Origin of the sequence: Pseudoalteromonas sp. BSi20480 (assembly GCF_000241365.1) — a bacterium.
In the GTDB taxonomy this organism is placed as follows: Bacteria; Pseudomonadota; Gammaproteobacteria; order Enterobacterales; family Alteromonadaceae; genus Pseudoalteromonas; species Pseudoalteromonas marina.
Genome location: NZ_BADX01000048.1, coordinates 1 through 57,671 on the forward strand (window position 1 = coordinate 1; position 57,671 = coordinate 57,671).

Here is a 57,671-nt window from a genome sequence, read left to right on the forward strand (position 1 = left end):
GTCGCGTTCGTTCTTGTTATCGGTCTCTCAACAGAGGAGCCTTTGCTCAATCGAACTACGACAAGGAAAGCTTAAGTTGCTGCTTAAGCCTGGGTCTCACATTACCCGAAAGGGGTTTAAATAGTAATTAAGATGGATGTATTATCCATACAAGAGCTTTAAACGAAACTATGCTCCTCACCCGATTTAGTGGACACCTCATCATTACTTTAAGGAGGCTAATATGCCTAGATATACCCAATCTAGAAAGACATATTTTTACCCCGCTAATTTCAAAATCAAAGCAGTCAAACTTAGCTTACGAGACGATACCGAATTAAAGGACGTTGCCGAGGCGTTAGGTGTTCATCTGTTAATACTGAGTACTTTGCAAAAATATCTAGAAGGTATTTTACTGTGCCGAATGGCACTAATTTATCGGATCTACACTGGCAATTAGCCTAAAGTGTTAATTTTACTGCCATCTACACTCACGCATATTTACTTTGTCGTTTATAAAAAGTACACCTTCTGATAATAATTTTTGACGCTGTTCTTGGTACTTGTTACTGCCTACAGGGAACGCTATTTTACCTTGGCTGTTTACAACACGATGCCATGGAATAACCGAATCACTTGGCATTATTTTTAATAAACGGCCAACTAAACGTGAGTTTTGCGGAAATCCAGCCAACGTAGCAACTTGACCATAGCTTGCTACTTTTCCTGCTGGGATACCGGCTATTACAGTATAAATAAGGGTTTCTTTTTCAATATCCATTTTTATCAGCGTAAGCCTTACTTAGTTGTTTAAATTGCTCCCATACAGTGCGTGCCACAGGGCCATGATGAATAGCATGCTGCCTAAACGCTCTTATTTGTGCGCTAAATTTATGTTCGCGATCTGTAATATGGATTTCTTGTAATAAGCCTGCTTTTATTTCAGGTTTGCAATGCTCTAGGCTCATCATTGCCCATCCGGCCCCTGAAAGTAAAAACGATTTTAAAGTTGCTACATCGTCTATTTTCATCATTGCAGAACCTTTAGAGTAAGATAGCCTATCGCTGTCTATGCTTAAATCGCTTTCAAACATAGCTAAACACGGATAGGTTTGTAATTGTGTGTATGTTAACTGTTGGGGTAATAACCCTTTAGCACTTACTATACCAATATCGAGCTTACCTATGGGCACGCTTTCTAAGTCACCTGTAGCATGAAATAAATCAAACCAGGGGCCAATACCTAACTCTGCTTGCCCACTATTAACTTGTTCTAATGATACAAACCGTTTGCCACTGGTAATACAAAACTCTGTACTCGTAAACTGCCTAAAAGTATTACTTATGATCTTGTTATAACTTTGTTTATGACAGAGCTGTTCGTAACAAATTTGATATTGGGGTTCATTTCCTAACGAAAGCTCTTCTGCGAGTTTGGCAAGCTCGTCATTTGCATGCAGTAACTGTTGTGCCTCACGATGAAAAATACGTCCTTTTTCAGTAAGCTGTAACCGGTACTTAGTTCTATCTAGCAGCTCAAAGCCTATTTGCGCTTCTAAGTTTTTTATAGCCAACGTTAGCGCGGGCTGTGTTTTATGAAGCTTTTGCGCAGCACCGCTCAAACTTGCGCTTTGCACTATGGCATCTAATATTACTAATTGATTCAGCTTCATATACCGCCTCAAAACATTATAAGTAAAACTTATTGAGTATCTAAAATTTAATGAATTTTATTTTATATGTTTGCAGCGTATCCTGCACTTACTTATTTTGCCAATATTGCAACGGAGAAGACATGAAACTCTTTCGTCTATGTTTACTAACAACGACCCTACTTAGCTTAATTGCCTGTTCTGAGCCAGAACAACAAGTTAAAGAAGAGCCCATTCGCCCTGTTAAGCTGTTCAATATTGGCCATGACTCTCAAATCAATATTCGTAGTTTCCCAGCTGAGGTGGTTGCAAACCAAGGATCTTACCTTGCATTTAGGGTAAACGGAGAACTTATAGAGTTTCCGGTTCTTGCTGGGGAGCACGTTGAAAAAGGCGATTTACTAGCCAAATTAGACCCTGAAGATTTTCAACTCCAGTTTGATGAACGTAAAGCACGTTACGAACTAGCAAAATCGCAACTGAGCCGAATTGAACAATTATTCGAGAAAAAAATTACCAGTCAATCTGAGCTAGACCAAGCAACCGCCAATATGCAAATTGCTGAGTCGGCATTTAAAATTGCTGAAACCAACCTAGAGTACAGTGAATTGCGAGCCCCTTTTGCGGGCACTGTTGCCAAAGTGTTTGTAAAGAATTTTGAAAATATTCAAGCTAAACAAAATATTTTGCGCCTAGAAACGCGTGATTTAATGGACGTAGAAATTCAGGTTCCTGAAAAAATAGTGGCACGATTCAAAAAAGGCACTGATTACCACCCTACTGTTAAATTTGATGGTTTTGAAGATAAAGAATACTCGCTCGATATTAAAGAATGGGACACTCAAGCCGACCCAGCAACACTCACTTATAAAGTGGTGTTTTCGTTACCCGTGCCTGATGACTTTAACTTACTAGCAGGTATGACTGGCCGCGTTTTAATTGATTTAAGTAAAGTAACACGTTCGCAGGTTGCTTACACAATACTCCCTATTGAATCGGTTTTTTCTGATCCACAAGAAGCAATTAAAAATAATGCCTATGTTTGGCTTTATGATGAAAATACCGGCCAAGTCCATAAGCAAGCTGTTGAAGTTGGCCAATTACACCATGATGGCATAGAGGTACTTAGCGGTATTAAAGAGGGCCAAATTGTGGTGTCTGCGGGTGTTCACTCGATTGAAGAAGGCATGAAAGTTCGTCCATGGAATAAAGAGCGAGGCTTATAATTATGAGCTTTGCACAATTTTCTATAAAGAAAAAGTAATTAGTTGGATGTTTGCCCTGCTGCTTTTAATTGGTGGTAGCGTATCGTATTTTGATTTAGGCCAGTTAGAAGACCCTGAATTTACACTTAAACAGGCCATGGTTATTACCATGTACCCTGGCGCATCACCGCAGCAAGTCGAGGAAGAAGTTACTTTTCCACTCGAAAATGCAATTCAACAGTTACCCTATGTTGACCACGTGACTTCTATTTCATCCAACGGGAAGTCGCAAATTGCCGTGGAAATGAAGAGCACTTATCGAAAAGAGCAACTTCGCCAAATTTGGGATGAAATGCGTCGTAAAATAAACGATCTTTCTCCGTCTTTACCCAGTGGTGTTTATCCAAGTACAATTTTAGATGACTTTGGCGATGTATATGGTGTTTTATATTCTGTTGTAGGTGATGGCTATTCTTACGATGAACTAAAAGACTACACCGATTATTTAAAGCGTGAACTGGTATTAGTTAAAGGGGTAAGCAAGGTAACGATTGCAGGTGAGCAACAGCCGCAAGTAATGGTAGAAATATCTACCCGTAAATTAGCCCAACTTGGTATTGCACCTAGCCATATATTTGCTTTGTTACAATCTCAAAACACGGTGTCTAACGCGGGTAAAATTAGAGTGGGCGATGAGTCGATTCGTTTTCATCCTACCGGCGAATTTAAAGATGTTAAAGAACTTGAAACTCTGCTGATTTCTAAACCGGGTGCGAGCGAGCTTATTTATTTGGGTGATGTTGCCGAAGTATTTAGAGAGTACGCTGAAGTACCCACTAATGTAATTAGATATAACTCTGAGCAAGCGCTATTAATTGGCGTATCGTTTATGAATGGCGTTAATGTGGTTGATGTGGGTAAACGTATTGATGCTCACTTAGCAGAACTTGAGTACCAGCGCCCGCATGGTATTGACGTGAATGCTGTATACAACCAGCCAAAAGAAGTAGAAACCTCGGTAGACGGTTTTATTGTTAGCCTGCTAGAAGCAATTGCGATAGTAATTGTGGTACTCCTTATTTTTATGGGCCTTAAAAGCGGTATTTTAATAGGCGGTATTTTATTACTAACGGTTTTAGGCACCTTCATTTTTATGAAGTTGTTTGCCATAGACTTACAACGTATATCGTTAGGTGCGCTTATTATAGCCCTTGGTATGCTGGTAGATAACGCCATAGTGGTTACCGAAGGAATTTTAATTAACCTAAAACGTGGCCAAACCAAACTTAAGGCCGCAGTTAACATTGTGGAGCAAACTAAATGGCCACTGTTAGGTGCAACTATTATTGGTATTACTGCATTTGCGCCAATTGGTTTAAGCTCTGACGCAACCGGTGAGTTTGCGGGCAGCTTGTTTTGGGTGTTGTTTATATCGCTGTTACTTAGCTGGATAACCGCTATTACTTTAACTCCATTTTTTGCAAACCTTATGTTTTCAGAAAATGAATTTAAAAAAGATAAAAACACCGAAGACGATTCAGATAACGACCCATACCAAGGGTTTATTTTTACAGGCTATAAAGCACTATTAGATTTAGCAATGCACTATCGTAAGTCAACAATGATCCTCATGGTTGTATTACTGTGCAGTGCCGTAGTGGGTTTTGGTTCGGTTAAGCAGTCGTTTTTCCCTGCATCAAACACACCTATGTTTTATGTAGATTACTGGCAACAACAAGGTTCGGATATTCGTGCCACATTAGATGGCATAAAGAAGCTTGAAAACTATTTGCAACAAGAAGAACTTGTAGAAGAAGTAACAAGTACAACCGGGCAAGGTGCGCCGCGCTTTATGCTTACTTATGCGCCTCAAAAATCTTACTCGTCGTATGGACAACTTATTATAAGAGTAAAAAACCGCGAAGCAGTTGCGGTTGTTATGCAAAAAGTCCGTGATTATTCTCAAAATACACCGTTATCAGCTCAACTAAAAATAAAGCCTATGGAGATTGGGCCTTCTACTGATGCAAAAATAGAAGCCCGTTTTACAGGCCCTGACCCTGTCATTCTTAGAAAACTCGCAGCTGAAGCTGAAAAGCTTATGGCTCAAGATGACGGCGCATTTAATATTCGTAATGATTGGCGTGCGCGAACCAAAATGATTCGTCCACAGTTTAACGAGCAAAAGGCACGACGCTTAGGAATAAGTAAATCAGATTTGGATGATGTGCTGCTTACAAGCTTGTCGGGTAAACAGGTGGGTGTATACCGTGATGGTACTCAATTACTGCCAATTATTGCGCGCTCCCCTGCTAATGAGCGTCTTAATGTAGATAGCGTTCATGATTTACAAATATACAGCCCTGTTTTAGGTGTATTTGTACCAGTAACTCAAGTGGTAGATGAGTTTATAGTTGAATGGGAAGACAGCCTAATCATGCGTCGCGATAGAAAGCGGACAATAACGGTAATGGCCGACCAAAATGTGCTAGGAGATGAAACAGCCGCTAAATTGTTTGCCCGAGTACGTGGCCCTGTTGAATCTATAGAGCTACCTCATGGTTACTCATTAGAATGGGGCGGCGAATATGAATCTTCAAGCAAAGCTCAAAAAGCTATATTTGGGTCTTTGCCGCTTGGCTACTTAGCTATGTTTGCTATTACGGTTTTACTGTTTAACTCATTAAAACAGCCTCTTGTAATTTGGGCCACAGTTCCACTGGCAATTATTGGTGTCAGTGCCGGTTTGTTAGCAATGAACGCGCCGTTTAGTTTTATGGGCCTACTTGGGTTATTAAGCTTAAGTGGTATGCTCATTAAAAATGGCATTGTATTAGTCGACCAAATAAACCTTGAGCTAAAAGCGGGTAGCTCACCTTACCAAGCGGTTTTTGATTCTGGGGTGAGCCGTGTGCGGCCTGTAGCAATGGCTGCAATCACTACAATACTCGGTATGATCCCTTTGCTGTTTGATGTGTTCTTTCAATCTATGGCGGTCACAATTATGTTTGGTTTAGGCTTTGCGACCATACTCACATTAATAGTAGTGCCTGTTTTATATACTATGATTTTTAGAATTGAATACCAACCACGTAAATAAAGACATATTAAGTGTTTAACTAAATAAAAATGCCACAGCGTAAACTGTGGCATTTTTTATTAACTTAAATAAATACAGTGGTAATTTCTTAGCTTATTTTTTAAACTTAGCTTAGTGCGTGCGCCTGCTTTATTGATAGATGCACTATTTGCTTTTGCCGTTTTTGGTTTACCAACATAGGTTGTAGAGCGTTTTTGATATGGTGCATTAGTTCGATTATTTTTTTGCTCATCGCCTCGCTCTTTTTGCTTATTACGACGAGGGATTTCACCCTGAAAGTCGCGCTTAGGTGATATAGCAGCATTTTTATCAACTTGCTTGTTAGTATCTAACGAGTGCTCTTGGGTTTTGCCTGAGTCAGCAATTGAGTCGTTTATTTGCGCCATTTCAACATCGGATAGATGACGCCATTGACCCACTTTTAAGCCTTTTAATGTTACATTCATAATACGAGTGCGCTTTAAAGTCACCACCTCGTAACCTAAATACTCACACATTCGGCGAATTTGGCGATTTAACCCCTGAGTTAAAATGATCTTAAATTCTTTAGGGGCTGTTTGTGTAACCTTACACTTTTTAGTAACAGTATCTAAAATAGGAATGCCGTTGGCCATTTTAGATACAAATTGGCGGTTAAGGGGCTTGTCTACGGTGACAACGTATTCTTTTTCGTGGTTATTACCCGCACGCAAAATTTTATTTACAATGTCGCCCTCGTTAGTTAAAAATATTAACCCTTCAGAGGGTCTATCTAGGCGCCCAATTGGAAATATACGATCGGGATAATTAACCGCTTTGACAATATTGCTTTGAATTTTACGTTCGGTTGTACACGTTATACCCACCGGTTTATTGTAGGCAATATAAACGCGTTTAGGTGGTGTTTTTAATGGTTTACCATCGACCAATACTACATCGGTTGCTGCAACCTTCACGCCCATTTCTGGCGCATTACCATTAACTGACACACGACCTTGCTCAATATATTTATCGGCTTCACGGCGTGAACAAAAACCTGTTTCACTAATAAATTTATTTAAACGTTTTAATTCGGTCATATCACTTAATGGTATTAATTTTTTAGGGTCGCTAGTGTATACCCAAACCACCTAAAAATGCGAGTTATGCCGCCGATTTAATGTCGGTTAATTTGCGCCACAGCACTTCAAGCGGCCCTTGTTTAAAATAACGACTATAAAATAACGTAAATAATAACTGCACAGCAACTAAGCTGCCAGCAACTAACCAGTAATCTATTCTGTTAAAGCTAAGTATCCACTCTGGAAATAACACTCTATAAATAAGCAATTGCATAACTGTTTGGCTTATATACAGTGTGAATGCCATGCGACCCGCCTGCTGTATTAGTTTGCCAAACTGTGGGCTATTATTACAAAACTTAACAATTACATGAATATAAAGCCCTGCCATACACAGAGCAGCGAACATGTTAGAAATTTCTTGTAAACTCATCCCCAAACCACCAGTAAGCGTTGATGTGCTTAGTCGTATACTACAAAATATAAGTACACCTAAGCCACACACCCACAACTGCTGATTTGATAGACCTTTGTTAAATATTCCCTCTTTATACGCGTAAATGCCAATTAGCATGATGCCAACGCACATCCACATCGTCATTAGCGGCACTGTGATTAGCATAAGGATATTTATAAAAAGATTTTCATTAAAGTAATCACTGTAATGAGGACTAAATAACTCAATAAACTTGGCAGAATCACGAAAGCTCTGATCGTCAGGAATAGTGAACAACACTAAAAACGTAACAACCGCCGAGAGCCCAGTAAACTCAAGCCCTCTTTGCAATAGCTTAGGGTTGTCGGTGTCTAGATATTTAATAATAAACCAGCCAGACACCCCATAAACAAACAAAATATCACCAGCCCAAAGTAAAAAGACCATGTATAAGACCAAAAATTATGAGCCAATATAATCTACTTTTTATTTGTCACCGATGATTTAAAGCGCTGCCATTGAATATACAAACCTGCGCCAAAAAGTAAGCTAAACAGCGTTCTAAATCGGCCTTCTATAAACAGTATATTAAAATATTCAATGATGGTGTCGCTTACAGGGGGGATGGTTAAAGGCACATAACCAAATTCCATAAAACCAAAGGCATAGCCATTCATAAACACTAAGCCAAGCACGGCAATGCCGCGAATAAAGTCCATATTATAATTACGCATTAAAGCTGTTTTCCGTTAAATATTATTTTTATAGCTGTCGGCCCAGTCAACCGACTTCTGGTAAAGCTCTGGTAGTATATCACTTTGTATATTTAAAAATATAACAGCTTGTTCGAGTGCCCACCAGCTGCCGGTTTCGTATGCTTTAACAACTTTTAAAATGTAATACAGTGTGTTTTTTTCTTCGAGCAAGGCTGCTTTTATATCATCCTGGAAAGGTAATTTTTCAACAAGCAAGCTCATTGGTTGATCTAATATAGCGTCAAGAAGCGAAAACAAGCCGGTTAAAAACGCCTCTCCTGACTGATGCTTGGCCACTTTTTTAGCAATCAATTCACAAAAGCGCGCACGGACGACGCACACTTGCATTAGCTCTGCAGGCTTTTTACCAGCGGTGTGAGCGGTAACAATTAAACTAACAAACTTTTTTAACCGCTCTTGGCCCAAATAAACCAGCGCTTGCTTTAAGGAGGCTATTTTACTTTGTATGGGAAATACGCCGCTGTTAATTAAACGTAGTAATTTATAAGCCAGTGCGGCATCCAATTCAAACAACGCTGCTATTTTGGTTAAATCTGGATTGGGGCCCATTATTTCAGCATATATTGCAACGACTAACCCGTAGTTATAATCAATGTCGTTGTGCTTCATCATGGTGGGTTTTGCAAAAAAGTAACCTTGAAAGTAATCAAAGCCCATGCCAGCAGCAACTTCGTATTCTTCCTGAGTTTCTATTTTTTCTGCGAGTAACTTAATTTGTTTGTGATCTTTGAGCTTTTTTATAATAGGGTGAATATCGTCTAATGGGGTTATGGTTATATCAAATTTAATGAGTTTAACCAGCTTTAAAAAGCGATCCCATTGCGGTTTATATACAAAGTCATCAAGGGCTAAATTAAAATTACTATGAAAGAGCTCTCGGCATAACTCGTAATTTGTATCAGTGGGCTCTATGCTTTCAAGAAGCTCTATCACAACGTCTTGGCACGGTAAAAAGGCACACAGATCAAGCTCTAAAGATTCAGGCCCAATGTTGATGAGCGCTTTTTTACCAGAAGTGATATGGCGTGTGCCCAAATTAAGTTGATTTTCCATAATAAGCCTTGCAGTTGCCTGCCCTTCGGCTATATCAGGAAAAAAGTTTTTAGGACTGTCCCTAAAAAGTAGCTCGTAAGCAACTACTTTTTGACGCCGATTGAAAATTGCTTGCCTTGCAACAAATACAGACACTTTACCTACTTTATTTAATTCCATTAATACCAAGTTATTAATAGCGTAAATAATCTAAAATGTCACTTCGCTTAAGTTAAATTAAACAAACTTTATCGGTACAAGGTTGAAATGTAATCACTTGCAACCTGAGACCACGAAAAGCGTACTGCTTTAGCATTAGATTTTATTTGCTGCCATTTTTTGGGATGTTGCTTATAAAATGCTAGCGTTTCGGTTAAACATGAAAGCAAAGTATGTGTTTGCTCACGTAATGTTGCGCCATTAAAACTAAACCCATTTTGATTGTGTTTTACCGTATCTTTTAATCCACCAACACTATGTACCAAACAAGGTTGGCCTGCGCGCATTGCCAGCATTTGGCTTATTCCGCAAGGCTCAAACGAACTAGGCATTAAAAATAAATCACCTAATTGATACATTAAATCACCTACTTTTTGCGCATAACCTTTTAAAAATAGTAAATTTTCGTTACGTGCCATGGCTTTTGTAAACAATGCTTCTAGCGCTTTATCGCCAGAGCCTAATATGATTAAACGCCCACCCTGTTCATTAATACTATTACATACTGCGTCTATCGCAAGTTCACCATTTAATGGCTGACATAATAACAATACTTTTTGTTCTGTGAGTCTACCTACGCTTGTAACAATTGGCCCATTATTTGGTGTTGCTTTAAATTGCTTTAATCGTTGGTGCGCAATGTAGTGAACGCTTTCAAGCTGTTCGCTGTTGCTCATCCAAGCAAGTAAGCTTTTTTCTGCCTCGTTGTACAACTCGTCCATAACTGCATTTGCAACTTCCAATGCAGGGTATTCACAGCCATTCAAAATGCCGACCACTTTACCTTGTTCGGCTGCATTTTGTAGGTCTTGTTCAAGCCCCTCCCCACCAAAAAAGCCATCATTGTAATTACTGGGTTTAAGCACTTCTTGGCTGTAGGTAGGCGACACTAAATGAATTTTGTCTGCTAAATTAATGGCGCTTCGCATTGGGTTAAAACAATTTGCATACCTTGGGTCGCACAAGTGTTGCCCGTTGTAACTTAATGATGGAAACCAAGCTTCTAAGCTCGATTCATCGTGCTTAAAAGGCCTTATTCCTTGTAGTGCTATATTGTGCACTGTGTACGCTAAATGTATATCGTGTAAAGCACTGTAACGTGGCTCAAACTTAAGTAAAACAGCAACGCATGCGCTATGCCAGTCATGTAAATGCAGCGTACTAGGGCGTTTAAGTAGTCCTTGCAATAATGCTTCGCAAACAGCCGCATTAAATAGCGCAAACTTTGTTGCATCGGTTGCAAATGGCCTACCCGGTGCATCATTACAATAAACGCTACCCGATTCACTAAACATTGGGTGGCTTATTACAATTTGAGTTATGTTATTTTTTGTCTGATCCACTTTAAACAAAGTCATTACATGAGATTGAGCATTAAACGCCACGGTTACTTCACCTATGTAATGCCTATTTAATGGCTCAAATCCATAATCTGGGATCACCACATCAACCGATACGCCATGCTTCGCAAGAGCCTTCGGGGCATCACGGACTACATCTGCTACACCGCCTACTTTAGCGCCAGGTAACGCATCGTTCTCTGCTGCAACCATTAATACATGCATTAATTTACTACTTCCTTTGTTTTAATAAGCTCACCCGCTTTAGGGCAAGCTTGTTTTGCCTAACTCTGTATTAAGCTAGTTTCTTATTTTCTTGTGTTTGACGCTCTAACTTTTTAGCAAGTTCACTAAGCATGTCGCGTGTAACAAGTACAATGCCTTTTTTTGATACCCTAAAACCATTTTCTTCATCTGTTTTACGGTCAAAACCTATTTCAAGCCCTGCAGGTATTTCACAGCTTCTGTCTATTATTGCACGTTTAATTTTACATCCGCGGTTAATAATAGCGCCCGGTAAAATAACCGATTGTTCAATTTCACAAAACGAGCGCACATGCACGTTAGAAAACAACAATGATTTTCTTACTGCCGAACCCGAAATAATACACCCTCCCGAAACTGTAGAATCAAGGGCCATTCCTCGCCTGTCGTCATCATCAAATATAAATTTAGCTGGGGGTAATTGCTCTTGGTATGTCCAAATTGGCCACGCTGGGTCGTATAAGTCAAGTTGAGGCTCAGGCATAACAAGCTCCATGTTAGCCTCCCAAAATGAGTCGAGTGTTCCTACATCGCGCCAATATGGCTGACCTTCTTGTTGAGGGTCTCTGAATGGGAATGCAAAAACGTTATGCTCTTCAATAATAGCGGGTATTATGTCATGCCCAAAATCACGTCCTGACCCTTCATTTTCAGCATCTTTCTTTAGTTGCTCAAATAAGAACTCAGTATTAAATATGTAGTTACCCATGGATGCTAAACATGTACCCGGCTTGCCTGGCACTGAGCTTGGCATAGCTGGCTTTTCATCAAAACGACAAACACGGCTTTCTTCATCTACTGTCATTACACCAAAGGTATCTGCAGCTTCTTCAACAGGTACTTCGATACAACACACGGTCATATCGGCCCCTTTTTGAACATGTTCAGCAAGTAATGCACCGTAATCCATACGATAAACGTGGTCGCCTGATAAAATCATTACATATTTAGGTAACTCATGACGAATAATATCCATATTTTGAAAAACAGCATCGGCGGTGCCGCAATACCATTCATCACCATGGCGTTGTGATGCAGGTAATATTTCAACCGATTCACCTAATTCCTTTTTAAAGTGCCCCCAAGCTCGATTTACGTGGCGAATAAGTGAGTGAGATTTATACTGTGTTGCTATACCCACACGCCTAACACCCGAGTTGATACAGTTAGACAAAGGAAAATCAATAATTCTGTGTTTACCACCAAAGTAAACGGCTGGCTTTGCACGCCAGTCGGTCAATTCGTGCAGGCGAGAACCACGACCACCAGCCAGTATTAACGCATACGTTTCTCTAGTTAAGCTACTTATGTAGCGATTTGCATAATTAGGCATACTATTCTCTCCATTTATCTAGCTTTTAGTGGCTTTACTGGTAGTTGTCGTTGAGTCAGTGTCACTAGTATTGAGTGGGGTTAAATGCCAAATGTCGTCACTGTATTGGCTTATGGTCCTATCACTTGAAAATATGCCACTGGCAGCGGTATTTAAAATACTCATTTGCGTCCAATAAGCTTGATCAGCATAGGCTTTATCTACTTGCTTTTGTGCAGATACGTAGCTTTCGAAATCGTGTGCAACAAGCCATGGATCGTGTGGGCTCTTAATTGCATTAATTACATCGTCAAATAGGCAAGGTTCAAATAAATTAAAGTGCCCGCTTTCTAACAAGTGCATAACATTAGCTAAGTCGCTATTTTGTTCAATTAAATGTGCGGGGTTATAACGCGACTTAATATCATCAATCTGATGTGCCTCTGCACCAAATAAGAAGAAATTATCGGCACCAACGGCATCTCTAATTTCGATATTGGCGCCATCTAACGTGCCAATAGTTAATGCACCATTCATCATGAACTTCATATTACCGGTGCCTGAAGCTTCTTTACCGGCAGTTGAAACTTGCTCAGACAAATCAGTAGCTGGACAAATAACTTCCATGGCTGTCACATTGTAATTAGGTAAAAAAGCCACGCGTAAATACGACGACGCGAGGGGATCTTTATTGATCACATCTGCCACATTATTGATTAGCTTAATTATTTTTTTAGCCATGTAGTAACCCGGTGCAGCCTTACCACCGAGTAAAACACAACGTGGCACTAACCCTTGTGTATCACCACGGCGAATGCGGTCATATAAATGGATAACATGGAGTATATTTAGTAACTGACGCTTGTATTCATGAATCCGTTTAACTTGTACATCAAACATCATGGATACATCAAACTCTACACCACAGCGCTCTTTCACTAAATCAACTAAACGTTGTTTGTTTGTTACTTTGGCTTTTTGCCACTGTGCTTGAAATGATGTGTCATCATAAAAACGACGTAGCTGGTTTATTTGAGCAAAGTCACGTACCCAATCGGTGCCTATTTTCTCACTAATCAATTCACTCAATGTAGGGTTACAATGGGCTAGCCAACGGCGAGGTGTGACCCCATTGGTTTTGTTATTAAACTTGTTAGGCCAAAGTGTATAAAACTCTTTAAATAAACCCGCTTTTAATAGCTCTGTATGCAGTGCAGCAACACCATTAACTGAATAGCTGCCTACAATGGCTAAATAAGCCATGCGAATTTGCGGTTCGCCACCTTCCTCTATTAGCGATAGCTCTCGCTGTTTATCAACATCACCAGGCCAATGCTGTGCAACTTCAGCTAGAAAACGTGCGTTTATCTCAAATACTATTTCTAAAATACGGGGTAACAATTTTGAAAATAATGAAACTGACCATTTCTCTAACGCTTCTGGCAATAATGTATGATTTGTGTAGGCCATTGTTTTTGTGGTTATTTGCCATGCATCATCCCAGTCGAGCTCGTAATCATCAACTAACACTCGCATAAGCTCTGCCACTGCAATACTTGGATGAGTATCGTTTAATTGAAAAACATGGTAATCGGCAAAATCAGTAAAGCTTTCACCATGGTCACTCACCCACTGATCAACAATGTCTTGAATACTCGCTGATGATAAAAAGTATTGTTGGCGTAGTCGTAGCTCTTTACCATTTTCACTGCTGTCGTTAGGGTAAAGTACCATAGTGATTTGTTCAGCTAAGTTTTTTTGTGCAACGGCTTCTGAATAACTACCCGCGTTAAATTCAGTTAGGTTAAATTCGTCGGTCGCTTCTGATTTCCATAAGCGTAGCGTGTTTACAATATTGTTTTTATAACCAGGAATGGGCACATCGTAAGGCACAGCTAACACGTCATGGCTACTAACCCACTGGCGGTGTTCCCTACCTTGTTTATCAGTATAACTATTTACATAACCACCGAACTTAATGCGCTTAGAATGCTCGGGAGCACTTAGCTCCCAAGGGTGACCCTCACGAAGCCAATTATCGGGTTGCTCTATTTGATTACCATCATTAATTGATTGGTTGAACATTCCGTATTCGTATCTAATGCCGTAACCCACAACGGGTAAAGCTAAACTTGCACAACTATCTAAAAAACACGCAGCTAAGCGTCCTAAGCCACCATTACCAAGGCCTGCATCGTGCTCTGCGTCTTCGACTGTTTCAATTTCGGTACAATATTCTTGTAGTGCCGATGACACTTGATCCTCTAAATCAAGATTTAATACCGCATTTCCCAGAGCACGCCCCATTAAAAACTCAAGTGAAAGGTAACTGGTTTTTCTGCTTTTTTGCTGTTTGATTTTTTTATTCGTTTCCCGACACCGTGCCACTAAACGATCGCGGATCGTCAATGCTAATGCATGGTACAAATACAGCTGTGACTCACCGACTTTGTCTCGCCCTAGGGTGTAATAAAAATGGCGCGTTAAATCATCTTTTAAGGTGCTTTCGTCTATTACTGGGCCTTCTTGCCACCCCTTTACAACACATACTTGTTCAACTTGCTTAGCCATTAGCTACGTCCTCTAAGTTAGCACTAAAAACCCAACTACTTTGTGCAGAAATTTCAACGGGTGCATCTTGGTGAGTTGTTAAAGATGCATTATTTACACTTGATAAAACCATTTGCCACTGCGCATTAATAGGTGATGGAGGCAACTGACAACTGACTGATTTTTTATTAGCATTGAATACAATAAGTAATGCGTGTTTATTTTGCTTATCAAGTAAGCTGTACATTAAGAATTGTCTGGACTCTTCATGCCAATGCGAATCTGTCATAGTGTCACCTGTTTCGGTAAACCATTTAACAGTAAAGCGCTCGTCTATATCGTCTAAAAATACACTATGTTTAAACGCACTATGTGCACGTCTAATTTTAAGGGCATCGTCTATAAAACGCGTTAAAGAATGATTTAGCTGTGATTCTTTCCATGCAAGCCAACTCGTGCGATTATTTTGACAATAAGCATTGTTATTACCCCCTTGAGAATGTGCCATTTCGCTGCCAGCAGCAATCATAGGCACGCCTTTAGAAAGGATTAATGTGAGTAAAAAGTTTTTTTGCTGTTGTAATCTTAGTGCGGCTATTTTTTCATCATTGCTAAATCCTTCAGCCCCGCAGTTAAATGAGTGATTTGCACTGTGGCCATCTCTGTTATTCTCGCCATTAGCTTCATTGTGTTTATGCTCGTAACTCACTAAATCTGCAAGCGTAAATCCATCATGGCTGGTTATAAAATTAATACTATTTAATGGGCCTCGATGGCTATGCTCAAATATATCAAACGAGCCATGTAAGCGTTTAGCCACGTTGGCTATAATCCCTTCATCGCCTTTCCAAAAACGACGAATTACATCTCGATATTGGTCATTCCACTCTCGCCAAGGTGGAGGAAAAGCCCCTAGTTGATACCCACCAGGGCCAATATCCCATGGCTCACTAATTAATTTTACCTTGTTTAAAACAGGGTCTTGAGCAATAGTCTGTAAAAAAGTATGCGCTGAACTAAACCCAGCCTTTGAGCGGCCCAGTATTGTTGCTAAATCAAATCTAAAACCATCGACACCCATTACTTCAACCCAATATCGCAGGCTATCGAGTACGAGCTGCAAGGTTTTTGGGTGATCTATATTAATGGTATTGCCACACCCCGTATCATTTATGTATACATTAGGTTGTGCTTCTGCTGTGCGGTAATAAGCAAGGTTGTCTAAGCCGCGCAACGACAATATGGGGCCATCATTACCCGCTTCAGCTGTATGGTTGTAAACAACATCTAAAATAACTTCAATATCTGCAGCATGAAGCTCCTTAACCATCTGTTTAAACTCGTTAATATCGTCGTTTACCAAATAGTCTTTGTGAGGAGTGAAAAAGTTAAGCGTGTTGTATCCCCAATAATTTTGTAGGCCTTTGCCTGTTAAAAATTGCTCGCTAATAAAAGCATGCACAGGGAGTAGCTCTATTGCTGTGACTCCAAAACTTTTTAAATGGTCAATAAAATGCGGGTGACTCAATCCTAAAAATTTGCCTTGCAGCGCCTTAGGTATTTTAGGATGACGACACGTAGTCCCTTTTACATGACACTCATAGATAACTGTTTTAGACCATCTGTGATTCGGTTTTTTATGTTCATAAAAATCAATTGATGACACTTTTGATTTTGGTATATCAATGGCATTGTTAACGGTACTTTTGGTGCCTATTGGCATTTGTCCATAATGGCGTTCACTCCATGTAAACTCACCAAATAAATCTTTAGCGTAAGGGTCAATTAATAATTTATGTTCATTAAATAGCAGGCCATTATCAGGGTTATATTCGCCCTCAACCCTGAACCCATAAAGTGCCCCAGTATTAAGCGGTGCAATATGAATACTCCAAATACCACCTTCATTTATATTCATAGCCACTTTTAGTATTTCAGAGTGGCCACTTTTATCAAATAAACACACATACGCTTGTGTCGCTTTTGGCGCATACAATGAAAAATTAACACCATTTAAATGCAAGCTCGAGCCAAGAGGCTCAACAAGGCCATGAGTTACTTCAAATTGATTACTCATCTTGTACCTTTTGCAAATAAATTGTTGTTAAGCCACCCATAGCAATAGTGATGCTTTGGTTAAAACCATGTTGAGGATTGTCGTTAGTGACGACAGTATTTGATTGGTTTTGCGATACTTTAATACCCGAGCCAAAAAATTCGCTTTCATCCGTGTTTATTATTACTTTATAAACGCCTTTACTCGGAACGCCTAAGGTATATTCTTGATATGACATAGGCGTAAAGTTGGCAATCACAACTACAAAGTCATGGGCATTTTTAGCGTAACGTACAAAGCTTAAAATACTTTGCTCGTTATTATTGTTGTCAATCCAATCAAATCCTGCGGCACTTGAGTCAAGTTCATACAGCGCGGGTTGATTTTTATAAACCTCATTTAACGTTTTTACTGTCTGCTTTATACCTTTATGACTTTCATGTTCTAGTAAATGCCAATCAATAGAATGATCATGCCCCCACTCAGCACGTTGAGCTATTTCCCCCCCCATAAATAACAACTTTTTACCTGGGTGTGCCCACATAAATGCATAATAAGCACGTAAATTTGCGAATTTTTGCCAATCATCGCCCGGCATTTTTTCAATTAGCGCGCTTTTACCATGAACAACTTCATCGTGACTCAGCGGTAAAATAAAGTTTTCACTAAATGCATATACCATCGAAAACGTGATTTCGTGATGGTGATGTTGCTTATAAAGTGGATCGCGTTGCATATACAACAAGCTATCGTTCATCCACCCCATATTCCATTTATAGCCAAAGCCTAGGCCATTATGCTCAACACTCTGCGTAACACCTGGCCAAGCAGTCGACTCTTCTGCCACCATCATAATGCCAGGGTTGTTTTTATAACTGCGTAAATTAACCTGTTTGAGGCATTCAATTGCACCGAGGTTTTCGCGACCGCCATAGCAATTAGGTATCCACTCACCTTCTTTACGGCTGTAATCTAAGTACAACATTGACGCAACGGCATCTACTCTTAAACCATCTAAGCCAAATTGATGAAGCCAATACATTGCATTAGAAATCAAAAAGCTCTTAACTTCTGGACGGTCATAATTATAAATATAAGTATTCCAATCTGGATGAAAGCCTTGGCGCATATCGGCATGTTCGTACAAGTGCGTACCATCAAATCGGTGTAAACCATGGGGATCACTTGGGAAATGCCCAGGAACCCAATCAAGTAAAATCCCTACGTTATATTTATGGCATTGCTCTACAAAATATTTAAAGCTGTTGTAATCGCCAAAACGACTGGTTGGAGCAAACAGCCCAACAGGCTGATAGCCCCATGAACCGTCAAACGGATATTCACTTATGGGCATAAGCTGTAAGTGGGTAAAGTTCATTTCAAGCGCGTAGCTTACGAGTTTGTCGGCAAGTTCGGTATAACTTAAATAACGATTACCTTCACCTCGCTGCCACGACGCTAAGTGCACCTCATAAATACTGATTGGTGCGTCTATATGATTACGCTTTTGCCTATTGCTTATTGCTTGTTCACTTAACGCTATTGCCTCTGGTTTGTATTGAAGAACACTCGCGGTACCAGGTGCCTGTTGCATTTTAAAAGCGTAAGGATCTGCTTTTTCTATTACCTCACCACTTTGCGCTGTAATGGCAAATTTGTAGCACATGTCTGCTTTAAGCTCGGGAATGAATAACTCCCACACACCACTGGCAGGGTGAAAACGCATAAAATGTCGATTCGCTTGCCAAAAATTAAACTCACCAATAATTGAAACGCTGGCTGCATTAGGTGCCCACAAACAAAAACGAACACCATCTACATCTTGCTGGTTGGTAAAGTGCGCGCCAAAGTGCAAGTATGCATGCTCTAAACTGCCCTCGTTGAATAAGTACATGGCATCTGTATCAAGCTCACTGTTAAAACTATATTCATCAAAAAACGTAGTCGAAGTGTCGCTATATTTAGCTGTAAATAAATAAGGCGAGGTAGGCAAATGACTTACACGGGCTATAAATAAATCACTGTGCTTATATCTTTGCGTTTCGACTATTTGATTGTCAATTGACAAAGAAACATGTTGGGCACCGGGTAAATATACACGCACTTCTATATTTGATTCACTTACTTTATGTGCACCTAAAAAGCTAAATGGGTCTTTAAATCGCCCTATGTTAAGTGCATTAACTTGGGCATCGTAGTCAGCGCATTGAGATTTAGGTAATGCCGAACTATTTGAAGCTGTACTGCTCATTTAACCCTTCCTTATTGAATCGATTGCAGCTAAAAGCGTGGCGTTGTTAGCAAAAATTTCTTCACATGTATGTGTTAACACACGTCGCCAATTTGGATATTCTTTGTCTGTACCAGGAATATTCACCGGATATTGCTGTTCATCTAAATCATCTATTTGTAGTGCAAACAATCGAGAATCTGAGCCAGCTAAACACTGGCTAAGCGCACGGTAAACCGACTTAGCATCGCTGTGTATTGTTAATGTAAGATTAGCTGTAGCATTGATAAAACGAAGCAATCGCGTTTTTTCATCGATTCTCTGGTTGGTAATTTGCGTTGATTGTTGGTCGTCAATTAAATGATATTGTTGTTTTATAGCTATGTCATCGTGCTGCCACCAGCCTGTAAAGGGCGGTACATCGTGATTTGCAATCATCAACAAACACTGAGAGGGTAATTCGTGTAATGGTAAAAAATCACCATCGTTTTGCTTTTCAAAATAAAACAAACTGTTTGAAAAAATACCACTACTTGATAATGCATGTTTTACTTCTGGTGGGACAATGCCTAAATCTTCACCTATAACTATGCTTTGATTAATATGCGACTCTATTTTCAAAATAGCCAGCAAATGTTCAAAGGGGTAATAAATATAGCAACCATCACGCTGACCATTATTTTCAAAACACCACCACAAGCGGCGAATAGCCATAACATGGTCGATTCTTAGCCCGCCTACATTCTGCATATTTTCACGAATTAACGAACGGTAAAATGAGTAGTTATTGCGTGCTAAACTTTGCGGGTTTAAAGCCGGTAACCCCCAATCTTGCCCGCCCTCAGCCCAAGGATCAGGCGGTGCACCCACACTGGCATTATCGGCGAATAATGACTGTTGTGATTTGAACTCAACACCATCGCCAGCGCACCCAACAGCTAAATCATTAATCAGACCTATTGACATACCCCCTTTCATACACCGCTCTTGACATAAACCAAGTTGAAGATGCGCTTGCCATTGTAGGTAATAATCAAAAAGAGGGGTTTGTGAATCTATTGTTTGTAAGGTGGGCTGATGTTTATCGCAAAAAGTATTGAATGCATCACGACGAAGCTTACTGGCTGTTAATTCAAAATGGTTGTACAGTGCTTTAAATAATTTATATTTAACGCAACTAACATCCTCGTAATTAATAAACTGTCCGCTTTTATTTAAAAGAGAAGTCGCCTCATTACTTTGCATAATTTTTGCTAATTCAGCATTGTTTTTACTGTCTTCGCACAAATCAACAGAAATGTATAAAGGGTTCAGTAACGCACGACTATTAGGGCTGTATGGGCTTGCACGCTCAGGCATTTCGCAAAACAACAAATGCAGAGGGTTGAGCAAAATGTAATCCATATTGTGCTCACAGCACAACTCAACTAGCGTGAGTAAGTCTGAAAAGTCGCCAATTCCCAGTCTTTCTTTATTTTTAAGCGTATATAACTGAACCGACAACCCCGTTTTTTTGTATCTTCAACTTGAAAAACACGCTCGGGCACAGACCAGATCTCAGTACTTGCGTGCTGTTCACCTACTGTAATGTCTCCGTGGTAATACCCTGTTGGTATTGAAGGTAAAGGCAGTGCAATTTCAATATAACGGACGCCATTAAAGTGGTATTCACCTGTAATTATTAAATCATCAAGGTTAGTAAATTCACACTTTATTCCCAGTTGTTCAACACTTACTGATGCAGTTTGGCTAAGTTGTCTGTCATCTATTTTCACTTTTAAATAAAAGTCTGTTTGCTCAATTAAACTTACATTGGGCAAGAGCTGCATCCAAGGCTCTACATCGAGCTTGTAATTTAATTGAGCTATTTTGTTATAGTTGTTGGTATCAACACCACAACATTGCAGGGCAAGCTTACGTGTATCTTCACTGAAAAATATCTGCTCGCCTGTGTATTTAGTAAACTCATAACCAATACCGTGTAAGTAAAACAACTGCGAAAGTTCGTTCATTTACAGGCCTTAATTAATACGTTGGGTATTAACAATACTATTTTCAGTTCCAAAACTGTTAGCCTCATAAGCGTCTGCTTTATGATCGTTATCCCAAAATTCGCCATTTATTAAATACCGAAAGTGGTATTGTTGATCAAGAGGAAGGCGTTGTTTGCATTTAAACACACCTTGTTTTTTATTAAGCTTCATTGGCACGGGCTGCCAGCTGTTAAACTCGCCAATTAAGCAGACCTCTTGCGCATCTGGGTGAGCAAATTCAAAGGTGATTTCCGCTTCATCTTTTGTTTTAAAAAATCGTTTGTGCAACATAGTAGGCTCCAACTAAACAGTAAAAGGTATTTAATTATTGCCACAGGGCCTATTTTTAAGCTGGCGATGTGGGAATGTATTCAGTCAAACTTTAAGCTAACCGTAGTAAAGCAAACTTTTGTTTACGCTTTATTACAGTGCAGGCAATCTTACTTATCGCACTTTATTAGTGCGTAAAGCGTAAAATATAGACATTAAGAATTGCATATACATTACAGAGCAATTTTCAAACCAACTGGAGCGATTTTAACCATTTAATACTTATCTTAATTACACTGATGATTTGGTTTGAAGTAACGAGAGAGCTTACCCAATAAACTGCTTTTGTTACGTATTCACATCAGTGATAATACACATCAAGTTAACGCTCTGAAATATCGTAAATTTCATGTTGAAAAAAAGCATTTTATTAACTACGTCATTAATTTTTTTTGTTGTCGCAGTGTTTATTATTTCCTCAATCTACACCTTATACAGTAAAAAGGAAATTTCATTCGACCCTAAACTCAAAGAAATATCAGGCATTGAATTTGATAAGCGCGATCGCTTGTGGGCAATTAACGATGGGGGTGACGATCCAAAGCTTTACCGCTTAAATAAAGATGGGTCGATTGCGCAAGAGATTTTAGTATCTAATGCTAAAAACATTGATTGGGAAGACATGACTCAAAATAAATTTGGTCATTTCTTTTTAGGTGATTTTGGTAACAATAAAAATGATAGGCGTTGGCTGACTATTTATAAAATAGAGAATCCAATTGATATCAAAACCGATACAACAAATGCCGAAATAATAAAGTTTACGTACCCTGAAATGGATGGCAATCCAATAAAACCAAGTAATCGTAATTTTGATCTAGAAGCGTTTGTAGCTCTGGGTCGCCACCTTTATTTATTCACTAAAAACCGCACAGAACCTTTTGATGGCATTACAAATTTATACAAAGTAGGCGACCACGCTGCTAACTTTAAAGCCCAATTAATAGGATCTTTTAAAACCTGTACAACAATGGAAAAACTGTGCTGGATAACCTCTGCAGCGTTAAGCCCAGATCGTAAAAAACTCGTACTACTCGACTCTACCAGTATTTGGTTATTTGAGAACTTTAAAGGTGATCAGTTTTTCTCTGGTGATGTGTCTAAAATAGATTTAGGCATCGTTACGCAAAAAGAAGCCATCACTTTTTATGACGATAATACAATTGTATTCACCGACGAGGAGTTTAAAGGAATTGGTGGTAATGCCTACTTTATAAAACTTGATAAAGCAAAAAAAGTGGTTGTTAAACGCGCTCTCCCATAGTGCAATAAAACATAAATTTACATAGGAAGTACATCAACGTTTAAACTTGGTTTCTAAAATAACCGAAGAAGTTGTGCGTTCCACACCATCTAAATTACCAATATCATCGAGTAGGTGGCTTAATTTTTCTAAGTTTTGCGCTTGTACAACAGCAATTAAGTCAAACTCACCGCTTATTGCATAAAGCTGTGATATCGCATCAATTTGCTTTAGCTCAATATTCGTCTTAGTAGTAAGCTTTTGAATCACCTTTATTGACACATGTGCCGATACCATTTTACTTGAAAAAGCATCGCCGTAATCAACGCTATAGCCTTTAATAACACCCGTTTCTTCTAATTTAAGCATCCTACTTTGCACTGTAGAACGCGATAAATTAAGAATTCTAGCTAAATCAGAAATACTCGCTCTAGCGTTGGTTTTAAGGACAGAAAGTAACTTTTCATCTTGTGGAGTTATCATATTGCTTATTGATTTCGTTATTTTGACTTTTATTGTAATCAATTTTCACAAAATAGCACTGCAAATTTAACCTATAACCTTCGATAATAACCACTAATAAACAAAAATTACCTAGCTCAAGAAAACGCTTAACGTTTTTATTTTGCTAATCTTTATTCAATATTCACAATTTTTAGGTGTACATAATGCAAGTAACAAGAGACTTATTTAATGATGTAATGGTGCCAAACTACAACCCTTCTGCTGTTATTCCAGTGCGAGGCGAAGGCTCACGTGTATGGGATCAAAATGACAATGAGTTTATTGATTTTGCAGGTGGTATTGCCGTTAATTGTTTAGGCCACTGTCACCCAGCGCTTGTTAATGCACTTAAAGAGCAAGGTGAGAAAATTTGGCACTTATCAAATGTAATGACTAACGAGCCTGCCCTGCGTTTAGCACAAAAAATGGTTGGAGCGACATTTGCTGATAAAGTGTATTTTGCAAACTCAGGCGCAGAAGCTAACGAAGCGGCTCTCAAGCTTGCTCGTCGCTTCGCACTTGATAAGTTTGGCGCAGAAAAATCACAAATAATCGCCTTTAACAAAGGTTTTCACGGTCGTACATTTTTTACTGTAACGGTGGGTGGACAAGCTGCTTACTCTGATGGCTTTGGCCCTAAACCTGGCGACATTATGCATTGTGATTACAACGATATCGAAGCATTTGAAGCACTTATCAGTGATAAAACATGTGCCGTGATGATGGAGCCACTTCAAGGTGAAGGCGGTATTATTTCACCTACCGACGAATTTTCTAAAAAAGTACGCGAGTTATGTACTAAACACAATGCACTACTAATTTTTGATGAAGTACAAACAGGCGTTGGCCGCACTGGCGATTTATACGCTTACGAAGGCTTAGGTGTAGTACCCGATATTTTAACGACTGCTAAAGCGTTAGGTGGTGGTTTTCCTATAGGTGCTATGATCACACGCACTGCTATTGCAGAGCATTTAAAAATAGGTACGCACGGCTCTACGTACGGTGGCAACCCACTTGCATGTGCAGTAGCAGAAGCTGCCTTTGATACCGTAAATACACCTGATGTACTAAACGGCGTTAAAGAGCGCGAACAGTTATTCCGCGATGGCTTAAACGCAATAAACGAAAAATACAACGTATTTAGCGAAGTACGTGGTAAAGGTTTACTTATTGGTGCGGTATTAAACGATAAATTTGAAGGCCGCGCACGTGACTTTTTAGTTGCCAGTGCTAACAATGGTTTAATGAACCTTGTTGCAGGCATGAATGTTATTCGTTTTACCCCTTCTTTAGTTATTCCATTTGAAGATATTAAAGAAGGCCTAGCACGCTTTGAAAAAGCAGTAAGCGACGTAGTAAACGGCTAATTTAATTAAGCGCGCCTCACGGCGCGCTGTTGGAGCAAGTAATAAATGCAAGTATTACGTCCTATTACCACTGCAGATTTTGCCGCACTTAAGCAAATTGCAATCGAGTCAGGCCATGGGTTTACATCACTTCCGGTGGACGATGAGCAATTAAAAGAAAAAATAGATCGTGCCGAAAAAAGCTTTGCTAAAAATATCAATCAGCCGTTAGATGAGAGCTACCTATTTGTTTTAGAAGATAGCGAAACAGGTGAAGTCATTGGTACTACCGCCATAGAAGCCGCGGTTGGCTTATCGGTGCCGCTGTACCATTACCATTTAGGTAAAACAGTACACCACTCGCCTACACTTAATGTTTATAACACCGTAGATATTTTAAGCATGTGTAACGATTACACCGGATGCTCTGAAATATGTACTTTGTTTTTGCGCGAAAAAAGCCGCAAAGGTTTAACCGGTCGATTTTTATCACGTTCACGCTTTTTATTTATGGCCCAGCATAGCGAACGTTTTGCCGATACCGTGATTGCTGAAATGCGCGGCGTAAGCGACGAAGAAGGCCATTCACCCTTCTGGCAGTGGTTGCAAGAGCACTTTTTTAGTATTGAGTTTCCTCAGGCTGATCACTTAGTGGGACTTGGCGATAAAGTGTTTATTAGTGAATTAATGCCTAAATACCCTATTTACGTCAACTTACTCAGTAAAAAAGCCCAAGCAGTGATTGGCAACGTGCATGATAAAACTAAACCGGCGCTCAAACTGCTCGAAAAAGAAGGTTTTGAGCATCGTGGCTACGTTGATTTGTTTGATGCAGGACCAACGGTAGAAGCTAAGCTTGGTAATATTCGCAGTGTTCGTGAGTCTCAAGTATGCCCTATTACAATTGGCGAGCTGGAACATATTAGCCAGCACAGCTCAGATACTTTAGCCGTTTGCAATCAAGGTGTGAGTGGGTTTAGAGCAACCTTTACCCAGCACGCCCATTATAACCACGCTAAGCACACATTAGTAATAAGCCAAGAAGTGGCTGATGCCCTTAATCTATCCCAAGGAGATGCAGCGCGTTTTTTCCGCCTGTAAAACAAATATGAACACACACCTTATAAATAACCAATGGCATACAGGCCAAGGCCCCGCTTTTAACTCTGTTAACCCAAGTAACGGCGAAGTTGTATGGCAAGGTAATGGCGCAAATGCCGAGCAAGTAGATTCTGCAATTAATGCAGCTAGAGCCGCACAAGTACAGTGGGCAGATACGCCAATTGAGTCACGTATTACCATACTTGAAAACTTTGTAGCACAATTAAAAGAGCACAGCGAAGAATTTGCAGCCATTATAGCGCGCGAAACCGGCAAGCCTCTTTGGGAAACACGAACAGAAGTAGGCGCTATGACTGGTAAAGTAGCCATTTCTATCAAAGCCTATAATGAACGCACCGGCACAACAGAAAACCCAATGCCGGGTGCTAAAGCCTTTATACGCCATAAACCACACGGTGTTGTAGCTATATTTGGTCCTTACAACTTCCCTGGGCATTTACCTAATGGCCATATCGTACCGGCTATTTTAGCGGGTAACACCGTGGTATTTAAACCGTCTGAGCTTACACCTCACGTTGCTGAATTTACTTTAGCACTTTGGTTAAAAGCAGGATTACCAGCGGGTGTTATTAACCTAGTGCAAGGTGAGGTAGAAACAGGTAAAGCACTTGCTTCACATAAAGACATAGACGGCTTATTTTTTACCGGCAGCTCAAACACCGGCCATTTATTACATAAACAGTTTGCAGGCCACCCAGGTAAAATATTAGCACTTGAAATGGGCGGTAATAACCCATTAATAGTTAAAGATGTAGCCGATGTAAACGCTGCAGTGCACGATATTATTCAGTCTGGCTTTATTACTTCTGGCCAGCGCTGTACTTGTGCCCGCCGCGTGTTTATTGAGAATTCAACCAATGGCGATGCCATTTTAGAAAAACTAATTAGCGCGACTATAAATATCGTTGTTGACGACAGTTTTGCAACTGACCAGCCATTTATGGGTGCAATGATAAGCGAAAGAGCAGCCCTTGGTATGGTTGCTGCGCAAAAAGAATTAGTTGAAAGCGGCGGCGAAATACTCGTTGAGCTTAAGCAGCTAAAAGCAGGCACCGGCTTTGTAAGCCCAGGTATTATTGATGTTACACATATCACTAACATGGCCGATGAAGAACACTTTGGCCCGCTTATAAAAGTTTACCGCTACAACAACTTTAACAGCGCAATAGCAGAGGCTAATAACACCAGCTTTGGTTTATCAGCAGGCTTACTTGGCGATAACGAAGATGATTACAGCCACTTTTTAAAGCGTATTCGTGCTGGCATTGTAAATTGGAACCGCCCTATTACGGGTGCATCTAGTGCTGCACCGTTTGGTGGTATTGGTGCAAGTGGTAATCACCGTGCTAGCGCTTATTATGCTGCAGATTACTGCGCTTACCCTGTTGCGTCGGTTGAATCAGAAAAAGTGAATTTACCGCAAACTTTAGCACCTGGCTTAGTAATAGAATAATACCCATTTTTAAGGATTTAACATGCATACTAACGTAAATACATTATTTGAAAACCTATGGGATAACTATTTAGCCGTTACTCCATCGGCAGATAAAATTCATGACCTTTTAGGTTCAACCCAAAAAGACGACATAATTAACGACCATATTGCGCTACGTACGTTCAATATTGAAAAAGTAGGCCTTGAAAAACTAGCAGCACACTTTTTAGCGTTAGGTTACACAGAGTGCGGCGAATACCACTTTGAAGCTAAAAAGCTATACGCTAAACACTACGAACACAGCGATCCTCAGCAACCTAAAGTATTTATCTCTGAGTTATTAGTAGAAAAGTGCTCGCCAGAGTTACAAGCTATTGTTACCGATATGGTAAATCAAATTGATGAAAGTGCTGTAACGGCTGATAACTTTTTATATTCAGGTACACATTGGCAAGTAAGCGGTGAAACCTACAAGCAGTTATTAGCAGAAAGCGAGTACGCAGCGTGGATGTCGGCATGGGGCTATCGTGCCAATCATTTTACTGTAAATATTAATATGCTTGCCAAGTTTGATAACATTCACGATGTTAACCAAGCGCTTAAAGATGCAGGCTTTGCGCTTAATACATCAGGCGGCGAAGTAAAAGGCTCTCCAGAAGTGCTATTAGAGCAATCATCAACGCTTGCTGATGATTACGCAGTTACCTTTAGCGATGGCGAGCTAAGCATCCCTAGTTGTTTTTACGAATTTGCTATTCGTTATCCGAAAGCCGATGGCGAACTTTACACGGGGTTTGTTGCAGCTTCAGCTGATAAAATATTTGAAAGCACAAACGCTCGCTAAATACTCTTGATCGTTAATTTTTCAACGTAAAAAAGCCCTTTTGGGCTTTTTTTAATGCCGCAACTCTATTTTAAGTACCAAAATACCCTTTAAGCTGGGTATAGATTTAATATTCTTGTCGTTAAGATAAGCACTTTAAATCGTATAACCGTTTGTTTATAAATAAAATAAATTATTATTAATTTTAATGATTTTTATATTGCATAACATAATATTGGGTATTATTATCTCGCCGCTTCTTGATGATAGCCAATCCGAGTACATTACAAACCCTGTTTGTAGCAAGGCGATAGAGCAACTATCCAAGAGTGAATTTGACTGTGCGTAAGCACTATTGATCTCACTCAACCGACTCGTGGATAAACCATAACCCGAGCGGTTGCTTAATTGACTCGGAAAATATAATGGCTTTATCAACTCAACTAAAAGACACCGTAACTAAAGTACCTTCAGCAGCGGTTGCTGCAAATCAGGCATTTGATTATGTACAACCGACCAACACGCACATTGAACAACTTGCAGCACAATTTGGTGCACCACTTATGGTCCTTGACTGCGAAGCTATTCGTCGCCAATACCACGCGCTTAAAAATGCATTACCAGGCGTTGTTTTACACTTTGCATTAAAACCACTGCCTTTAGCCGCTGTTGTGCGCACCTTACTTGAAGAAGGCGCAAGCTTTGATCTAGCAACAAGTGGTGAAGTTGATTTAGTGGCAAGCCAAGGCGTGCCAAGTGAACGTACTATTCACACTCACCCTATTAAGCGCGACAGTGATATTCGCGATGCGCTAGCGTATGGCTGCACAGTGTTTGTTGTTGATAACATAAACGAGCTTGAAAAGTTTATTGCCTACAAAGACCAAGCTGAAATTTTAGTGCGCTTAAGCTTTCGTAATAAAGATGCATTTGCAGATTTATCTAAAAAGTTTGGCTGCAGCCCTGACGCTGCAATTGACATTATTAGCTACGCACAGCAATTAGGTATTCGTATAAAAGGATTATCGTTTCACGTTGGCTCGCAATCACCAAACCCAACTAAATATGTTGAAGCAATAAATGCGTGTGCAAAAGTAATTAACAAAGTCAGTGAACTTGGTTTACCAGCACTTAGCACACTCGATATTGGTGGTGGTTTCCCTGTACCATACAGCGCAGATGTACTGCCAATTAACGTTTTTTGTGCACCAATAAATGTAGCATTAGCGCAATTACCCGAAACAATGCAAATTATTGCAGAGCCGGGTCGTTTTATTGTAGCAAGTAGCGTAACTAGCGTAGCCTCAGTTATGGGCCAAGCGCAGCGCGAAGGTAGAACGTGGTATTACTTAGATGACGGTATTTACGGCTCTTTCAGCGGCTTAATATTTGACGAAGCAGCCTACCCTATAGACAGTGCTAAACAAGATGGCGAGCGTTTTGAGTCTGTACTTGCTGGCCCAACATGCGACAGCATAGACGTAGTGAGTGACTCGATTATGTTACCAAAACTAAACAACGGCGATTTAATTATCAGCCGTATGATGGGCGCATACACACTGGCTACAGCAACCGACTTTAACTTTTTCAAACGAGCTGAAGTTATTGTATTAAACGAACAAGTACACAGCCAGGTATTAACTGGCTAATTGGTTAAATTTCCTCAACTATAGTTACGTTGGCTTGTAACTATATACTTAAACGCAGTTGCTCATTCCAACTGCGTTTTTTAGCTTTAAAAACAACCTGATACTCAATGTAGTCTGTAGCAATAAATAATTGTATTTGTTTACTCGTATTTATTTACCCCCAAAATGTTAAATTGCATATCGCGACTATTCTTACCGGGTTTGAACAAACTTAAATTCGCCCACAATCACTTTCAATTACTTAAACATAGCGAATATTTGCATTAAACTTACTCTTAACCATTGCTTTTAAGTTGATCGCCCCACACAACTTTAACGTAAGTGTTTTAAATTAAAGGTGCCAATCATGAAAAATGAACTCGACAATAAACAAATACTTGCCGTATATGAGCGAATACAAAAGCGCGGAGAGCTAAACGACGAAGGTAAGCATTATCAAGGTGTTACTGCATTCTCAGATATAGATGGATACACAATTTATTTACAAGGTAGTGGCGTACTATTACGTTTTGGTTTTCATAACACTTATCATCTTGATTACGAGCACGATAAACATAAAGATGATTTCTTAAAAAAATTACACAATATCGCCAACGAGGAATAATGTATCCAAGAAAAGTAAGAAAGCGCAGCGACAGCAATCTCAATACAGCCTTTATTAACCAAGTAATAGCTGCGCTTAAATCAGATCCATCAAAACTCGCCGTCATTCAAGAAAACCTGGAAAAATACAGAAGCCAACGCCATTTAAAACGGGGGTTTTTACTCGCAATTGAACGCTTTGACTGGGTATTTGAGGCAAGTGATGATGTTAATTTTATTTGTGAACAAATACTAGCTGACGACTATATTGGAAATCGCCTAAGACGTTACCCCCTTCTATTCAAAGGCGTGATTAGCGAACAATAATAGCTATTATTTATACTAAATAACATCTATACAAGCCAGATAAAAAGCCTCTGGTAATTTCCAAATTAGCGTGGTTAATATTATTTAGCCAGAGCTAGTTTCCTTACCGTGCCCCTAGTAATACCAACCTTCCCTAAGTTATTAGTGCACTAAGTAATTGTTGTGTTTGTGCTCACTTGGATTAAAAAAATACTATTAGTACTCTAATTATTACCACTCAAATAAATTTATTCATCTTTTATTTGATAACAAGGAGTAAAGATATAATTATGCTCTTAAGCATTTCTAAAACAACATTTAAACCACTGTTTTAAATAGTAATTAACCATCTATTGCATCTATTTGCTTAAGTACTTCTCCTGTTGGTTTTATTAATAATTCATCTACATTTTAGTATCTGACTATTTACTTCACTCTTGAATTGTTAGAGCTATTACTTTAAGCTTATCTTTATTGAACGTTCAATTAATAAAAATTATGCCTAAAGTTGGAATGGAACCTGTCAGGCGTCAACAGTTAATTGACGCGACAATTGAGTCAGTGGCGATGCGTGGATTACAAGCAACCACTATTAACAGCATCAGTAAAAATGCGGGTTTATCGTCAGGCATTATTAGTCATTACTTTGGTGGTAAGCAGGGTTTAATAGAAGCAACTGTTCGTTATTTGCTTTCTAATCTTAAAAAAGACCTTATTGAAAAAGTGTGCAACAACACCAGCGCTACACAGCGCCTTATGTTTATTGTTGAAGCTAACTTTGCGCTTGTACAACAGCGCAGTGATACAACCAAAACTTGGTTGAGCTTTTGGGCGCAATCAATGCACGATGACGAACTTCACCGACTGCAAAATGTAAACAGTAAACGCTTGCAAAGTAATTTAGCATTCTCATTTAAGCAATTAATGCCTATTGAGCAAGCAAAACAAGCTGCTGAACTTAGCGCCGCTATGATTGATGGCCTATGGTTGAGAGCAGTATTGAGTAAATCAGACAAAAACCAGTTTAAACACAGTGAAACTCTAGCAAAAAGCTATGTAAATTCACTCATCAAGCAATATGGAGCCTAGCGTGAGCACACCAGTCTATCAAAATTTTATTAATGGCCATTTTCTTGCTAACCAAAGCGGTGAAACTTTTGATGTAACTAACCCTGCAACAGGTGAAGTTATTTACAGTGTCGAAGTTGCCGATGAATTTGTTCAAAACGCAGCCATTGAAAGTGCAAAGCAAGGTTTTGCACAGTGGTCTAAAATGACACCTATTGAACGCAGCCGTATTTTATTAAACGCTGTGGCAATACTTCGCGAACGTAACGATGAGCTTGCCTTAATAGAAGTGCTTGATACCGGTAAGCCAATGCAAGAAGCAAACTGTGTTGATATAGAAACCGGCGCCGATGTAATTGAATACTTTGCAGGCCTAGCCCCTGCGCAAGTAGGCCAACAACAAATGGTAGGCGAAGACTTTTACTATACACGTAAAGAGCCATTAGGGATTTGTGCCGGTATTGGTGCGTGGAACTACCCGCTACAAATAGCATGTTGGAAATCAGGCCCAGCCCTTGCTGCTGGCAACGCATTTATATTTAAACCATCTGAAGAAACGCCACTAGGCGCTATTAAACTTGCCGAAATTTTTGTAGAAGCGGGCGTACCTGCTGGCGTATTTAATGTAGTACAAGGTGCGGGTGATGTAGGCCAATGGCTAACTGCACATAGTGAGATTGACAAAGTATCGTTCACTGGCGAAGTAGGCACAGGTAAAAAAGTAGTCGCAAGTGCTTCAGGCACATTAAAAGACGTAACCATGGAGCTTGGCGGTAAGTCGCCGCTTGTTGTGTTTGATGATGCAAATATAGAGCAAGCAGTCAGCGCTGCCATGCTAGGTAACTTTTATACCCAAGGCGAAATTTGCACTAACTGTACACGTATTTACGTTCATAAAAATATATATCAGCAATTTATTGATGAGCTTAAAACGCGAACAGAGAAAAATATTATTGCGGGCGACCCGCAAGATTTAAACACTAACTTTGGTGCGCTTATCTCTAAAAAGACATCAAGACTTAGTAATGAGTTATGTCAATAAAGGGATTGAAGAAGGCGCAACACTGCTTACCGGTGGTTCAACGCTTTCACCTGAATCTGCGCCTAATGGCTACTTTGTTGCACCTACCGTGTTTATTGATTGCAACGATGAAATGACTATCGTTAAAGAAGAAATATTTGGCCCAGTAATGAGCGTACTTGTTTTTGAAGACGAAGACGACGTAATTGCACGTGCCAATGGCACTCACCTAGGCTTAGCTGCGGGCGTATTTACAAGCGATATTAAACGCGCACACCGTGTTATTCATCAATTAGAAGCCGGTATTTGTTGGATTAATGCCTATGGTAACTCACCTGCTGAAATGCCTGTTGGTGGTTATAAGCAATCTGGTATTGGCCGTGAAAATGGCATAGAAACACTTGATCATTACACGCAAACCAAGTCTATTTATGTTGGTATGGCCGACATAGAAAGCCCATTTTAAGGCGCCCTTTTATGAGTAATCATTACGACTATATTATTGTTGGTGCGGGATCTGCGGGTTGTGTTTTAGCTAACCGATTATCTGAAGATTCAAGCAACAAAGTGTTACTTCTAGAAACCGGTGGCAGTGATAAAAGTATTTTTATTAAAATGCCAACGGCGTTGTCTATTCCTATGAATACTGACAAGTATGCTTGGCAATTTCATACTCAGCCAGAGCCGTACTTAGATAACCGTGAAATGCATTGCCCTCGTGGTAAGGTACTCGGTGGCTCGTCATCGATTAATGGCATGGTGTATGTACGCGGCCACGCAAAAGATTTTGATGAGTGGCAACAGCACGGTGCTAATGGTTGGGACTACCAATCGTGTTTACCGTATTTTCAAAAAGCGGAAAGCTTTTACCTTGGTGAAAACGCATATCGAGGTGGCAATGGCCCACTTGGCGTTAATAACGGTAACGAAATGCAAAACCCGTTGTACACCACGTTTATAAAAGCAGGTGTAGAAGCCGGTTACGCTAGTACAGACGATTATAACGCGTCACAGCAAGAAGGCTTTGGCCCAATGCACATGACCGTTAAAAACGGTGTACGCAGCTCGGCTTCTCGTGAATATTTAGACCCTGTAAAATCACGTAGTAATTTAACAGTCATTACTGGCGCACTTGCTCAAAAAGTTAATCTAGACGGTAAAAAAACCACAGGCATTGAGTACAAGGTAAACGGTAATGTTCAAACAGCACATGCAGCAAAAGAGGTTGTTTTAAGTGCTGGCCCTATTGGCTCTCCTCATATATTACAGCTATCTGGTATTGGCGATAAAGACATCCTTGAAAAAGCAGGCGTTGAAGTTAAACACCACTTACCGGGTGTGGGTCAAAACTTACAAGATCATCTTGAATTTTACTTTCAATACAAATGTAAGCAGCCAATTACACTTAACGGAAAATTGGGCCTTATTTCCAAGGGCTTGATCGGCGCTAAATGGTTATTTACTCGTAAAGGTTTAGGCGCTACTAACCACTTTGAGTCATGTGCATTTATCCGCTCAAAGCCTGGAGTTGAATGGCCTGATATTCAGTATCACTTTTTACCAGCCGCTATGCGATACGATGGGCGTAGTGCATTTGCAGGTCATGGTTTTCAAGTTCACGTAGGTCATAACAAACCAAAAAGCCGTGGCAGCGTTACTATTCAATCAGCTAACCCTGAGCAACCGCCACAAATTTTGTTTAATTACTTACAGCACAAAGACGACATTGAAGGCTTTAGAGCCTGTGTGCGTTTAACTCGCGACATTATTGAGCAAAGTGCCTTTGATGATTACCGTGATGAAGAAATTCAACCAGGTAAACATATTCAAACAGATGAAGAAATAGATGCCTTTGTACGCCAAGCCGTAGAAAGTGCTTACCACCCTTCTTGCTCATGCAAAATGGGTGAAGACGACATGGCCGTAGTTAATTCAAATACCCAAGTACATGGTATTGAAGGCTTACGTGTTGTTGACTCTTCTATTTTTCCAACGGTTCCTAACGGAAACCTTAATGCGCCTACGATTATGGTTGCAGAAAAAGCGGCAGACATCATTTTAGGAAATGTTGCATTACAAAAAGCAAATGCTGATGTTGCTATGACTCAAAATTGGCAAGAAACACAGCGTGCAGCAAAAATTTAATCAGCTACTTATAGGGTTAGCCTCGTCAGACTAACCCTATAAGCCTTGCAGTGGCGAACAACATAAATTGGTTATGTTGTAATAATGCAAGATTGAACAATAAAAAACGGAGTGCTTATGAATAACTCACTATTGGAGGGTAGCAATGACCATTTGGCTTAATGCTGGTATTATTTTTACCCTACTTGCAATTACAATCATTTTATTAAAATGGGGTAATGTACGTGTTGTTGGTGTTACACCAGTTAAAACACTTACTTTTATAGCAATACTCTTTACCTCAGGCCTTGATGTTGGCCTTATAATGTTTCCTTTAACTGAGTTTGCAGGTTATGCAGACATAAAAGCAAGCCCAGAATACGCGTTTGCAAATCCACTGGCCATTGAGTTTGGTTACTGGGGATTTTTAATCTGGGGATTTTACTTTCTTACGTGCTTTTATTTCTGTGTAATAGAACCTAAAGTTAAATTTTTCGAAATTCCTTGGGTTAAATTTATCAATAATGTAGTAATTATTGGTACGTGTGCTTTTACCGCATACCTTTTACTTTCAAACCTTCCGTGGTATTTACCTGAAATTGGTGATGGTTCAAGTGTCGTTTCTGAGTTTTACTTAATTGTATTTGCAGCAATTTGTTTTGCGGTATATTCAAGTACAGATATTAAGTACGTACGATTTTTAAGTATTTCTACAACTTGGTTATTCATAGCACTAATTGGGTTTATGTGGGCTGGTGCCTTTGTATTGGGTGACAGTCAAATGTCAGCATTCACAGATAACTTAGCCTCTATCGGCACATACTTTGCCAACATAAATGAATTTGTTTTACCGCTTAACGATTACCATGAATTTTACCTATTTTGGTGGTTTGCTTGGAGTATTATGATTGGACAGTTTACTTCTCGTTTTGTTGGCGGGTTAAAAACTTACCAAGTACTTGGCGCTATGTTGATTTTCCCTTCAATACCAATCGCAATTTGGTTCAGCGTACTTTACCACTATCATGAAGCGGGTATTCCAACGCAAGGCATTAAAAACTTTGCCATGGTATTTGTAGGTATTGTGTTTGTAATTAATTCACTCGACTCGTTAGTGCGTTTATACACAGATAATTTAAACATCACTGTAAAACGCTTTGGTAAAGCGAAGTATATGATTGGAAACATACTTGCGCTTTCATTATTAACATTATTGTTCAAGCTAGAGTTTTTACAAATACAGTGGGTAGGCGCATTGGTGATTGCCTTGTTTTTCCTATGTGCTGGCTTCATTGGCTATAGCAAATTTAAAACCGTTAATAGTATTGATAGCTCACCAAAAGCAAACAAGATTGACTACACTAAAATTGAGACACAAAGTTAGGGATTTATAATGAACAACAAACTAAAACAACTTGCAGTAGCATTGTCACTAGCACTTATATCAACAACGGCAGCTGCAGACTGGTCAACAACTATTACAGCAGCATCAGATTACACTTTTAATGGTGTAAGCCAAACAGATAACGACCCTGCATTACAAGCAAGTTTAGATTATGCTTTTGATAATGGCGTGTATGCCGGTGTATGGGCATCAAACGTTGACTTTGGTGACGATACTGATTTTGAACTAGATGGCTATGTTGGTCGCTATGTACAATTAAACGACAAGTTTAGCGTTGACTACGGTATTGCATACTACACATACCAAGGTAATAACAGTGATGGAAATTACCCAGAGGTTTACACTAAATTTGGTTACACAAGTGACTACGGCCAAACAGAGCTTAACTTTTGGTACAGCTGGGATTATTTTGGTACAAGTGCGGGCCATGTAGTTTCAATGATTGCTCATACTTATGAACTTGCACCAAATCATGCAATACGTGCAAGTTTTGATATCTCTAATTCACTTGACGGTGAAAAATGGGCTTGGGATGTAAACCAAAAGAAATCGTATAATCACTACCGTCTTGCTTATCAAACAAGTTACGAAGGTTTCGGTATTGAAGTAGCAGCTGAAAATACTAGCCTTGACTACGATTACGCCGATGAGCGCATCGTGTTAGCAATTTCAAGAACATTTGATTTATAAAGATTAATTAATTTTAACTCTGTACATAAAGTTAGCGAACCACAACCCAGGTTCGTTAAACTGAAAAAAGCCTCTTTATGAGGCTTTTTTATTGTTTAAATATTCAATTAATGCGCTTGAGGTCAGCGGTCTTGAAAAGTAATAGCCTTGCAAATGCGTTACGCCAAGTTGAGTTAGCTTTTTGCACTGCAAAGGTGTTTCAACCCCTTCAGCAATAACATTAAAATTAAGCGAACTTGCCATTTGCACTACTGCGTTAACAATGCTTAAGCCTCTTTCATCCTCATCTTGAACAAAACTTTTATCTACTTTTACAATATCTACACCAACATCAAGCATACTTGATAAAGAAGAGTAACCGGTTCCAAAATCATCTATTGAAATTCTAACACCCAACTCTTGTAATGATTTAACCACATACAAAAATGTATGCTTATCGTTTGCAAATACAGATTCAGTTACTTCTAAATGAAGCTTATGAGCAGGAAAATTTAAATCCGCCAAAATGCTTTTAACCTTACTGGCAAACTCTATCTCCTTAAGCTGCATTACAGATACATTAATACTGACTGATAAATCTGGAGTTAATTTTTGAAAAGTAAGTGCTTGTTGGCATGCCGTTTCGAGTACCCAAAAACCTATTTTTGAAATTAACCCATACTGCTCAGCAATAGGTATAAACTCGTCAGGAGGAATGTTTTCTCCTTTCAATTGCCAACGTATAAGCGCCTCAATCGCATAAATATCATGTGTTTTAGAGTCAATAATGGGCTGGTATACTAACGAAAAACAATTGTTGATGAGCGCTGTTAAAAGCTCTTCGCTAAGTAGGCGCTTTCTTTCTAATTCTGAACGAAGCGACTCGCTAAAAAAACTTATTTGCCCACGATTCATTCTCTTTTGATGATACATTGCCATATCGGCATTTAAAATTAAGGCATCCAGATCTCTACCATGCTCTGGGTAAAGTGCAATACCTATGGTTGCCCCTACCCGTGCACCGTGCTCTGTTTCTGGATGATCCTGCGTAATTGCATCAATAATTTCTTTAGCAAAATCGTATGTATTTTCTTTGCATACAAAATCACTTAAAATTAAAAACTCATCGCCACCCCAGCGGCACTTTTGCTGATTATGAGCACACACGTCAGAAATACGTTTCGCTGTTCTTCTTAAAACATTATCGCCTACCTTGTGACCCATCACGTCATTTATATTCTTAAACCCATCTAGGTCTATAAAAAATAGCGCAAAAGGTGGGTCTGGATAATGCTTAATTCTCTTTTTTGCATCATTTAAAAATGCATTTCGATTTAATAATTGAGTTAGCGAATCAGAGTTTGATAAATGCATTATTTCTTTAGTACGCGCGTCAACTCTTAGCTCCATTCTTTCTAGCAAATCGCTGTTTTGATTTTTTAAATGTATTGCCTGTTGTGTAAATGCAGATGCTTTATTTAGAGTTAACAAGGTAATTGAGCCATAGCCAATACCCAAAAAGCCGAGTACATTTTCGTAATAGTCTTCAGACATTATTAGCACTAAAGCGTAGGGAAATAACAGAATAAAAGCATAAGCAAAACAGGTCAGCTTATGTGCTGACAAAACATTGGCAGAGCCACCACCAAGAGCGGATAATATAATTATGATACTTGTGGCTTCTAGGGGGGCAAAAGAAGTGTGAAAATACAAGGCATAACTGCACCATATAATGGCAGTTATAATAACCCCTGTTGAAAACTTTAGTAGGTCTAATTGGGTAGCCGTTTTGTTTGTTTTTAAAAATAGACGAATATCTAAAAAACGGATCCCCAAAGCAAGCAGCATAATAAGCCACCAAACTAGCTTGTCGTTATAGCTTAACAATCCGCCTTTATTAAAACTAAAAGCAATACATGCGCTGGCAAATAAAGAGACGAGTAAACCTGAATAAGCGTTCTCGTAAAGCAATCTAACGGTATCATTAAGGTTTTCTTTGATTAGGGAGCTTCGATGCATATTATCTAAGCCTTTACATTCGTTTTTATTATTAGTTTAACTAAAGCTATGCCTTAATTAAAAAATTGTCCAGTAAACGCCCTAGCAACACATTTATTTAGAAATTTCCCAGGCGCTAGAGCCAGATGCAGATAAATTAGCGTTATTATTACGTAACACTTTATTTCCTACATTAATTGACGACTCAGGTCGACTGACTAAGTAACCTTGAACTGAACTCACACCTAATTTTTTCACAAGCTCAAACTGGGCGATTTCTTCAACGCCTTCTGCGACAATTTTAAGCCCCAATCTTTGCCCAAGCTCACTAATTGTATTGAGTATATCGTTATATTTTTTGCTTTTGTTAGCTTGTGTAATAAACGAGCGATCTATTTTTATAACATCGATGGGTAAATCTGCTAGCGTACTTAAAGAGCTAAACCCGGTACCAAAATCGTCTATAGCAATAGTTACACCGTCTTCTCTTAGCTTGCTCAACTCATCAATAATTCTAGAGCTTGCCTGAATAAAGGTAGACTCTGTTACTTCAAGCATTAAAGACGTTGCCGGTAACCCCGTACTTTTGAGGATTTTTGTGATCCAATCGTATATATCACGATGTTTTAACTGAATACCGGAAATATTCACTGATATTTTTACTTTACGCATACCTGCATTGTGCCAAGCAGCCATTTGTCTGCATGACTCAAGCATAATCCAATCACCTAACTCTAATATTAAATTTGATTCTTCAGCAATAGGAATAAATTCAGCGGGAGAGATCATACCTTCAACGGGGTGATTCCATCGAGTGAGCGCTTCAAAATAGTCAATCATGCAATCTTCTACGTGCACAATTGGCTGAAAAGACAAATAAAAGTCTTTGCATGCAATGGCTAAACGAAGCTCTTCAAGTAAGTAATGATAGCGACGCATTTTATTACCCATTTCTGGAGAATAAACTTTAAAAATACCTTTACCATCACTTTTAGCACGATACATTGCTACATCAGCTAGTTGTAATAGTGCTTGTGGTGTAGATGCGCTTTCTGGATAAGTAGCAATACCAATGCTTGCGCTAATTTTTACAATCTTATTGCCAAGCACAAAGTCTTTTTCAAGCTCACTAAGTACTTGCTTGGCTATGTCGACTACTTTGTCACTTTCGTCCAACGATTCAATAAATATAGAGAATTCATCACCGCCTAAACGCGATAAATTTTGTTCTAACTGGTTTGCAGAATTGATATTACTCAACTTATGGTGACGCAACACATTAGCTAATCGCGTGGCAACTTGCACCAATATTTCGTCGCCAAAACTATGACCAAATGAATCATTTACTTGCTTAAACCCATCTAAATCTATAAACAACAATGCACAATTGAGTTCTTTTTGACCGGTTTGATTTATGTGCCTACCAATATGCTCTATGTAGGCATGTCTATCGATGAGTTGTGTTAATTTATCTTGGCATATACTTGTTTGTGTTTGTTTCACATAATTCACTACATGCATATTTAAGGTCGTGATAGATTTGCTTAAATTACTAATACCATTAGGGTTTTGAGCAGGTTCAATATCTAAGTTAAACGACTCTAAAAGTTTATTTGCCTGCAGATTAAGTTGGCTTAGCTTATGTTTGTGATTTTGTTTCCTGCTTTGTTTTTTTATGTAGACAGCAAGCAAAAGTATACAAGAGAAGAAAATAATAATGTTTTTAGGCGACGTTAACACCATCAAGATGAGTGCGTTTGAATCAGCCGCAATAAAATGTTGATCCGTTGTTTTAACAAGAAGTAATGTTTGAGAAGCACTGTCAATTGTATAATGACCGCTTAAAACAGGGTTATACCAAGGGGCAATATCTAAACTGGTGCTGCTTATATCAAATTTTTTAACACTAAAATTAGACTGAAACAGATTGGTACGGCTTATTTGGCTCGTTAATTCAGCATTTAGGTAAAAGCAAAATAACAAAGTGACTAAGGAAATTAATCCAACATGCTTTAATTTGTTCATGAAAAATTCCCTAACAATACTAATCCTTAATAACTAAATGCTCATTATATCCCCTATTTTTGTTTGTAAGCAATTATTAATGACTTGTATGCTATTTTTTGTTCATTTTAATATAGCTAAGTTATTGTTTATTCGTTAAGGCAATTATTTTTAGCGCAAAGTATCCGCAAAGTCAGACCACGTATTTGATAGATTGCTCACAAACAGCTTATGTGTATATTTTGCTTGTGAGCTTAAATCTATCTATGCTTTTAAAGCTGCCATGCGTAACTTACTTTTGTAAAAAAGGTGCGTTGGTCGCGCTCAATATTTTCTAGTGTGTCATCCTGATACCCTCTATCTGAGTAACCTAGGTAAAATAGCGTTTGTGCGTTAATCTTATACGAATAAACAAGTTGGCTGCCATAGTCTTTGTTTGTCTGGCTTACTTGATAAAAATAAGCGTCTTTGTTTCTGTCTATATCTTCAACCTGTAAAATCAGCTTTAACATTGATCGCATATTAAATTTATAATGCAGTCTAAAGTCGACTAAATTAGCTGTGTAAACGCGGTCATCTCGTGGGTTATCTAACTTACTATAACTGTGTCTTATATCCACTTGCCAATGATCGTTTATATCCCAAACTGCTTGCGTTTGTGTATTAATTACATCGCCAAGCTCTAAATTTGTATAGTCAATACGGCTTGCATATTCTAAGTAAAACGATAAGTTCAAGTCTTTTGTCGGTTTAAGCGAAGTGTAAAGATAACCTATATTCTGATTGTAAAATTCATCGTAATAACTTTCTTTACGATGGATAAAACCAATATTAAATAAAGACTGCTTTTGCCCCTTAAAACTTAAAAAGCCTTCGTATTCTTCCTCAAGCAAGTCACCACTTTGCGACCAAGTTTTATCCCAATCAGCTTCATAAGACCATGAAGTAATTAAATCTAACTCATCTCGATACCACGTTTGACCGCCACCAATTAGCACTTTTTCATAATCAACTTTTGCTTGGTATCCTAAATCGGTGCGATAATCCTCACCAATATTTTCATAAGATGTGTAAAGTTTATAGTCTCGCTTGTCACGCGTTAACTCAATTGCGTATGCCTGATCAGATTGCGTTTTGGATAGTCCATAGTTATCAACCAAAAAGTCAGAATTTCGTGTATCAGCTGACGAAACCTGATAAAGCAATGTATCTGACTGATTAAACCAATAACTGCCATCAACTGATAGTACCGTATTACTATAATTATCGCTTTGTCGGTGTGTACTTGAAACGCCCAACGTTCCTTGATCACCTAAGTCATATTGATAACGGCCTACTGCTGCCTGTGTTTTTTCATTTAATGAAGCAAAACCAGAGCCTTGATTTGAAGGTAGTAGAATATTACTGTTTTCATCATCAGCTAACATAAGTGCATAGCTATGCCCATCCGTTTTACCGGTTAACTTAGCGCCTAAAGTTGGCTCTGCAATGGTTCGGGTGTATAAAAGCTCAAATAAGCTACTTTTAAAATATGAGGCACCATCTAAAAAGAAAGGTCTTTTTTCTGCATAATAAATTGAGTAGGTTGTATTTACATCAAGCTCTAGAGAATCAGTTTCTACCTGCGAAAAATCAGGATTAATAGTCGCATTTAATACCGCGTCTTTTGTTATTCCCCAGCGTAAATCTAAACCGGCTTCAGTATCTATGTTACCGTTCTCCCAGTCACCGGGGAGTTGCGCTTTATCATCGTGACGAAGCGCTGTAAGCGTTGGGGTAAGTTGTACATTTTTACTTGATTCAATTTCACTTAAGCCCGTTAACTTATCAAACTGGCAAAGGCTACATTTGACATCGCGGTCGAACCCCATGTTAGATATTTGATAGAGCACGTCCCGTGGGTAGTTTCTCATTAACAAAAACCCCCACGTTAAGTCTTTTTTATCTTCTGGAAAACGCAATGCTTTAAAAGGAATACGCATTTCAACTACATAACCTTCATCGGTAATTTTTCCGGCACTATCCCAAATTGCATTCCACGACGGATCAGACTGCCAACCATCGGTATCGCTCATGCGTAAATCGCCTTGTGCACCTAACGGGTTAACAAAAAACTCATAGCCTGAGCGCTCATCATTAAAGGTATCTATTACGAGTATGGCAGTGTCGTCTTGCCAAAGGGTATCTCGGTCACGAAGTGAAGCACGTATTTGATCTGGCTCCGGATCGTAAGCAATAAAACCAACATACAAATTTGTGCCATCTTCGTACATGTAGGCATCGGTTTTTACCGGAGGCGTGCCTCTTTCATTAGGCTCATCTTGAACGAGTAAAGGAACATAGGTCGCTTTTTTCCAATGCGCTTCATCAAGTACGCCATCAACACTGATATTTTGATTGATTCGTGCTAGCGATACCTGCTCTTTTTCTGCAAATACACAGAAGCTATTAAATAGGAGAAAAAAGGATAAAACTAAAAGCGTGAGTGGTTTTTTTATAGTTATAAAGTACTGCATAAACATCCATTTAGAACAACTTTACCCAATATGAGTAATTTCTAAGCCGGAGTGTAATTTAAGCAGGAACATTTGTTAATACCTTGCAAACAAAATTTCGCTAAATATTAACTAATTAATAATAAAGGATTATTTTAATTGCACTGTTAGGTGTCGAGTAGCTTTAGCTTATTCTCAACTCCATTCCATGTGTCAGCATCATCTGGGGCAGATTTGACTTGGGTAATGCGTGGCCAAATTAAGGCAAGCTCTGCATTAAGTTCCGTGAACTCTTTTTGAGAGTCGGGTAGCTCATCTTCTTGATAAATTGCTTCAGCTGGGCATTCCGGTACGCATAACCCACAATCAATACAATCAATTGGGCTAATTGCTAAAAAATTAGGGCCTTCAAAAAATGCATCTGCAGGACACACTGATACGCAATCGGTGTACTTACATTTTATGCAATTTTCAGTAACTACAAACGCCATAATTTTTTGAACCATAAAGCTAATTTAATAGTTCGCGATCATACCCTTTCACCTCAAAAATACAATAAATAACTGCCATAATTAGCCAATTTAACGTAGTATATGCGCCCTTAATGTAAAGCCAATTCGTGCCCTACACTTTCTTATTGTGAGCGGATATACAACCGCTAAGACACCAAATAGAGATATTAATGATACGTTTAACTGAAATAAAATTGCCACTTGATCATGATGAAAATGCTATTGGCCAAGCCATTATCAACAAACTAAAAATACAACCAGAACAATTACACAGTTATAACGTATTTAAACGTGGCTACGACGCGCGCAAAAAAACAGCCATATTACTCATTTACACCCTTGATATAGAAGTTGATAACGAAACTGAGCTTTTAGCCACATTTGCAAAAGATCAACATGTAAAAACAGCGCCCGACACTTCATACAAATTTGTAGCTCAAGCAAACAAAAACATCACAGAGCGCCCTGTTGTTATTGGATTTGGCCCCTGTGGTTTATTTGCAGGCTTAGTGCTTGCACAAATGGGGTTTAATCCAATTATTGTTGAGCGTGGAAAAGAAGTACGAGAGCGTACCAAAGACACCTTTGGCTTTTGGCGTAAAAAAGCACTAAACACCGAATCAAATGTGCAGTTTGGTGAAGGCGGCGCGGGTACATTCTCAGATGGTAAATTATATAGCCAAGTAAAAGATCCAAAGCATTATGGCCGTAAAGTTATTACCGAGTTTGTTGAAGCAGGCGCACCTGAAGAAATTTTGTATGTAAGTAAGCCTCACATTGGTACGTTTAAACTTGTGACAATGATTGAAAAAATGCGCGCTCGTATTATAGAGTTAGGTGGTGAAATTCGCTTTAGTACCCGTGTAGATGATATTCACTTAGATGACGGTCAAGTAACAGGCTTAACCCTTTCTAACGGTGAACACCTTGAAACACGTCACGTTGTTCTTGCCGTTGGGCACAGCGCACGCGATACCTTTAAAATGATTCACGAAAAAGGCATTTATGTAGAAGCCAAGCCATTTTCAGTTGGCTTTAGAATAGAACACAAGCAATCAATGATTGACGAGTGTCGCTTTGGACCAAATGCTGGCAACCCAATTTTAGGCTCTGCCGACTACAAGCTCGTGCATCATTGTAATAACGGACGCACTGTATATAGCTTTTGCATGTGCCCTGGTGGCACTGTCGTTGCGGCAACATCTGAAGAAGGCCGAGTTGTTACCAATGGCATGAGCCAATATTCACGTAGTGAGCGCAATGCAAATAGTGCTATTGTTGTGGGTATTTCACCTGAAAAAGATTTCCCAGGCCATCCTTTAGCGGGTATTGAGTTGCAGCGCAAATTAGAGGAGCAAGCTTACAAGCTAGGCGGCGAAAACTATGATGCACCAGCCCAGCTTATTGGCGACTTTTTAAAGGGCAAATCTTCAGCTGATTTAGGCGATGTTAAACCCTCTTACACACCAGGAATTAAGTTAACTGACTTAGGTAACGTATTGCCTGCGTTTGCTATTGAAGCGTTACGTGAGGCTATTCCTGCTTTTAATAAGCAAATACGTGGGTTTTCTACTAATGATGGATTACTAACGGGTGTTGAAACGCGCACGTCATCACCCATTAGTATAAAACGTGATAGAAGCTTTCAGAGCATTAACACCAAAGGACTCTACCCTGCAGGTGAGGGTGCAGGCTACGCTGGCGGTATATTATCAGCGGGTATTGATGGCATTAAAGCAGCCGAAGCTGTTGCGCTTTCAATGCTTGAAAACGCTTAAACGCGCTATTTAGTTAATTATCGTAAAGCCTCACATTGTGGGGCTTTTTTGTGTTAAAAGTAACCAAACAATTATTTGTGTACTTTTTTATGATAAAAAAATTATTGGGATTATTAACCTGGATTGTTGCTTTTAACACTTCAGCACTCGAGCTAAAAACAATAGATGAGATCCACTCAGCGTATAAAAATAATACAATTACCGCTCAACAACTTACTCAAGGCTATATTAAACGAATTAATCAGCTTAACCCTCAATTTAATGCCGTCATAAATATTGAACCTACAGCTGTTACGCAAGCAAAAAAAATTGATGAACTTAGTGCTCAAGGGCTTTGGGCTGGGCCTCTTCATGGAATACCCGTACTTTTAAAAGATAACATAGAAACCACTGGATCATTACCAACAACAGCTGGCTCTTTAGCTCTTAAAAATAATATAACTAATAACGATGCATTTGTTGTTAAGCAGTTAAGAAATGCGGGCGCTATTATTTTAGGCAAAACCAATTTAAGTGAGTGGGCAAATTTTAGATCGTCTTACTCATCGTCTGGATGGAGTGCAGTTGGCGGGCAAACACACAATGCGCATGATACAACCCGTAATCCCTGTGGTTCGAGCTCTGGATCAGCGGTTGCCATCGCACTTAACTTTGCCCCTGTTGCCCTTGGAACAGAAACCGATGGCTCTATTACCTGCCCCGCTTCTGTAAATGGCGTTTATGCTATAAAACCAAGCATGGGCCAAGTATCGCGCTCTGGTGTAGTGCCACTTTCTAGTAGCCAAGACAGTGTTGGCCCAATGGCACACTCATTAAAAGATGCCCGTCTTGTATTATCTGTGCTACAAGGACGCGATACGCTTGATACTTCAACGCATAGTTTTGAATTGCAAACACTGCCTAAAATTACAAAGTCATCATTAGTTATTGGTGCGTTGCCCAGTGATAAGTTTACAGTGGAGACTCAGCGTTTATACAAAAAACAGCTCTCAGCGCTCAAAAAGGCAGGTCATACAGTAGTCAATATTGATATATCTGATGATCTAACTACGCTTTTTTTCGATGAATATTACATATTACTTTATGATTTTAATAAAGAAATAAACCAGTACTTAGCAAATACTCCTGGCCAAGTGAAGGTAAAAAGTTTAAGTGCACTGATTGATTTTAATAAACAAAACAAAGCAGCTGAAATGCTTCATTTTGGGCAGGATATTTTAATACAAGCCAATGCTGTCGACTTAACACAAACAGACAAATACCAAAAAGCTAAACACCGTTACCGCAAACTGGCCACAGCTGCAATTACTAATTTATACAAAAATAATAATGTGGATGTTGTCATTGCCCCAACAACATCACCTGCATGGAAAACAGACTTAGTAAATGGTGATAACTTTCAAGGCAGTAGTAGTTCTTTATCAGCAATTGCCGGCACCACTCATATTACTCTTCCTGCTGGTCAAGTTAGTGGACTACCTGTTGGGTTATCTATTATTGCAAATAAAAACCAGCCACAGGCGGCCTATCAGCATGCTCAAATAATCGACGAAGCCTTTATTTCGACCATAAAAAAACCTGAGTAAAACTCAGGTTTTATTAATTCTTATATGAGTTGTTATTTTTTAAGTGACAACTTTGCACCTTTTAAGCTTTTACGCACATTAGATATACGCGAACGGTTTACCGCGCGAGCTTCGCCCGTTGCTTGCCCTGATAACTTATTAGAACGAGTACGGCGTAAGTGAGCCGGCTTTTTACCTATTTTATCAATAAGCACTTCGCGGTTACTCACTTCATAGCCTTCAAGGTAAACACGCTTAATTTTTTGACCAATTAATGCTTCGATTTCAAATAATGTATTTTCTTCTTCACGGCTTACAAACGATATTGCTTGGCCTTGATTACCAGCACGGCCTGTACGGCCAATACGGTGAACGTAATCTTCAGCAAGCCATGGTAAGTCAATATTAATTACACGCGGTAATCCATCAATATCAATACCACGCGCAGCAACTTCAGTGGCCACTAACACACGTACCTTACCTTCTTTAAACTCACGTAAAGCACGGCGTCGGTTACCTTGTGACTTATCGCCATGGCAAACGGTTGCAGGAATGCCATCGAGATTTAATTCTTTAACTAGCTCATCCGCTGTGTCTTTCATATTTACAAACACAAGTACTTGCTGCCAGTTCTTTTTACCAATCAGCTCAGAAAGAAGTTCTTGTTTGCGGCGCTCTTCCACTGGGTATACAACGTGCTGTACAGTAGATGCGGTACTGTTAGTTTGGTCAACACGCACAATTTCAGGTTGCTTAAGTACCTTAGAAGCAAATTGTTTAATAGCTGCAGGGAATGTAGCCGAAAATAATAAAATTTGACGGTCATCAGCACAGCTTTTAATCACAGTTTGCATATCTGTGATAAAGCCCATATCAAGCATACGGTCGGCTTCATCAAGTACTAGGTGCTTTACATTGGCCAAGCTTAAGTTACCTAGGCGAATGTGATCTAATAAACGACCCGGAGTTGCGACTACAATATCAACGCCTGCTTTTAATGCGTTTTCTTGGCCTGCGGTATTTACTCCACCAAATAAACTCACTACTTTTAGTGAGGTATGCTTTGCATATTCTTTACAGTTATTGGCTATTTGCTCTGCTAATTCTCGTGTTGGTGCTAAAACCAAAGCAGTAGGTGCATTGGTTGTGCTTAAGTCTGATTCAATTAATTTTTGGATAACAGGTAAAGCAAACGCGGCAGTTTTACCGGTACCAGTTTGTGCACTGGCTAAAACGCCTTTACCTTTACGAACAGCTGGAATTGCTGCGCGTTGAATGGGCGTAAGAGTGTGATAGTTGAGTTCGTCTAATGCCTGGATGATTTCAGGTGCGAAACTAAAAGATTTAAAATTCATGCTGTATAACCTACGGCCACATTATCAAGGGTCGCAAATTATACAGTAAAAATGAGCCAACAGTTAGTTTTAAACAATATTACTATTTAAATATTTTGTTTTATAAAAGTACCTTACCTGTAACCCAAGAGTTTCTTTCACAAAGTAGCCGCAATCTCACTTCTCGCAAAAATATTTACCTCATAAAAATTTACAAAATATACTTATTATTAATTTTTTTAAACGTGTTATTGCTCTACAGCTTTCTTATGTATAGAATTCAAGCCCCATTTAAGGGACATTTAAATAAGGATTTAATAATGATAAAAAGATGTTTAACTGCAGCAGTATTAGCAAGTGCTTTCGTAGTAACCCCAGCGCAAGCAGATGTTAACCCATGGCAACAATGTGGTATCGGTGCAATGGTTTTTCCTGATAATGGTACAGCCGCTGCTATCTCAAACATTATTTGGGATTTAGGAACAACAGCTGTTTCTTCAAATGTTTCATCTGTAGAAAGCTGTAAAGGTGCAAACGTTAAAACTGCACAATTTATTCAACAAACATTCCCAATCTTAGAGCAAGAAATTGCACAAGGTGAAGGCGAGTACATCTCAGCAATGCTTAATGTACGTGGTTGTGACAGCGCAGCTCACACGCAAATGATCTCAACAATACGTAATGATTTTGCTCAAACATCTGTAAACGATGCTCAGGCTCTTTACACACTTGTTGAAAGCAACATTGCTAGCCAGTTCTCAGCTAACTGTTCTGCAATATAATATATAAAAGGGCTAATTTAGCCCTTTTAGCTCTTCTACCCCAAGCCCGTTGGGTATTTATGAAAATTCATTCTTCAATAATTTTTATTTTTTTTATTGCTTCGTTTAATATTCAAGCATCAACAACATTAAAACAATTAGCACAACATCCCACATGGCTAAGTTTAGGCCATTACAAAAAACCAGCGTTTAATGAGAGCTATATTACAAACACATCATTTTTTATATCTTCACTGGGAGCAACAAGCCCTTTTGAAGAACTAAAAGCGACTGTGCACAGCTTTAATTCAAATCCATTAACCCAATGCAAATACCCAGCAAGATACACGTGGCTACAAAAACAAGGGCTCACATTTACACAGCCTAAATCCTCCTGTATTGAACTAGAACAATGGCGAGATGAGCAGCCTATACATTCTATAAGCCTAATATTTGCATCGGGTTATATGAGTAACCCCGCATCACTTTATGGGCATTTGTTGTTAAAACTAAATCGGTCATCAGCCAAAAATAATAAACTACTCGATTACAGCATAAACTATGGTGCTCATGTACCGGATAACGAAAATGGACTAGTTTATATAACAAAAGGCTTGTTTGGCGGTTATAAAGCGGGATTTTCAGATCAATTGTTTTACCGCCACCAACATAATTATGGCGAGATAGAACTCAGAGACCTTTGGGAATATAAGTTAGCCTTAAAAAATAACGATACAAGGTTTATTGCTAATCATTTATGGGAAATACTCGGTGCGCAATTCGATTACTATTTTGCTGATGAAAACTGTGCTTTTCATATTGCGCAGCTAATAGAGCTTGTTATAGGAGAGCAGTTAACAAATAACAGTTCGCCTTGGATGATCCCTACAACTGTTTTTTCAAAATTAAATCAGGCAACTTATAACAATAAAAAGCTGGTTCAAGACGTACTCTTTACGCCATCTAGGAGTACTGTTTTTATTGAGTACATGAAAAAGCTGACTGCCAACGAATCAAACATTGCAGAGAAAATATACAAAACACCTGACTTTCTTGAGCAAGATGATTTCATCTCACTCAATATAAAAAGTAAAAAGCGAATTATTGAAACATTATTTGAGCTAGCCCAATTACAGCAAATAAAAAAACACAATATTGACCATATTAAAAGCTTAAAAAAAGCACTTATTAAAACGCGTTTAACGCTCCCAATTGGCAATGAAGTGAACGTTTCATCATATACCCAGCAAGCGCCTCACAAAGGGCAAAAACCGTCAAACATTTCTGTTTCTTCAACACGAGTAAATAAACAACACAACCTAGGGTTAGGATTTAGGCTTAGTTATTTTGATTCCTTAGCGTCAGATGTTGCACGCATTGCGTTTTCTAATTTAGAAATGGTTGATACCGAAGTCTCAATTTTAAACTCTAAGGTGTACCTAGATAAACTACACTTACTGGACCTTGAGTCCTTTTCACCAGCCTACGTTGAATGGCCACAAGAAAATAACTTATCATGGAAAATTAATGCTGGTTTTGAAAGACAGAATACACTTTGCCGAAGCTGCACAAACACGTTTTTAATGGGGGGAATAGGTAAATCTTATCTTACCAACAATAATAAAACCTTAATTTTTACGCTTGCTAACGGGTATATTGGAGATCTCGCTGCTACAGACAAGATTTATGATTCATCGTTAGAACTAGGTGTAATAACAACACTATACTCAGATATAAAATTAAGAGCTTCTCACGAACAATTTATTTTAGGAAATGATGAGAAGTCATCAACTCAAGCTGAAATATCAATTCCAATTAATCAAAATTTTGACATTCGTTTCAGTTATAAGCATGCAAACTTAACAAGCTGGAAATTTAAATTAAATTATTACTGGCAATAAAATAGGCCAAAAGTGAAATCATTTACGCTTCACTTTTGGCTTAAATCTTAATTAAGAAAGAGTTAATACTTCATCGCTGTTAAGTAAACGCGCCTTGCCACCTACTACATCGGCTTCGTTTAACTGATTAATGAGTGGCAACCCTATTTGTTGCTGCTCATCATTCAGTGGCAAATACGGCAATCTAAATACGGGGTTTACCGCGCCCGTCATCATCAATGCCGTGTTTATTGCAATCGGGTTTGGCTCGCAAAACAACCAGTTCATTAAAGGTTGTAATGAGCTATTTAACGCATCATTTTTAGTATCCATTAGCTGGCGAAACAACTCAGGAATAAGATTAGAGGTAACCGATATAACACCGTGGGCTTTGTGTACATGGCGTGCGTCGTGCGCTTCGTCATCGTTACCAGACCAGCACGCAATACCTTGCTGCTCGTAATGTGCAATTCGCTCGTTACCACCGCATTCTTTTACACCAATTAAGTTAGGGTGTTTTGCTAATGGCTCAATAATATCAGGTGTTAAATCTTGCCCTGTGCGCCCTGCTACGTTGTAAATAAACGCAGGGCCTATATCGAGCACGCGTTTAAAGTGCTCTTTTACACCGGCAATAGACGTACGGCCATAATAAGGGTTAATTTGTAGCGCTGCATGCATACCACTTGCAAAGCCATATTTGGTGGCCTTTATTGCCTCGCGCGTATTATTACTGCCTGTATTACCAACAATTAGTAACTGGTTGCCATACTTGTTTGCACTGTGCGCAATAAGCATTAAATGCTCTTCCCAGTTCATTAACTGACCTTCCCCGGTTGTACCACCAACCACAATGCCATCTACACCCGCTGCAATTTGTATTTCGACGAGTTCATCATACTTGACTAAATCTATTTCACCATTAGCTAAATACGGGGTTTTGATAGCAGTAATTAAGCTTGCTTGTTTAATTTGTTCTAGGGTGCGCATAAAAATTCATTATTTATAAAACTTGCGCTATTTGTAACATACTTACACGCATTTTTGCAGGTCTAAGCTAATAATAAACGTAAAATGGCTTGTGTTATTTAGTTTGATAATACAAAATATAAACACTGTATATTTAAACAGTATTTGTATTTTTAACTTTAGGCGAGCCATTATGCGTTTATCTGACTACTTAGCCACTCATTTTTATACCACCGATGAGCTTTGCCATGCTTTAAATATTGACGCCGAACAGCTAGATACGTGGCAGCAGCAAAGCATTTTTCCTAAACCAAGTTATTGTATAAAAAGCCAACTAAGTTGTAGCTCGTACTCTGGTTTGTATGAATGTGAAGAGTACGATGATTATTACCCGCGAGGTTGTGTAAATTGGGGGCAAGGGCTAATAAAACAAAAAATTGAATCCTCAAGCAATGCCTTTAATTACTTTGCGCAGCAGTACACAGCAAGCCTGAGTAAACTTGCTCAGCAAGGCTTTAATTTTAATGAAGAATTATTTGGCTGCGAAATAGACGAGCATTTACAGCAAGTGTGGCAACAGTTTTTATGCAGCAAATACGGTGTACTGACACAAAACGGGTTAATTGACGAAATAGTATGTGTGGATATAGGCCGCTTGCTGGTAGACGATATTACTGAATTGCGCACTAAAGGAAGTTTAAACCAACAAGAGCGTACGCAGCTGCACCCCGCGATGAAACTGCTCAATAAAGCATTAGGGCACGGGGCTGATCACGAAAAACAACACACATTGCGTGCCCGTTACATAGATGCACTTATTTTAAAGTACGATTTATCGATTAAATAAATACGGCTGAGATTTATACAAGTTTGGGGTTTAAAATACAGAGTAACGCAAATGGCGATATATGTTTACGTCGCCACTGTATTTTACTAACTAATAAGAGTGCTTTTTACTAGCCAATGGTGTTGTAAACGTCAATATTACTGCTTGTTAGAAGCCCGGTAACTTGTGTTCCAAAAGCTTTAAAATGTGGCTCGTTTTTGTGCGATTCAAAATGCTCATCTGATGCCCACTGTTCAGTCACTAAATAAGTCGTTTGCTGCGCGTCACTTTTTACCGATAGCTCATAACGTAGACAGCCAACTTCTTGGCGCGAGTACTTTTGTAGATTTTCGAGTGCGCTTAATACAACTTCTGCATCAATATTTTTGCTCGCGATTGTGGCAATTACCGTTAACATGATCAGTCCTTTTTAAAAAACAAAGGTGCAGTTTTGCTACACCTAATGTTGTTTTGCGTATTTTATTACTGATCCCACTGCGGCGCAAAATCAGGCGTTGCTTGGCGGTCGCCACAATCAAGTGCATCAATACGGGCAATGTCTTCATCGTCTAACTTAACATGGTCGTTAAAGTTATCTTCCAAGTTTTTACGCTTGGTTGACGATGGAATAGTAGTCATATCATTTGCGTTTTCCCAAGCAATTACAATTTGCGCAGGTGAAGCGTTATGCTTATTCGCTATATCAAGAATCGTTTCATCTTTTAGTACTTTACCGACCACAAACGGCATATAAGCCGTTACGTGTATACCGTGCTGAGCGCAAAACGCACGTAATTTTGTATTGGTTAAGTACGGATGTACCTCAACTTGGTTAGTAAATATTTCACGCGAGTCTAGCGTTTGCATTGCTTCGTTTAAGTTTGCAATAGTGAAATTAGACACGCCAATATGTTTTGTTAAACCAAGCTGTTTAGCTTTTAAAAGCTCAGTTAGGTACTCACTCATTGGCTCATCGTTTGATGGCGCAGGCCAATGAATAAGCAATAAATCAACAGAGTCTACTTGCAGCTTTTCTAAAGACTTTTCTACGCTTGCAATAAAATCAGTTTTATTGAGTTTGTTATTCCACACTTTAGTCGTTAAAAATATTTCGCTGCGCGGAATGTTACTATCTTTTATAGCTTGGCCTACTTGCTCTTCGTTACCATAAATTTGCGCTGTGTCTATATGGCGAAACCCGACATCTAATGCCATTTTTACCGAGTTGTATGCAGTATCGCCTTCTAAACGAAATGTTCCAACACCTAAATTCGGCATTTCAATTACACGTTGTGTCATGAATCTATCCTTATACGTTGGTTTAAAATACAGCTATTGAATAGCGTTAAAAAATACACCTTTTACTTTCTCAAAAAATAACCTCACAGTAGCTATGAGGTTATAAAAATGCGTTTCAAGGGTTTAATGATACAAAGTTTACACTTTATGCTCGCTGAATTTCACACTTATCGAGCAAGCCACTGTAACGAGTCACTATAAGTGCCAATACAGAAATGACGGCGCCTATCCATGCTGTGTCTCGCAGAGTCATACTTTCCACTACGCTTCCACCAATGATTGAGCCAAGTGCAATACCAATATTAAAAGCGGCTATATTTAATCCAGATGCAACATCCACAGCATTAGGTGTATGTTTTTGTGCTTGTTTTACAACGTAAAGCTGTAAGCCTGGCACGTTACCAAACGCAAAGGCGCCCCAAACTAAAATGGTAAGTACGGCAGCTACTTTATTATCCATGGTAAATGTAAGTGCCAATAAAATAATGCTAAGAGCACTAAATATAATACTGAGTGCACTTATTGGTCCGCGTTTATCCGCAAGTTTTCCACCCCAAATATTGCCTACCGCTACAGATGCACCATAAACCAGCATAATTAAACCAATAGCTGAGGGTGCAAAGCCAGTTTCCTGCTCTAAAATCGGCGCTAAATAAGTAAATGCTGTAAACGTGCCGCCATAGCCTAAAATAGTCATTAAATATACGAGTAATAAGCGCGGTTTAACAATAACCTGAAGCTGTTCTTTAAAGGTTGCAGGGATAGACTGCTTCAAGTTTTTGGGTACCAAAATAGCACTTCCTACCAAAGCAATTAAGCCCAACACTGATACCACTAAAAATGTTGCACGCCAGCCAAAATGCTGGCCTATCCACGTTCCTAATGGCACTCCTGTTACAAGTGCAACCGTGAGTCCCGTAAACATAATTGCAATAGCGCTGGCCTCTTTATCTTTACTTACTAAGCTTGTGGCAATCATAGAACCAATTGAGAAAAACACCCCGTGGGCTAAGCCTGTTAAAATACGCGCAAGTATTAATGTTTCATAACTTGGCGCTTGCCATGCTAATAAATTCCCCAGCACAAATAAGCCCATTAAGCTTATAAGTACAATTTTACGATTCCATTTCCCGGTGAGTGCAGTAAGTACCGGTGCACCAATAGCCACACCTACCGCATATAAACTCACTAGCAAACCCGCTGAAGGTAGGCTTACGCCTAAATCGTTTGCAATAGTAGGCACTAATCCCACTATTACAAACTCGGTTGTTCCTATTGCAAATGCGCTTAAGGTGAGCGCCCACAAAGCCAATGGCATAATTAAATCCTCATTATTAGTTAAGACTTACAGTTTGACTAAAAATGTGTTTGCAAAAAATAGCATTAGTGACAAAATACTTTTGTAATAAATGCAAAAGTAAGGTGCTAAAATATGGCTCAGCATGCAAAAACCGAAGACTTAGAAATGTTTTTAACGGTAGTAGATAGCGGGAGTTTTTCAGCAGCCGCGAACTTGCTTAATCAGCAAGTAGCAAAAGTGTCGCGTGCCGTGTCTCGTCTTGAAAATACGCTACAATGTACGTTACTAAACAGGACCACCCGCCGATTAGAGCTAACCGAAGAGGGCCATACCTTTATTAAATATGCTCGTGATGGCTTAAACACCTTACAAACCGGCGAAGAGGCAATCAAACTGTTAAAACAGTCGCCCAGTGGAAAGTTACGTATTGATGCAGCAAGCCCTTTTGTACTGCATCAATTGGTACCTTTGATTGCTGAGTTTAATATGCAGTACCCCCACATTACGCTTGATATTACCTCTCACGACAGCATTATTGATTTACTAGAGCATAAAACTGACCTAGCCATACGTATTGGTGATTTAAAAGATTCAAACCTGTATGCAAAAAAGTTGGGGGCCAGTAAATTGCATTTGGTCGCAAGCCCTGAGTATTTGAAAAACGCACCTGAACTTACTCAAGCAAGCGATTTGGGCCAACATAAACTTATCGGCTTTACCGACTCACCCGCGCTCAATAACTGGCCTCTTAACATACCCTCAAAGCTTTCGTTTGAAATCACAGCAAGCAGCGGCGAAACAATTAGACAACTATGTATAGCAAACCAAGGCATTGCTTTACTCTCGCATTTTATGATTGGAAACGATTTAAAAGCTGGTAGGTTAGTCAATGTTTTACCAAATAGTATTAAAACACCAAACCACCGAGAAGATATACAAGCCGTTTATTACAAAAACAGTGCGGTGTCGTCTCGCATTGTTGCATTTTTAGATTTTATAAAACCAAAGCTTGCATTATAAGTGGCCTTTTTACGCTTTTAATCAGTATAAACAGACTTATAATTAATAAAGGATTGATATGGACTCGTTAACACAGGTTGCTTTGGGTAGTGCTGTAGGCTTCGCCGTGCTAGGCAATAAAATTGGTCGTAAAGCGGTATTTTGGGGTGCAGCGCTTGGCACCTTGCCCGACTTAGATGTTTTTTTACCTTATGGCGGCCCTGTAGAGTCATTTACTTATCATCGCGGTTTTAGCCATTCCTTCTTTATCCATTTATTAATAAGCCCACTTATCGTATGGCTTATATTAAAATTACACTCTGGCATGCAAACTTACAAAGTGAGATGGTTTTGGTTAGTGTTTTTGTGCTTATCAACCCACGCATTGCTAGATAGTTTTACCGTATATGGCACCCAATTAATGTGGCCGTTTACTGAGTACCCTTTTGCGTTATCAAATATGTTTATAATTGATCCCCTTTATACACTTCCATTATTGCTAGGATTGGTGTGTACGTTACTTCCTAAAGTATCATCAAACACCGCCTACAAAATTAATAGTATTGCGCTTGGATTAAGCTCACTTTATTTATGTACGTCTTTTGCATTGAAAGTCATGATTGATGACAAAGTAAAAACGGCGCTAAACAACAAAAACATTACGTCTGAGAAGTATATAAGCACACCAGCGCCACTTACTACCTTGCTTTGGCGAGTCGTTGTTATGTCTGACGATCATTACTATGAAGGCTATGCCTCTGTATTTGATGAACCCGACGAGGTAACACTTAGTGCATATCCTACAAATCCCTCGCTATTAAATAACATTAAAAATGAATGGGGTGTAAAACGCTTGCAATGGTTTACAAAAGGGTTCTATTCAGTAAGAGAGCAGCAAAACAAAGTGATTTTGTCAGACTTACGCATGGGAATGGAATGTCAGTATGTGTTTAATTTTCAAGTAGGTGAAATAAATTTAGAGGGAGTCACAGCCAGTAATTTTGACAAAATAAGTCAACGTCCAAGCTTCAATGATATGGATAAAATATGGGATAGAATTTGGCAACCCAGCAATTCACCCCTCAACAATACATGCA

The 57,671-nt window shown here is 39.1% G+C and carries 40 protein-coding genes and 5 pseudogenes (1 of these 45 running past the window's edge); 23 read left to right on the top strand and 22 right to left on the bottom strand.

The annotated features are described in order from the left end of the window. Nucleotides 1-223: 223 nt before the first annotated feature. Nucleotides 224-388 (top strand): annotated as a pseudogene (locus P20480_RS19780) (transposase); the annotation flags it as partial. A gap of 66 nt (nucleotides 389-454) precedes the next feature. Here the strand turns inward: P20480_RS19780 and P20480_RS13530 are convergent. Further along, on the bottom strand, nucleotides 455-760 hold the full coding sequence (locus P20480_RS13530; protein WP_008127844.1) for an MGMT family protein: 306 nt from the start codon (nucleotides 758-760) through the stop codon (nucleotides 455-457). Further along, nucleotides 750-1,652: a LysR family transcriptional regulator gene (locus tag P20480_RS13525; protein WP_008127847.1), complete on the bottom strand. Its 903-nt coding sequence runs from the start codon at nucleotides 1,650-1,652 to the stop codon at nucleotides 750-752. Before P20480_RS13525 ends, P20480_RS13530 begins: the two co-directional genes overlap by 11 nt. A gap of 122 nt (nucleotides 1,653-1,774) precedes the next feature. Between P20480_RS13525 and P20480_RS13520 the strand changes: the two genes are divergently transcribed. Both P20480_RS13520 and P20480_RS13515 read left to right on the top strand, forming a co-directional pair. Beyond that, on the top strand, nucleotides 1,775-2,857 hold the full coding sequence (locus P20480_RS13520; protein WP_008127849.1) for an efflux RND transporter periplasmic adaptor subunit: 1,083 nt from the start codon (nucleotides 1,775-1,777) through the stop codon (nucleotides 2,855-2,857). Between the two features lie 2 nt (nucleotides 2,858-2,859). Continuing rightward, nucleotides 2,860-5,936, top strand: a pseudogene (locus P20480_RS13515) (efflux RND transporter permease subunit). Nucleotides 5,937-5,995: 59 nt separating this feature from the next. On the opposite strand, the gene rluF reads toward P20480_RS13515, so the two are convergent. The 10 genes and pseudogenes from rluF to P20480_RS13475 all read right to left on the bottom strand — a co-directional run bounded on the left by rluF (nucleotide 5,996) and on the right by P20480_RS13475 (nucleotide 21,515). Next, nucleotides 5,996-6,994, bottom strand: coding sequence for a 23S rRNA pseudouridine(2604) synthase RluF (gene rluF, locus P20480_RS13510; RefSeq protein WP_008127857.1), 999 nt, complete (start codon nucleotides 6,992-6,994; stop codon nucleotides 5,996-5,998). A 64-nt stretch (nucleotides 6,995-7,058) separates the two neighbouring features. Beyond that, a pseudogene (locus P20480_RS17775) lies at nucleotides 7,059-8,131 on the bottom strand (DUF418 domain-containing protein). 30 nt (nucleotides 8,132-8,161) lie between these two features. Further along, entirely contained in the window at nucleotides 8,162-9,376 is a 1,215-nt protein-coding gene (locus tag P20480_RS13505) for an EAL and HDOD domain-containing protein (RefSeq protein ID WP_033025164.1), read from the bottom strand. 92 nt (nucleotides 9,377-9,468) lie between these two features. Continuing rightward, nucleotides 9,469-11,004 carry a glycogen synthase gene (locus tag P20480_RS13500; RefSeq protein ID WP_008127864.1) on the bottom strand — a complete coding sequence of 512 codons (1,536 nt, stop codon included), beginning with the start codon at nucleotides 11,002-11,004 and terminating at the stop codon, nucleotides 9,469-9,471. A gap of 70 nt (nucleotides 11,005-11,074) precedes the next feature. Beyond that, on the bottom strand, nucleotides 11,075-12,376 hold the full coding sequence (glgC, locus tag P20480_RS13495; RefSeq protein ID WP_006791778.1) for a glucose-1-phosphate adenylyltransferase: 1,302 nt from the start codon (nucleotides 12,374-12,376) through the stop codon (nucleotides 11,075-11,077). 18 nt (nucleotides 12,377-12,394) lie between these two features. Continuing rightward, the gene (locus tag P20480_RS13490) at nucleotides 12,395-14,926 is read right to left on the bottom strand and encodes a glycogen/starch/alpha-glucan phosphorylase (RefSeq protein WP_008127866.1); all 2,532 of its coding nucleotides are present in this window, start codon (nucleotides 14,924-14,926) and stop codon (nucleotides 12,395-12,397) included. After that, nucleotides 14,919-16,982: a glycogen debranching protein GlgX gene (gene glgX, locus P20480_RS13485; protein WP_008127868.1), complete on the bottom strand. Its 2,064-nt coding sequence runs from the start codon at nucleotides 16,980-16,982 to the stop codon at nucleotides 14,919-14,921. Before glgX ends, P20480_RS13490 begins: the two co-directional genes overlap by 8 nt. Continuing rightward, on the bottom strand, nucleotides 16,975-19,212 hold the full coding sequence (gene glgB, locus P20480_RS13480; protein ID WP_008127870.1) for a 1,4-alpha-glucan branching protein GlgB: 2,238 nt from the start codon (nucleotides 19,210-19,212) through the stop codon (nucleotides 16,975-16,977). The genes glgX and glgB overlap by 8 nt, the downstream gene beginning before the upstream one ends. Next, nucleotides 19,213-21,203 (bottom strand): annotated as a pseudogene (malQ, locus tag P20480_RS17780) (4-alpha-glucanotransferase). 9 nt (nucleotides 21,204-21,212) lie between these two features. Further along, nucleotides 21,213-21,515 carry an isoamylase early set domain-containing protein gene (locus P20480_RS13475; protein WP_008127875.1) on the bottom strand — a complete coding sequence of 101 codons (303 nt, stop codon included), beginning with the start codon at nucleotides 21,513-21,515 and terminating at the stop codon, nucleotides 21,213-21,215. Nucleotides 21,516-21,903: 388 nt separating this feature from the next. On the opposite strand from P20480_RS13475, the gene P20480_RS13470 reads away from it, so the two are divergent. Beyond that, the gene (locus P20480_RS13470; RefSeq protein ID WP_008127877.1) at nucleotides 21,904-22,818 is read left to right on the top strand and encodes a hypothetical protein; all 915 of its coding nucleotides are present in this window, start codon (nucleotides 21,904-21,906) and stop codon (nucleotides 22,816-22,818) included. 33 nt (nucleotides 22,819-22,851) lie between these two features. Here the strand turns inward: P20480_RS13470 and P20480_RS13465 are convergent, their stop codons facing one another. Further along, nucleotides 22,852-23,280, bottom strand: a complete 429-nt coding sequence (locus P20480_RS13465; protein ID WP_008127879.1) for an Lrp/AsnC family transcriptional regulator — start codon at nucleotides 23,278-23,280, stop codon at nucleotides 22,852-22,854. Between the two features lie 185 nt (nucleotides 23,281-23,465). On the opposite strand from P20480_RS13465, the gene P20480_RS13460 reads away from it, so the two are divergent. The 12 genes and pseudogenes from P20480_RS13460 (at nucleotide 23,466) to P20480_RS13410 (ending at nucleotide 36,875) form a co-directional block, all read left to right on the top strand. Beyond that, on the top strand, nucleotides 23,466-24,671 hold the full coding sequence (locus tag P20480_RS13460) for an aspartate aminotransferase family protein (RefSeq protein ID WP_008127881.1): 1,206 nt from the start codon (nucleotides 23,466-23,468) through the stop codon (nucleotides 24,669-24,671). A 45-nt stretch (nucleotides 24,672-24,716) separates the two neighbouring features. Beyond that, a complete protein-coding gene (gene astA / locus P20480_RS13455) occupies nucleotides 24,717-25,751 on the top strand; it encodes an arginine N-succinyltransferase (protein WP_008127882.1) in 1,035 nt (344 codons plus the stop codon). 7 nt (nucleotides 25,752-25,758) lie between these two features. Next, nucleotides 25,759-27,225, top strand: a complete 1,467-nt coding sequence (astD, locus tag P20480_RS13450) for a succinylglutamate-semialdehyde dehydrogenase (protein ID WP_008127885.1) — start codon at nucleotides 25,759-25,761, stop codon at nucleotides 27,223-27,225. 22 nt (nucleotides 27,226-27,247) lie between these two features. Beyond that, nucleotides 27,248-28,051: a DUF1338 domain-containing protein gene (locus P20480_RS13445; protein WP_008127887.1), complete on the top strand. Its 804-nt coding sequence runs from the start codon at nucleotides 27,248-27,250 to the stop codon at nucleotides 28,049-28,051. A 404-nt stretch (nucleotides 28,052-28,455) separates the two neighbouring features. After that, on the top strand, nucleotides 28,456-29,679 hold the full coding sequence (locus P20480_RS13440; protein WP_008127889.1) for a type III PLP-dependent enzyme: 1,224 nt from the start codon (nucleotides 28,456-28,458) through the stop codon (nucleotides 29,677-29,679). A gap of 346 nt (nucleotides 29,680-30,025) precedes the next feature. Further along, nucleotides 30,026-30,283 (top strand): DUF3081 domain-containing protein, encoded by a 258-nt coding sequence (locus P20480_RS13435; RefSeq protein ID WP_008127891.1) that lies wholly within the window; start codon nucleotides 30,026-30,028, stop codon nucleotides 30,281-30,283. After that, entirely contained in the window at nucleotides 30,283-30,588 is a 306-nt protein-coding gene (locus P20480_RS13430; RefSeq protein WP_008127892.1) for a hypothetical protein, read from the top strand. Before P20480_RS13435 ends, P20480_RS13430 begins: the two co-directional genes overlap by 1 nt. Before the next feature lie 492 nt (nucleotides 30,589-31,080). Continuing rightward, on the top strand, nucleotides 31,081-31,656 hold the full coding sequence (betI, locus tag P20480_RS13425; RefSeq protein ID WP_008127893.1) for a transcriptional regulator BetI: 576 nt from the start codon (nucleotides 31,081-31,083) through the stop codon (nucleotides 31,654-31,656). Between the two features lies 1 nt (nucleotide 31,657). Further along, nucleotides 31,658-33,122 (top strand): annotated as a pseudogene (gene betB, locus P20480_RS17785) (betaine-aldehyde dehydrogenase). 11 nt (nucleotides 33,123-33,133) lie between these two features. After that, the gene (gene betA, locus P20480_RS13420) at nucleotides 33,134-34,801 is read left to right on the top strand and encodes a choline dehydrogenase (RefSeq protein WP_008127896.1); all 1,668 of its coding nucleotides are present in this window, start codon (nucleotides 33,134-33,136) and stop codon (nucleotides 34,799-34,801) included. 145 nt (nucleotides 34,802-34,946) lie between these two features. After that, complete coding sequence (locus P20480_RS13415) at nucleotides 34,947-36,164, top strand: BCCT family transporter (RefSeq protein ID WP_008127897.1); 1,218 nt, start codon at nucleotides 34,947-34,949, stop codon at nucleotides 36,162-36,164. A gap of 9 nt (nucleotides 36,165-36,173) precedes the next feature. Further along, nucleotides 36,174-36,875: a TorF family putative porin gene (locus P20480_RS13410; RefSeq protein ID WP_008127899.1), complete on the top strand. Its 702-nt coding sequence runs from the start codon at nucleotides 36,174-36,176 to the stop codon at nucleotides 36,873-36,875. 75 nt (nucleotides 36,876-36,950) lie between these two features. On the opposite strand, the gene P20480_RS13405 is transcribed toward P20480_RS13410, so the two are convergent. From P20480_RS13405 to fdxA, 4 genes are all read right to left on the bottom strand, one after another. Then, nucleotides 36,951-38,873 (bottom strand): putative bifunctional diguanylate cyclase/phosphodiesterase, encoded by a 1,923-nt coding sequence (locus P20480_RS13405; protein WP_008127901.1) that lies wholly within the window; start codon nucleotides 38,871-38,873, stop codon nucleotides 36,951-36,953. 93 nt (nucleotides 38,874-38,966) lie between these two features. Next, nucleotides 38,967-40,877, bottom strand: coding sequence for a putative bifunctional diguanylate cyclase/phosphodiesterase (locus tag P20480_RS13400; RefSeq protein WP_008127905.1), 1,911 nt, complete (start codon nucleotides 40,875-40,877; stop codon nucleotides 38,967-38,969). Between the two features lie 251 nt (nucleotides 40,878-41,128). After that, nucleotides 41,129-43,372 carry a carbohydrate binding family 9 domain-containing protein gene (locus P20480_RS13395; protein ID WP_008127908.1) on the bottom strand — a complete coding sequence of 748 codons (2,244 nt, stop codon included), beginning with the start codon at nucleotides 43,370-43,372 and terminating at the stop codon, nucleotides 41,129-41,131. A 146-nt stretch (nucleotides 43,373-43,518) separates the two neighbouring features. Then, nucleotides 43,519-43,842, bottom strand: a complete 324-nt coding sequence (fdxA, locus tag P20480_RS13390; protein WP_006791755.1) for a ferredoxin FdxA — start codon at nucleotides 43,840-43,842, stop codon at nucleotides 43,519-43,521. A 191-nt stretch (nucleotides 43,843-44,033) separates the two neighbouring features. On the opposite strand from fdxA, the gene P20480_RS13385 reads away from it, so the two are divergent. Further along, nucleotides 44,034-45,641 carry an NAD(P)/FAD-dependent oxidoreductase gene (locus tag P20480_RS13385; protein ID WP_008127910.1) on the top strand — a complete coding sequence of 536 codons (1,608 nt, stop codon included), beginning with the start codon at nucleotides 44,034-44,036 and terminating at the stop codon, nucleotides 45,639-45,641. An 89-nt stretch (nucleotides 45,642-45,730) separates the two neighbouring features. Beyond that, nucleotides 45,731-47,227: an amidase family protein gene (locus tag P20480_RS13380; protein ID WP_033025165.1), complete on the top strand. Its 1,497-nt coding sequence runs from the start codon at nucleotides 45,731-45,733 to the stop codon at nucleotides 47,225-47,227. 32 nt (nucleotides 47,228-47,259) lie between these two features. Here P20480_RS13380 and P20480_RS13375 read toward each other — a convergent pair whose 3' ends face one another. Next, nucleotides 47,260-48,561, bottom strand: a complete 1,302-nt coding sequence (locus P20480_RS13375; RefSeq protein WP_008127915.1) for a DEAD/DEAH box helicase — start codon at nucleotides 48,559-48,561, stop codon at nucleotides 47,260-47,262. Between the two features lie 299 nt (nucleotides 48,562-48,860). On the opposite strand from P20480_RS13375, the gene P20480_RS13370 reads away from it, so the two are divergent. Then, the gene (locus tag P20480_RS13370; RefSeq protein WP_008127917.1) at nucleotides 48,861-49,322 is read left to right on the top strand and encodes a DUF3015 family protein; all 462 of its coding nucleotides are present in this window, start codon (nucleotides 48,861-48,863) and stop codon (nucleotides 49,320-49,322) included. Between the two features lie 59 nt (nucleotides 49,323-49,381). Continuing rightward, entirely contained in the window at nucleotides 49,382-51,202 is a 1,821-nt protein-coding gene (locus tag P20480_RS13365; protein ID WP_008127920.1) for an Lnb N-terminal periplasmic domain-containing protein, read from the top strand. 51 nt (nucleotides 51,203-51,253) lie between these two features. On the opposite strand, the gene dapA is transcribed toward P20480_RS13365, so the two are convergent. Then, nucleotides 51,254-52,171 carry a 4-hydroxy-tetrahydrodipicolinate synthase gene (gene dapA, locus P20480_RS13360; protein ID WP_008127922.1) on the bottom strand — a complete coding sequence of 306 codons (918 nt, stop codon included), beginning with the start codon at nucleotides 52,169-52,171 and terminating at the stop codon, nucleotides 51,254-51,256. Nucleotides 52,172-52,343: 172 nt separating this feature from the next. Between dapA and P20480_RS13355 the strand changes: the two genes are divergently transcribed. Then, nucleotides 52,344-52,997 (top strand): DUF6058 family natural product biosynthesis protein, encoded by a 654-nt coding sequence (locus P20480_RS13355; RefSeq protein WP_008127925.1) that lies wholly within the window; start codon nucleotides 52,344-52,346, stop codon nucleotides 52,995-52,997. A 109-nt stretch (nucleotides 52,998-53,106) separates the two neighbouring features. Here P20480_RS13355 and P20480_RS13350 read toward each other — a convergent pair whose 3' ends face one another. The 3 genes from P20480_RS13350 to P20480_RS13340 form a co-directional block, all read right to left on the bottom strand. After that, nucleotides 53,107-53,394, bottom strand: a complete 288-nt coding sequence (locus tag P20480_RS13350) for a putative quinol monooxygenase (protein WP_008127926.1) — start codon at nucleotides 53,392-53,394, stop codon at nucleotides 53,107-53,109. A 65-nt stretch (nucleotides 53,395-53,459) separates the two neighbouring features. Then, the gene (gene dkgB / locus P20480_RS13345; protein WP_008127928.1) at nucleotides 53,460-54,275 is read right to left on the bottom strand and encodes a 2,5-didehydrogluconate reductase DkgB; all 816 of its coding nucleotides are present in this window, start codon (nucleotides 54,273-54,275) and stop codon (nucleotides 53,460-53,462) included. Nucleotides 54,276-54,420: 145 nt separating this feature from the next. Further along, complete coding sequence (locus P20480_RS13340; protein ID WP_008127929.1) at nucleotides 54,421-55,593, bottom strand: MFS transporter; 1,173 nt, start codon at nucleotides 55,591-55,593, stop codon at nucleotides 54,421-54,423. A 114-nt stretch (nucleotides 55,594-55,707) separates the two neighbouring features. Between P20480_RS13340 and P20480_RS13335 the strand changes: the two genes are divergently transcribed. Continuing rightward, nucleotides 55,708-56,595 carry a LysR family transcriptional regulator gene (locus tag P20480_RS13335; RefSeq protein ID WP_008127930.1) on the top strand — a complete coding sequence of 296 codons (888 nt, stop codon included), beginning with the start codon at nucleotides 55,708-55,710 and terminating at the stop codon, nucleotides 56,593-56,595. Nucleotides 56,596-56,653: 58 nt separating this feature from the next. Continuing rightward, nucleotides 56,654-57,671, top strand: the 5' portion of a protein-coding gene (locus P20480_RS13330; protein ID WP_008127932.1) for a metal-dependent hydrolase. 20 nt of this gene lie beyond the right edge of the window; 1,018 of the gene's 1,038 nt are visible here — the first part of the coding sequence; it begins with the start codon at nucleotides 56,654-56,656; its stop codon lies off the right edge, out of view.

Excerpts from the sequence above, each read along its gene's own strand:
- P20480_RS13530 (WP_008127844.1), bottom strand. The coding sequence starts at position 760 with ATGGATATTGAAAAAGAAACCCTTATTTATACTGTAATAGCCGGTATC.
- P20480_RS13525 (WP_008127847.1), bottom strand. The coding sequence starts at position 1,652 with ATGAAGCTGAATCAATTAGTAATATTAGATGCCATAGTGCAAAGCGCA.
- P20480_RS13520 (WP_008127849.1), top strand. The coding sequence starts at position 1,775 with ATGAAACTCTTTCGTCTATGTTTACTAACAACGACCCTACTTAGCTTA.
- rluF (WP_008127857.1), bottom strand. The coding sequence starts at position 6,994 with ATGACCGAATTAAAACGTTTAAATAAATTTATTAGTGAAACAGGTTTT.
- P20480_RS13500 (WP_008127864.1), bottom strand. The coding sequence starts at position 11,004 with ATGCATGTATTAATGGTTGCAGCAGAGAACGATGCGTTACCTGGCGCT.
- glgC (WP_006791778.1), bottom strand. The coding sequence starts at position 12,376 with ATGCCTAATTATGCAAATCGCTACATAAGTAGCTTAACTAGAGAAACG.
- P20480_RS13490 (WP_008127866.1), bottom strand. The coding sequence starts at position 14,926 with ATGGCTAAGCAAGTTGAACAAGTATGTGTTGTAAAGGGGTGGCAAGAA.
- glgX (WP_008127868.1), bottom strand. The coding sequence starts at position 16,982 with ATGAGTAATCAATTTGAAGTAACTCATGGCCTTGTTGAGCCTCTTGGC.
- glgB (WP_008127870.1), bottom strand. The coding sequence starts at position 19,212 with ATGAGCAGTACAGCTTCAAATAGTTCGGCATTACCTAAATCTCAATGC.
- P20480_RS13475 (WP_008127875.1), bottom strand. The coding sequence starts at position 21,515 with ATGTTGCACAAACGATTTTTTAAAACAAAAGATGAAGCGGAAATCACC.
- P20480_RS13470 (WP_008127877.1), top strand. The coding sequence starts at position 21,904 with ATGTTGAAAAAAAGCATTTTATTAACTACGTCATTAATTTTTTTTGTT.
- P20480_RS13465 (WP_008127879.1), bottom strand. The coding sequence starts at position 23,280 with ATGATAACTCCACAAGATGAAAAGTTACTTTCTGTCCTTAAAACCAAC.
- P20480_RS13460 (WP_008127881.1), top strand. The coding sequence starts at position 23,466 with ATGCAAGTAACAAGAGACTTATTTAATGATGTAATGGTGCCAAACTAC.
- astA (WP_008127882.1), top strand. The coding sequence starts at position 24,717 with ATGCAAGTATTACGTCCTATTACCACTGCAGATTTTGCCGCACTTAAG.
- astD (WP_008127885.1), top strand. The coding sequence starts at position 25,759 with ATGAACACACACCTTATAAATAACCAATGGCATACAGGCCAAGGCCCC.
- P20480_RS13445 (WP_008127887.1), top strand. The coding sequence starts at position 27,248 with ATGCATACTAACGTAAATACATTATTTGAAAACCTATGGGATAACTAT.
- P20480_RS13440 (WP_008127889.1), top strand. The coding sequence starts at position 28,456 with ATGGCTTTATCAACTCAACTAAAAGACACCGTAACTAAAGTACCTTCA.
- P20480_RS13435 (WP_008127891.1), top strand. The coding sequence starts at position 30,026 with ATGAAAAATGAACTCGACAATAAACAAATACTTGCCGTATATGAGCGA.
- P20480_RS13430 (WP_008127892.1), top strand. The coding sequence starts at position 30,283 with ATGTATCCAAGAAAAGTAAGAAAGCGCAGCGACAGCAATCTCAATACA.
- betI (WP_008127893.1), top strand. The coding sequence starts at position 31,081 with ATGGAACCTGTCAGGCGTCAACAGTTAATTGACGCGACAATTGAGTCA.
- betA (WP_008127896.1), top strand. The coding sequence starts at position 33,134 with ATGAGTAATCATTACGACTATATTATTGTTGGTGCGGGATCTGCGGGT.
- P20480_RS13415 (WP_008127897.1), top strand. The coding sequence starts at position 34,947 with ATGACCATTTGGCTTAATGCTGGTATTATTTTTACCCTACTTGCAATT.
- P20480_RS13410 (WP_008127899.1), top strand. The coding sequence starts at position 36,174 with ATGAACAACAAACTAAAACAACTTGCAGTAGCATTGTCACTAGCACTT.
- P20480_RS13405 (WP_008127901.1), bottom strand. The coding sequence starts at position 38,873 with ATGCATCGAAGCTCCCTAATCAAAGAAAACCTTAATGATACCGTTAGA.
- P20480_RS13400 (WP_008127905.1), bottom strand. The coding sequence starts at position 40,877 with ATGAACAAATTAAAGCATGTTGGATTAATTTCCTTAGTCACTTTGTTA.
- P20480_RS13395 (WP_008127908.1), bottom strand. The coding sequence starts at position 43,372 with ATGCAGTACTTTATAACTATAAAAAAACCACTCACGCTTTTAGTTTTA.
- fdxA (WP_006791755.1), bottom strand. The coding sequence starts at position 43,842 with ATGGCGTTTGTAGTTACTGAAAATTGCATAAAATGTAAGTACACCGAT.
- P20480_RS13385 (WP_008127910.1), top strand. The coding sequence starts at position 44,034 with ATGATACGTTTAACTGAAATAAAATTGCCACTTGATCATGATGAAAAT.
- P20480_RS13380 (WP_033025165.1), top strand. The coding sequence starts at position 45,731 with ATGATAAAAAAATTATTGGGATTATTAACCTGGATTGTTGCTTTTAAC.
- P20480_RS13375 (WP_008127915.1), bottom strand. The coding sequence starts at position 48,561 with ATGAATTTTAAATCTTTTAGTTTCGCACCTGAAATCATCCAGGCATTA.
- P20480_RS13370 (WP_008127917.1), top strand. The coding sequence starts at position 48,861 with ATGATAAAAAGATGTTTAACTGCAGCAGTATTAGCAAGTGCTTTCGTA.
- P20480_RS13365 (WP_008127920.1), top strand. The coding sequence starts at position 49,382 with ATGAAAATTCATTCTTCAATAATTTTTATTTTTTTTATTGCTTCGTTT.
- dapA (WP_008127922.1), bottom strand. The coding sequence starts at position 52,171 with ATGCGCACCCTAGAACAAATTAAACAAGCAAGCTTAATTACTGCTATC.
- P20480_RS13355 (WP_008127925.1), top strand. The coding sequence starts at position 52,344 with ATGCGTTTATCTGACTACTTAGCCACTCATTTTTATACCACCGATGAG.
- P20480_RS13350 (WP_008127926.1), bottom strand. The coding sequence starts at position 53,394 with ATGTTAACGGTAATTGCCACAATCGCGAGCAAAAATATTGATGCAGAA.
- dkgB (WP_008127928.1), bottom strand. The coding sequence starts at position 54,275 with ATGACACAACGTGTAATTGAAATGCCGAATTTAGGTGTTGGAACATTT.
- P20480_RS13340 (WP_008127929.1), bottom strand. The coding sequence starts at position 55,593 with ATGCCATTGGCTTTGTGGGCGCTCACCTTAAGCGCATTTGCAATAGGA.
- P20480_RS13335 (WP_008127930.1), top strand. The coding sequence starts at position 55,708 with ATGGCTCAGCATGCAAAAACCGAAGACTTAGAAATGTTTTTAACGGTA.